General features: G+C 71.0%; 46 protein-coding genes (1 of these 46 running past the window's edge). 35 read left to right on the plus strand and 11 right to left on the minus strand.

The window, feature by feature from the left end:
* Nucleotides 1-104: 104 nt before the first annotated feature.
* Nucleotides 105-554, minus strand: a complete 450-nt coding sequence (locus tag EMA17_RS37915) for a DUF3093 domain-containing protein (RefSeq protein ID WP_126641751.1) — start codon at nucleotides 552-554, stop codon at nucleotides 105-107.
* 33 nt (nucleotides 555-587) lie between these two features.
* Nucleotides 588-1,481 carry an SDR family oxidoreductase gene (locus EMA17_RS37920; protein WP_126641752.1) on the minus strand — a complete coding sequence of 298 codons (894 nt, stop codon included), beginning with the start codon at nucleotides 1,479-1,481 and terminating at the stop codon, nucleotides 588-590.
* A 98-nt stretch (nucleotides 1,482-1,579) separates the two neighbouring features.
* Here EMA17_RS37920 and EMA17_RS37925 point away from each other — a divergent pair, with 98 nt between their 5' ends.
* From EMA17_RS37925 to EMA17_RS37980, 12 genes are all read left to right on the plus strand, one after another.
* Nucleotides 1,580-2,161 (plus strand): PaaI family thioesterase, encoded by a 582-nt coding sequence (locus tag EMA17_RS37925; protein WP_170222330.1) that lies wholly within the window; start codon nucleotides 1,580-1,582, stop codon nucleotides 2,159-2,161.
* Nucleotides 2,158-2,685, plus strand: a complete 528-nt coding sequence (gene dut, locus EMA17_RS37930) for a dUTP diphosphatase (protein WP_126641753.1) — start codon at nucleotides 2,158-2,160, stop codon at nucleotides 2,683-2,685. Before EMA17_RS37925 ends, dut begins: the two co-directional genes overlap by 4 nt.
* 1 nt (nucleotide 2,686) lies before the next feature.
* Nucleotides 2,687-3,505, plus strand: a complete 819-nt coding sequence (locus EMA17_RS37935; protein WP_126641754.1) for a DUF3710 domain-containing protein — start codon at nucleotides 2,687-2,689, stop codon at nucleotides 3,503-3,505.
* Between the two features lie 341 nt (nucleotides 3,506-3,846).
* Nucleotides 3,847-3,936 (plus strand): K(+)-transporting ATPase subunit F, encoded by a 90-nt coding sequence (gene kdpF, locus EMA17_RS37940; RefSeq protein WP_020555859.1) that lies wholly within the window; start codon nucleotides 3,847-3,849, stop codon nucleotides 3,934-3,936.
* The gene (gene kdpA, locus EMA17_RS37945; RefSeq protein ID WP_126641755.1) at nucleotides 3,937-5,601 is read left to right on the plus strand and encodes a potassium-transporting ATPase subunit KdpA; all 1,665 of its coding nucleotides are present in this window, start codon (nucleotides 3,937-3,939) and stop codon (nucleotides 5,599-5,601) included. It begins immediately after the preceding gene.
* Nucleotides 5,598-7,712 (plus strand): potassium-transporting ATPase subunit KdpB, encoded by a 2,115-nt coding sequence (gene kdpB / locus EMA17_RS37950; protein ID WP_126641756.1) that lies wholly within the window; start codon nucleotides 5,598-5,600, stop codon nucleotides 7,710-7,712. Before kdpA ends, kdpB begins: the two co-directional genes overlap by 4 nt.
* A gap of 5 nt (nucleotides 7,713-7,717) precedes the next feature.
* On the plus strand, nucleotides 7,718-8,452 hold the full coding sequence (locus tag EMA17_RS37955) for a potassium-transporting ATPase subunit C (protein ID WP_126641757.1): 735 nt from the start codon (nucleotides 7,718-7,720) through the stop codon (nucleotides 8,450-8,452).
* Nucleotides 8,453-8,528: 76 nt separating this feature from the next.
* Nucleotides 8,529-11,093 carry a DUF4118 domain-containing protein gene (locus tag EMA17_RS37960; RefSeq protein WP_126641758.1) on the plus strand — a complete coding sequence of 855 codons (2,565 nt, stop codon included), beginning with the start codon at nucleotides 8,529-8,531 and terminating at the stop codon, nucleotides 11,091-11,093.
* Nucleotides 11,090-11,764 carry a response regulator gene (locus EMA17_RS37965; protein ID WP_078974940.1) on the plus strand — a complete coding sequence of 225 codons (675 nt, stop codon included), beginning with the start codon at nucleotides 11,090-11,092 and terminating at the stop codon, nucleotides 11,762-11,764. Before EMA17_RS37960 ends, EMA17_RS37965 begins: the two co-directional genes overlap by 4 nt.
* A 156-nt stretch (nucleotides 11,765-11,920) precedes the next feature.
* Nucleotides 11,921-12,322 (plus strand): OB-fold nucleic acid binding domain-containing protein, encoded by a 402-nt coding sequence (locus EMA17_RS37970; RefSeq protein ID WP_078974939.1) that lies wholly within the window; start codon nucleotides 11,921-11,923, stop codon nucleotides 12,320-12,322.
* A 16-nt stretch (nucleotides 12,323-12,338) separates the two neighbouring features.
* On the plus strand, nucleotides 12,339-13,106 hold the full coding sequence (locus EMA17_RS37975; protein WP_126641759.1) for a DUF3159 domain-containing protein: 768 nt from the start codon (nucleotides 12,339-12,341) through the stop codon (nucleotides 13,104-13,106).
* A gap of 428 nt (nucleotides 13,107-13,534) precedes the next feature.
* On the plus strand, nucleotides 13,535-14,920 hold the full coding sequence (locus tag EMA17_RS37980; RefSeq protein WP_160161717.1) for an NsdA family TPR-like regulatory protein: 1,386 nt from the start codon (nucleotides 13,535-13,537) through the stop codon (nucleotides 14,918-14,920).
* 198 nt (nucleotides 14,921-15,118) lie between these two features.
* On the opposite strand, the gene EMA17_RS37985 is transcribed toward EMA17_RS37980, so the two are convergent.
* Both EMA17_RS37985 and EMA17_RS37990 read right to left on the minus strand, forming a co-directional pair.
* Complete coding sequence (locus tag EMA17_RS37985) at nucleotides 15,119-15,775, minus strand: potassium channel family protein (RefSeq protein WP_078974936.1); 657 nt, start codon at nucleotides 15,773-15,775, stop codon at nucleotides 15,119-15,121.
* Nucleotides 15,775-16,437 carry a potassium channel family protein gene (locus EMA17_RS37990; protein WP_126641761.1) on the minus strand — a complete coding sequence of 221 codons (663 nt, stop codon included), beginning with the start codon at nucleotides 16,435-16,437 and terminating at the stop codon, nucleotides 15,775-15,777. Before EMA17_RS37990 ends, EMA17_RS37985 begins: the two co-directional genes overlap by 1 nt.
* 149 nt (nucleotides 16,438-16,586) lie before the next feature.
* Here EMA17_RS37990 and EMA17_RS37995 point away from each other — a divergent pair, with 149 nt between their 5' ends.
* Nucleotides 16,587-18,644, plus strand: a complete 2,058-nt coding sequence (locus tag EMA17_RS37995; protein ID WP_126641762.1) for an APC family permease — start codon at nucleotides 16,587-16,589, stop codon at nucleotides 18,642-18,644.
* A 272-nt stretch (nucleotides 18,645-18,916) separates the two neighbouring features.
* Nucleotides 18,917-20,275 carry a class I SAM-dependent RNA methyltransferase gene (locus tag EMA17_RS38000; protein WP_126641763.1) on the plus strand — a complete coding sequence of 453 codons (1,359 nt, stop codon included), beginning with the start codon at nucleotides 18,917-18,919 and terminating at the stop codon, nucleotides 20,273-20,275.
* 204 nt (nucleotides 20,276-20,479) lie between these two features.
* Here EMA17_RS38000 and EMA17_RS38005 read toward each other — a convergent pair whose 3' ends face one another.
* Together EMA17_RS38005 and EMA17_RS38010 are read right to left on the minus strand one after the other, a co-directional pair.
* Complete coding sequence (locus EMA17_RS38005; protein WP_126641764.1) at nucleotides 20,480-21,655, minus strand: WXG100 family type VII secretion target; 1,176 nt, start codon at nucleotides 21,653-21,655, stop codon at nucleotides 20,480-20,482.
* Nucleotides 21,652-22,008, minus strand: coding sequence for a hypothetical protein (locus EMA17_RS38010; protein ID WP_126641765.1), 357 nt, complete (start codon nucleotides 22,006-22,008; stop codon nucleotides 21,652-21,654). Before EMA17_RS38010 ends, EMA17_RS38005 begins: the two co-directional genes overlap by 4 nt.
* Before the next feature lie 329 nt (nucleotides 22,009-22,337).
* On the opposite strand from EMA17_RS38010, the gene EMA17_RS38015 reads away from it, so the two are divergent.
* Nucleotides 22,338-22,889 (plus strand): hypothetical protein, encoded by a 552-nt coding sequence (locus tag EMA17_RS38015; RefSeq protein ID WP_126641766.1) that lies wholly within the window; start codon nucleotides 22,338-22,340, stop codon nucleotides 22,887-22,889.
* 66 nt (nucleotides 22,890-22,955) lie between these two features.
* Nucleotides 22,956-23,879 carry an LLM class F420-dependent oxidoreductase gene (locus EMA17_RS38020; protein ID WP_126641767.1) on the plus strand — a complete coding sequence of 308 codons (924 nt, stop codon included), beginning with the start codon at nucleotides 22,956-22,958 and terminating at the stop codon, nucleotides 23,877-23,879.
* Between the two features lie 122 nt (nucleotides 23,880-24,001).
* Here the strand turns inward: EMA17_RS38020 and EMA17_RS53145 are convergent, their stop codons facing one another.
* From EMA17_RS53145 to EMA17_RS38040, 4 genes are all read right to left on the minus strand, one after another.
* Complete coding sequence (locus EMA17_RS53145) at nucleotides 24,002-25,627, minus strand: hypothetical protein (RefSeq protein ID WP_176605555.1); 1,626 nt, start codon at nucleotides 25,625-25,627, stop codon at nucleotides 24,002-24,004.
* A 98-nt stretch (nucleotides 25,628-25,725) separates the two neighbouring features.
* Nucleotides 25,726-26,499, minus strand: a complete 774-nt coding sequence (locus tag EMA17_RS38030) for a hypothetical protein (RefSeq protein ID WP_126641768.1) — start codon at nucleotides 26,497-26,499, stop codon at nucleotides 25,726-25,728.
* Between the two features lie 192 nt (nucleotides 26,500-26,691).
* Nucleotides 26,692-27,708: a substrate-binding domain-containing protein gene (locus EMA17_RS38035; protein WP_126641769.1), complete on the minus strand. Its 1,017-nt coding sequence runs from the start codon at nucleotides 27,706-27,708 to the stop codon at nucleotides 26,692-26,694.
* A gap of 100 nt (nucleotides 27,709-27,808) precedes the next feature.
* Nucleotides 27,809-28,783: a PstS family phosphate ABC transporter substrate-binding protein gene (locus EMA17_RS38040; RefSeq protein ID WP_160161718.1), complete on the minus strand. Its 975-nt coding sequence runs from the start codon at nucleotides 28,781-28,783 to the stop codon at nucleotides 27,809-27,811.
* Nucleotides 28,784-29,153: 370 nt separating this feature from the next.
* On the opposite strand from EMA17_RS38040, the gene pstC reads away from it, so the two are divergent.
* From pstC to EMA17_RS38115, 15 genes are all read left to right on the plus strand, one after another.
* Nucleotides 29,154-30,170, plus strand: coding sequence for a phosphate ABC transporter permease subunit PstC (gene pstC, locus EMA17_RS38045; RefSeq protein ID WP_126641771.1), 1,017 nt, complete (start codon nucleotides 29,154-29,156; stop codon nucleotides 30,168-30,170).
* A gap of 139 nt (nucleotides 30,171-30,309) precedes the next feature.
* Nucleotides 30,310-31,491 (plus strand): phosphate ABC transporter permease PstA, encoded by a 1,182-nt coding sequence (pstA, locus tag EMA17_RS38050; RefSeq protein ID WP_126641772.1) that lies wholly within the window; start codon nucleotides 30,310-30,312, stop codon nucleotides 31,489-31,491.
* Complete coding sequence (locus tag EMA17_RS38055) at nucleotides 31,488-33,113, plus strand: phosphate ABC transporter substrate-binding protein PstS (RefSeq protein WP_126641773.1); 1,626 nt, start codon at nucleotides 31,488-31,490, stop codon at nucleotides 33,111-33,113. Before pstA ends, EMA17_RS38055 begins: the two co-directional genes overlap by 4 nt.
* Nucleotides 33,114-33,306: 193 nt before the next feature.
* Nucleotides 33,307-35,583, plus strand: coding sequence for a hypothetical protein (locus EMA17_RS38060; RefSeq protein WP_126641774.1), 2,277 nt, complete (start codon nucleotides 33,307-33,309; stop codon nucleotides 35,581-35,583).
* Nucleotides 35,580-36,554, plus strand: a complete 975-nt coding sequence (locus EMA17_RS38065; RefSeq protein WP_126641775.1) for a sortase — start codon at nucleotides 35,580-35,582, stop codon at nucleotides 36,552-36,554. Before EMA17_RS38060 ends, EMA17_RS38065 begins: the two co-directional genes overlap by 4 nt.
* A 176-nt stretch (nucleotides 36,555-36,730) precedes the next feature.
* A complete protein-coding gene (locus EMA17_RS38070) occupies nucleotides 36,731-37,447 on the plus strand; it encodes a phosphate ABC transporter ATP-binding protein (protein WP_218043215.1) in 717 nt (238 codons plus the stop codon).
* On the plus strand, nucleotides 37,425-37,811 hold the full coding sequence (locus tag EMA17_RS38075; protein WP_078974919.1) for a YegP family protein: 387 nt from the start codon (nucleotides 37,425-37,427) through the stop codon (nucleotides 37,809-37,811). The genes EMA17_RS38070 and EMA17_RS38075 overlap by 23 nt, the downstream gene beginning before the upstream one ends.
* A gap of 119 nt (nucleotides 37,812-37,930) precedes the next feature.
* Nucleotides 37,931-38,914: a MerR family transcriptional regulator gene (locus EMA17_RS54675; RefSeq protein WP_176605556.1), complete on the plus strand. Its 984-nt coding sequence runs from the start codon at nucleotides 37,931-37,933 to the stop codon at nucleotides 38,912-38,914.
* Nucleotides 38,915-38,956: 42 nt separating this feature from the next.
* Complete coding sequence (locus EMA17_RS54680; protein WP_126641777.1) at nucleotides 38,957-40,915, plus strand: 3' terminal RNA ribose 2'-O-methyltransferase Hen1; 1,959 nt, start codon at nucleotides 38,957-38,959, stop codon at nucleotides 40,913-40,915.
* Nucleotides 40,912-43,512, plus strand: coding sequence for a polynucleotide kinase-phosphatase (locus EMA17_RS38090; RefSeq protein WP_126641778.1), 2,601 nt, complete (start codon nucleotides 40,912-40,914; stop codon nucleotides 43,510-43,512). The genes EMA17_RS54680 and EMA17_RS38090 overlap by 4 nt, the downstream gene beginning before the upstream one ends.
* A gap of 276 nt (nucleotides 43,513-43,788) precedes the next feature.
* The gene (locus tag EMA17_RS38095; RefSeq protein WP_126641779.1) at nucleotides 43,789-45,225 is read left to right on the plus strand and encodes an amino acid permease; all 1,437 of its coding nucleotides are present in this window, start codon (nucleotides 43,789-43,791) and stop codon (nucleotides 45,223-45,225) included.
* A 121-nt stretch (nucleotides 45,226-45,346) separates the two neighbouring features.
* Nucleotides 45,347-46,573: an arginine deiminase gene (locus EMA17_RS38100; RefSeq protein WP_126641780.1), complete on the plus strand. Its 1,227-nt coding sequence runs from the start codon at nucleotides 45,347-45,349 to the stop codon at nucleotides 46,571-46,573.
* A 142-nt stretch (nucleotides 46,574-46,715) separates the two neighbouring features.
* Nucleotides 46,716-47,717, plus strand: coding sequence for an ornithine carbamoyltransferase (gene argF / locus EMA17_RS38105; RefSeq protein ID WP_126641781.1), 1,002 nt, complete (start codon nucleotides 46,716-46,718; stop codon nucleotides 47,715-47,717).
* A 154-nt stretch (nucleotides 47,718-47,871) separates the two neighbouring features.
* Nucleotides 47,872-48,807, plus strand: a complete 936-nt coding sequence (gene arcC, locus EMA17_RS38110; protein WP_126641782.1) for a carbamate kinase — start codon at nucleotides 47,872-47,874, stop codon at nucleotides 48,805-48,807.
* 237 nt (nucleotides 48,808-49,044) lie between these two features.
* Complete coding sequence (locus EMA17_RS38115) at nucleotides 49,045-50,100, plus strand: hypothetical protein (protein ID WP_126641783.1); 1,056 nt, start codon at nucleotides 49,045-49,047, stop codon at nucleotides 50,098-50,100.
* 242 nt (nucleotides 50,101-50,342) lie between these two features.
* Here EMA17_RS38115 and EMA17_RS38120 read toward each other — a convergent pair whose 3' ends face one another.
* Nucleotides 50,343-51,653: a TerD family protein gene (locus EMA17_RS38120; protein WP_126641784.1), complete on the minus strand. Its 1,311-nt coding sequence runs from the start codon at nucleotides 51,651-51,653 to the stop codon at nucleotides 50,343-50,345.
* Between the two features lie 298 nt (nucleotides 51,654-51,951).
* On the opposite strand from EMA17_RS38120, the gene EMA17_RS38125 reads away from it, so the two are divergent.
* The 4 genes from EMA17_RS38125 to EMA17_RS38140 form a co-directional block, all read left to right on the plus strand.
* On the plus strand, nucleotides 51,952-52,806 hold the full coding sequence (locus EMA17_RS38125; protein WP_126641785.1) for an ABC transporter permease: 855 nt from the start codon (nucleotides 51,952-51,954) through the stop codon (nucleotides 52,804-52,806).
* Nucleotides 52,799-53,608, plus strand: a complete 810-nt coding sequence (locus EMA17_RS38130; protein WP_126641786.1) for an ABC transporter permease — start codon at nucleotides 52,799-52,801, stop codon at nucleotides 53,606-53,608. Before EMA17_RS38125 ends, EMA17_RS38130 begins: the two co-directional genes overlap by 8 nt.
* Before the next feature lie 38 nt (nucleotides 53,609-53,646).
* A complete protein-coding gene (locus tag EMA17_RS38135; protein WP_174861496.1) occupies nucleotides 53,647-54,594 on the plus strand; it encodes an ABC transporter ATP-binding protein in 948 nt (315 codons plus the stop codon).
* Nucleotides 54,595-54,801: 207 nt separating this feature from the next.
* On the plus strand, nucleotides 54,802-57,671 hold the 5' portion of the coding sequence (locus EMA17_RS38140; protein WP_126641787.1) for a PDDEXK-like endonuclease domain-containing protein. 340 nt of this gene lie beyond the right edge of the window; 2,870 of the gene's 3,210 nt are visible here — the first part of the coding sequence; the start codon lies at nucleotides 54,802-54,804; its stop codon lies off the right edge, out of view.

Genomic DNA, 57,671 nt, shown 5'->3' on the forward strand with positions numbered 1-57,671 from the left:
TCGAACGTCCGCCGGCACAGGGCGGGCGTTCTTGACTGTCGGCGCCGGTCCGGATCGAGCCCCCGCGGCTCGATCGAGCCGGACCGGGCCCGCCCGCGGCCGGGTCAGGCGCGGGCGCGCAGCGCGGCCACCACGTCGACCAGACGCTGGGGGTTGCGCGAGGACAGGTAGAGGTAGGGCGTCGGATCGGCCGGGTCGACGACCTCGATCCGAGCCGCCCCCGGGATGTAGGCGCGCAGCAGCATGAACGCGCGAGGGTCGGCGTTCTCCATCCGCAACGAGCGCGCCTGCTCGGGGTCGAGCGCGACACCCGCGCCGAGCGCGCTCAGCGGCACCCGCGCGCGCCCCGCGCACACCTCGGTCTCGGTCACGGTGATCCGCGCCGAGCCGTAGGCGCCGGTGGCCCACGCGGTCAGCGCGCCCAGGACCAGGGCGAGCACGATGGTCGGCACGATCCCGAAGGCCAGGCCCACCAGCCCGCCCGAGACGCCCATGAGCACGGTCAGGGCCCACCACGAGGCCGGCACGCCGAGTCGTTCGCTGTACGCCTGCATGGCCCCAAGCCTGTCATGGGCGGCCCGCGGGTTTCAGCGGGGGCCGTGCCGCCGGGTCAACCGGGCGAGGGCGCGGGTGACCCGCTCCGGGGGCGTACGCAGGCCCGTCGCCACTCCTTTGGCGTAATCCGAAAGTGCGGTCGGGGCCAGCAGGTCCAGCGCCGCCCCGGCCCGGGCGTCGTTGCCCACCAGGTAGCGCGGGCGCGGCCGGGGCACGCTCAACGCGGTGCGCACCGCGTGCGCCACCGGAGCCGGGTCGGGCAACGTCTTGGCCCGCCGCAACACCTCGTCGGCGACCTCGTAGGAGTCGTGGTACGCCGACGTCTTGCGCGGCGGCATCCGGGCCATGCTCCGCTCCCAGATGTCGGTGCCGAAGCTGCCCGGCTCGATCAGCACCACCTTCACGCCGAAACCGGCGGTCTCGATCCGCAGCGCGTTCGAGATCGCCGCCAGACCCTGCTTGCTCGCGCAGTACCAGCCCACGAAGGGCGAGGAGACCCGGCCGGAGATCGAGGAGATGTTGACGATGCGCCCGTCCCGGCGACGGCGCATCTGCGGCAGGACCAGGCGCGCGATCCGCGCGGGGGCGACCAGGTTGGTCTCCAACTGCGCGCGGACCCCCTCGTCGTCCACGTCCTCGATCGCGCCGGGCTGGGCGATGCCGGCGTTGTTGACCACCGCCCACGGGCCGCCGTCGGTCATCTGGGCGATCTCGGTGAAGGCCCGCACCGTCGAGGTGGCGTCGGCGACGTCGAGCAGGACCGTCCGCACGCCCACCTCGGCCCGCTCGGCGCTCTCGCGCAGACGCTCGGCCTTCTCCCGGGTCCGGGCGGTGCCGATCACGTCGAACCCGGATCCGGCCAGTTCCAGGGCGACGGCCAGGCCGATCCCACCGGTCGCCCCGGTGACGACCACACTCTTGGTCATGCGCTTCCTTCCGTCCCGCGACCCTCCCGGGCCGCGGCGCTCGAGGCCCCCGAGCCTCTGCGCAGGTGTCGGTCGGAACGACGGTAGTGTCCTTCGGCGTGAGTCGACCAACATCCCTGACCCCGCCTCCGGAAGCGGTGGTGCCCCAGCCCCACCCGGACGCCCCGTCGCCCGGCACCGAACTGGGCGAGCACTACAGCGACTGCTTCGGCTGCGGCGAGGCCGCCCCGGGCGGGCTGCGCCTTCGTACGCGCGCCGGCGAGGGCGTATCCGTGGACGCCGAGTTCACCGTCACCTCCCAGCACCAAGGCGCCCCGGGCCTGGCCCACGGCGGGCTGCTGACCTGCGCGTTCGACGAGGCGCTCGGGGCGATCGGATACATGCTGCACACCACGGCGGTGACCGGACACCTGGAGACGGACTTCCGCCGCCCGGTGCCGGTGGGCAGCACCCTGTACATCCACGCCTGGTGCGAGGCGGTGGCCGGCCGCAAGATCTACTCGCGTGCGGTGGGCCGGCTCGACGCCGCGGACGGGCCGATCGCGGTCGAGGCGGCCGCGCTGTTCGTCAGCGTCGGACTCGAGCATTTCGTCGACAATGGACGTGCGGAGGATGTACGGCGCGTCCTGGACAACCCCGACCTGATCAAGGCCGGCCGAGCGTTCGAGGTGAACCCGTGAGCACGAGTGTGGACGTCCTGGTGCGCCGGCTCGACCCCGCGTTGCCGCTGCCCGCCTACGAGCACCCCGGCGACGCCGGCGCCGACCTGGTGACCGCGCAGGACGCGGAGATCGCCCCCGGCGAGCGGGTGGTGCTGCCCACGGGCATCGCGATCGCGCTCCCCGACGGCTACGCCGCGTTCGTGCATCCGCGCTCGGGACTCGCCGCGCGGTGCGGAGTATCGCTGGTGAACGCCCCGGGCACCGTCGATGCGGGATACCGTGGCGAAATCAAGGTTGTCGTGGTCAATCACGACCTGCGTACGCCGGTCGTCTTCCGACGCGGCGACCGCATCGCCCAACTCGTGATCCAACGGGTCGAGCGAGCGGGGTTCCACGAGGTCGCCGAACTGCCCGGTTCCGGGCGGGGCGAAGGCGGCTTCGGTTCCACCGGCGGGCACGCGGCGGTCGGCGTTTCGAGCGCCGGCGCGGCGGGCAGCGCGGGCATCGTGCAACACTCGGCTTCCGACAGGGAAGGACTGTGACGTGTTCGGTCGTCGCCGACGCAGCGAAAAGGATGATCTGCCCGTCGAGGAGCGCGAAGACCTCGACGACATCATCGAGGACGAGGACGATGCGGACGAGGCGCCCGACGCCGGAACCGCAGCGGACTCCGACGACGCGGACCTCGACGAGCTGAGTCGACCGGTCCCGCCCGCGCCCCGGCCGGACGGACCGTGGGACGTCGACGAGCTCGAGGATCCGCACGAGGATCGCATCGACCTCGGCGGGATGCTGATCCCGGCCGATCCGCGGATGGAACTGCGGGTCGAGGTCTCCAACGACATGATCATCGCGGCCACCGTGGTGCTGGAGGACAGCGGCCTGCAACTGCAGGCGTTCGCCGCCCCGCGCAACGAGAGCATCTGGCACGAGGTGCGCGCCGAGATCGCCTCCGGCATCACCCAGCAGGGTGGCGTCGTGGACGAGCAGGACGCGGGCCTGGGCTGGGAACTGCGCGCCCAGGTGCCGGTCCAGCTCCCCGACGGCACGCAGGGCCACCAGCTGGTCCGGTTCGTCGGCTGCGACGGTCCGCGCTGGTTCCTGCGCGGGGTGATCTCCGGCCGGGCCGCGGTGGATCCCGCCGTGGGCGCCGACCTGGAGGGCATGTTCCGCGACACCGTCGTGGTCCGCGGCAACGACCCGATGGCGCCGCGCGACCCGATCCTGCTGCGCCTGCCGGAGAACGCCCAGGTGGACCCGAACAGCGGGCTCGCGGTGCCGCAGCAGGGCGCCGAGGAGAACCGCTTCGCGGGCGACCTGGACCCCTTCCAGCGCGGCCCGGAGATCACCGAGGTGCGCTAGCCCCACCGTTCCACCGCTGTACCCCGAGGACACCGAAGCCCGGTTCCGCCGAAAGGCGGGACCGGGCTTCGTGCGTGTGCGGTTCCGGGTACCCGCGAATCTTGATGTCAAGGGCGCGTCAAGAAGGCATATAAGCACGTTAGGGCGCCGCCAACGCTTTCGGTTTTGCCCCTTTTATGGTGACTTTTGACGGCTTGGAACTGCTATCAATGAGCTCGCCACGGGCGATCAAGCGCCCGTCCGTCCCAAGGAGTACCCGCGATGGCTGATCTGGCCTTCGTATGCCTGACGATCGCGTTCTTCGCACTGGTCGTCGTGATCGCCAAGGGGGTGGCGAAGCTGTGAACGCGGACAGCATCGTCGGCCTGAGCGTCGCCATCGCCCTGCTCGGCTACCTGGTCCTGGCCCTGATCTTCCCCGAGAGGTTCTAGGTGAGCGTCACGCTCGCGGGGATACTCCAGCTGTCCCTGCTGATAGCCGTCCTGGCCGCGGTACATCGCCCCTTCGGCGACTACATGGCCCGCGTGTACTCCAGCGACGAACACCTGCGCGGCGAGCGCGTCCTGTACAAGCTGATCGGCGCCGATCCGAACGCCGAACAGCGCTGGACCGTCTACCTGCGCAGCGTGCTCGGGTTCTCCATGTTCTCCCTGCTCGGGCTCTACGCCCTGCAGCGGTTCCAGGACCACCTGCCGTTCGACCTCGGGATGAAGCCGATCACCCCGGATCAGGCGTTCAACACCGCGGCGTCGTTCACGGCCAACACGAACTGGCAGTCGTACTCCGGTGAGACCGCCATGGGTCACACGGTCCAGATGGTCGGCCTGACCGTGCAGAACTTCGTGTCGGCCGCCGTGGGCATGGCCGTGGCGATCGCCCTGGTGCGTGGATTCGTCCGGGTCCGCTCGGGTGAGATCGGCAACTTCTGGGTCGACCTGATCCGCGGTTCGATCCGGATCCTGCTGCCCATCGCGATCATCGGCACGATCGTGCTCGTCGCGTCCGGCACGATCCAGAACCTCTCCGACCCGCACACCGTGCAGACGTTGTCGGGCGGGACGCAGACCATCCCCGGTGGTCCGGTGGCCTCGCAGGAGGTGATCAAGGAGCTGGGCACCAACGGTGGCGGCTTCTTCAACGCCAACTCGGCGCACCCGTTCGAGAACCCGAACGCGTTCACCAACCTGTTCGAGATCTTCCTGATCCTGGTCATCCCGTTCTCCATGCCGCGCGCCTTCGGCCGGCTCGTGGGCAACCTCAAGCAGGGCTACGCGATCCTCGCCGCGATGTTCGTGATCTGGTTCGCCGCGGTCTGCCTGATGTGGTGGACCGAGGCGCACGGCAACGGCGCCGGACCGGAACTGGCCGGCGGCGCGATGGAGGGCAAGGAACAGCGGTTCGGCATCCCCGGCTCGTCGGTCTTCGCGGTCTCCACCACGATGACCTCCACCGGCGCGGTCAACTCGTTCCACTCCTCGTTCACCGGCCTCGGCGGCGGCATCACGATGCTGGGCATGATGCTCGGCGAGATCACGCCCGGCGGTGTCGGCTCGGGCCTGTACGGGATCCTGATCATGGCGATCCTGGCGGTCTTCGTGGCCGGTCTGATGGTCGGCCGCACGCCCGAATACCTGGGCAAGAAGATCGGCGCCGGCGAGATGAAGCTGGTCGCGATGTACATCCTCGTGGTGCCGGCGACCATCCTGACCTTCACCGGCATCGCCATCGCGCTGCCCGGCGAACAGGCGGCGATCCTCAACTCCGATTCGCCACACGGCATCTCGGAGGTGCTGTACGCGTTCACCTCGGGGGCGAACAACAACGGCAGCGCGTTCGCCGGGCTCGGCGCGAACACCGAGTTCTACAACACGATGATCGGGTTGGCCATGCTGATCGGCCGCTTCGTACCGATCGCGCTGGTACTCGCCCTGGCCGGTCGACTCGCCGAACAAAAGAGCGTCCCCGACACCGCGGGCACCCTGCAGACGCACAAGCCCCTGTTCGTGGGCCAACTCGTCGGCGTGATCCTGATCATCACCGGCCTCACCTTCTTCCCCGCCCTGGCTCTCGGGCCGCTTGCCGAGGGATTGGCATGACAGACACCGCAATACGCCCCACCGACGAACACGTCGACACCCCCACCGGCTCCGGCCGGGTCTCGGCCGGCCTGTTCGAACCCCGTCAACTGCTGAAGTCGCTGCCCGGCGCGCTGCGCAAGCTCGACCCGCGGATCATGGTCCACACCCCGGTCATGTTCGTGGTCGAGATCGGCTCGGTGATCACCACCGTCATGGCGATCAAGGACCCGAGCACCTTCGCCTGGCTGGTCGCCGTCTGGCTGTGGCTGACCGTGGTGTTCGCCAACCTGGCCGAGGCCGTCGCCGAAGGGCGCGGCAAGGCGCAGGCGGACACGCTGCGCAAGGCCAAGACCGACACGGTCGCCCGGCGCCTGGTCGACGGCCGTGAGGAGCGGGTCGCGGCCACCGAATTGGCCATCGGCGACCTGGTGGTCTGCGAGGCCGGCGACGTCATCCCCGGTGACGGCGACGTCGTCGACGGTGTCGCGAGTGTGGACGAGTCGGCGATCACCGGCGAGTCCGCGCCGGTGATCCGCGAGTCGGGCGGTGACCGCTCGGCGGTCACCGGCGGCACGAAGGTGCTGTCGGACCGGATCGTCGTCAAGATCACCACCGAGCCCGGCAAGACCTTCATCGACCGGATGATCGCCCTCGTCGAGGGCGCCGCCCGGCAGAAGACGCCGAACGAGATCGCGCTCGACATCCTGCTCGCGTCGCTGACGATCATCTTCCTGTTCGCGGTCGTCACGCTGCAGCCGATGGCGATGTACGCGCACGCCGAGCAGTCGATGATCATCCTGGTCGCGCTGCTGGTCTGCCTGATCCCGACCACCATCGGGGCGCTGTTGTCGGCGATCGGCATCGCCGGCATGGACCGACTGGTGCAGCGCAACGTGCTGGCCATGTCGGGACGCGCGGTGGAGGCGGCGGGCGACGTGTCGACGCTGCTGCTCGACAAGACCGGCACGATCACGCTGGGCAACCGGCAGGCGTCGGAGTTCGTCCCCGTGGACGGGGTCGAGGAGGCGGAACTGGCCGACGCGGCACAACTGTCCTCGCTCGCCGACGAGACGCCCGAGGGGCGCTCGATCGTGGTGCTGGCCAAGGAGCGGTACGGGCTGCGCGAGCGGCACCAGGGCGAACTCGCCCACGCCGAGTGGATCGCGTTCACCGCGCAGACCCGGATGTCGGGTGTGGACCTGAGCGACGAGCGCGGCGTGCGCATGGTCCGCAAGGGCGCCGCCTCCGCGATCAACGCCTGGGTGTCCGAACGCGGCGGCAACGTCCCCGCCCGATCCGGCGAACTGGTCGACGCCATCTCCGCCGCCGGCGGCACCCCGCTCCTGGTCGCGGTCGAGGACACCGAGGGCGCCCGGATCCTGGGCGTCATCCACCTCAAGGACGTGGTCAAGGAGGGCATGCGCGAGCGGTTCGACGAACTGCGCCGGATGGGCATCCGCACGGTGATGATCACCGGCGACAACCCGCTGACCGCCAAGGCGATCGCGGACGAGGCCGGCGTGGACGACTTCCTCGCCGAGGCCACCCCCGAGGACAAGCTCGCGCTGATCAAGCGCGAGCAGGCCGGCGGCAAGCTGGTCGCGATGACCGGCGACGGCACCAACGACGCGCCGGCGCTGGCCCAAGCCGACGTCGGTGTGGCGATGAACACCGGTACGTCGGCGGCCAAAGAGGCCGGGAACATGGTCGACCTCGACTCGAACCCGACCAAGCTGATCGAGATCGTGGGGATCGGCAAGCAGTTGCTGATCACGCGCGGCGCGCTGACCACGTTCTCCATCGCCAACGACGTCGCGAAGTACTTCGCGATCATCCCGGCCATGTTCGCGAGCATCAAGGGCGCCGAGGCCCTGGGTCCGCTGGACAAGCTCAACATCATGCAGCTCGCCACCCCCGAGTCGGCGATCATCTCGGCGGTCGTCTTCAACGCCCTGATCATCGTCGCCCTGATCCCGCTGGCCCTGCGCGGTGTGCGCTACCGGCCGATGTCGGCCGACAAGTTGCTCGCCCGCAACCTGCGGATCTACGGCCTCGGCGGACTGATCGCCCCGTTCGTCGGGATCAAGATCATCGACCTGCTCGTCTCGCTCATCCCCGGAATCGGTTGATTCAGATGGCCACCAACTTCAGTACCCGCGTCCGCGTCCTGGGCGCGGCCCTGCGCGCCTTCCTCGTGCTCACCGTGCTCCTGGGCATCCTGTATCCGCTGTCGATGACCGGGATCGCCCAGGCGCTGTTCAAGGACAACGCCGACGGGTCGATGGTCGCGGTCGGCGGCCGGAACGTCGGCTCCAGCCTGATCGGCCAGTCCTTCGACCTCGTCGACGCCCAGGGCAACCCGCGCAAGTTCGACGCGGACGGCCGCGAGGTGCTGGCGACCGCGGACGGCGCCGGATACACCTACCTCCAGGGCGGCGGCGCGCTGACCGCCGAGCAGGCGGCGGGCGTCGGCACGCTGCCCGACCCGAAGTGGTTCCAGCCGCGTCCGTCGGCCGCCAACTACGACGGCCTCGGCTCGGGCGCGTCCAACTACGGCCCCGAGAACCCGACCTTCGTCAAGCTCGTCGCCGACCGCAAGGCACAGGTCGCCAAGTTCAACGGCGTCGGCGAGGACCGGGTCCCCGTGGACGCGGTCACCGCGAGCGGATCCGGCCTGGACCCGCACATCTCCAGGGCGTACGCGCTGATCCAGGTCGAGCGGGTGGCCAAGGAGCGCGGCGGCCTGGACGTGGCCGAGGTGCGCGCGTTGGTCGACAAGCACGAGGACGGTCGTAACATCGGCTTCCTCGGCCAGGAGCGGGTGAACGTGCTGGAGCTCAACATCGCCCTCGCCAAGCTCGCCCGCTGACGAGGCGGACACGATGTTCGCGGGTCGGAGCGTGCCGGTGTCGGCACCCTCCGACCCGAGACAGAGAATGGGTGTCATGGCACGCGGCAAGCTCCGGATCTATCTCGGTGCGGCGCCCGGCGTCGGCAAGACCTACGCGATGTTGGGCGAGGGACAGCGTCGGCGCAGGCGCGGCAGCGACGTCGTGGTCGGTTTCGTGGAATGCCACGGCCGACCCACCACGGAGGAGGCCCTTCGGGGTCTGGAGGTGGTCCCCCGACGGGACATGGTCCACCGAGGCGGCTCGTTCACCGAGATGGACGTGGACGCGGTGATCACCCGGCGGCCGAGAATCGCCCTCGTCGACGAACTCGCGCACACCAACGTGCCCGGTTCGCGCAACGAGAAGCGCTGGCAGGACATCGAGGAACTCCTCGACGCGGGGATCGACGTGATCTCCACGGTCAACGTGCAGCACCTCGAATCGCTCAACGACGTGGTCGAGTCGATCACGGGCGTGCCCCAGCGCGAGACCGTGCCCGACGAGGTGGTCCGCCGGGCCGACCAGATCGAACTGGTCGACATGGCGCCGGAGGCGCTGCGCCGGCGGATGGCACACGGAAACGTGTACGCGCCGGAGAAGGTCGACGCGGCGCTGTCCAACTACTTCCGGGTCGGCAACCTGACCGCGCTGCGCGAGTTGGCGCTGCTGTGGACCGCGGACCGGGTGGACGAATACCTCCAGCAGTACCGCAGCGAACACCAGATCGACGCGACCTGGCCGGCGCGCGAGCGCATCGTGGTCGGCCTGACCGGCGGCCCCGAGGGCGAGACGCTGCTGCGACGGGCCGCGCGGATCGCCACCCGCGGCTCCGGCGGCGAACTGCTCGCGGTCTACGTCTCGCGCAGCGACGGCCTCACCGGCGCCTCCCCGGAGGCGCTGGCCCGGCAGCGCGCGCTGGTCGAGTCGCTCGGCGGCACGTTCCACTCGGTCGTCGGCGAGAACGTGCCCACCGCGCTGCTGTCCTTCGCGCGCGGCGTCAACGCCACGCAGATCGTGCTCGGCAGCAGCCGGCGCAAGCCCTGGCAGTACCTGTTCGGCCCGGGCGTGGGCGCCACCGTCGCCGCGCAGTCCGGCGACATCGATACGCACATCGTCACCCACGAACACGCGGGTGTGGGGCGGGTGCTGCGGCCGCTGCGCTCACCCCTGGGGCGCGGCAGGCGGCTCGCGTCCTGGGCGGTGACGGTGATCGGGCCGGTCGCGGTCACCTTCGTCCTCGACGCGACGCGCGGCAGCCACGGGTTGTCCACCGAGATGTTGCTGTTCCTGACGGTCACCGTCGCGGTCGCCCTCATCGGCGGTCTGTGGGCCTCGATCCTGACCGCCGTGGTGTCCTCGGTCCTGCTCAACTACTACTTCACGCCGCCGCTGCACAACCTGACCATCGCCGACCCGGAGAACATGCTCGCGCTCGGTATCTTCGTGCTGGTCGCGCTGTCGGTGGCCTCGGTGGTGGACCTGGCGGCCAGGCGCACCCACCAGGCGGCGCGCAGCCAGGCCGAGGCGCAGACCCTGAGCTTTTTGGCGGGCAGCGTGCTGCGCGGCGAGCAGGCGCTGCCGGCGCTGCTCGACCGGGTGCGCGAGACGTTCGGGATGGAGTCGGTCGCGCTGCTCCAGCGCGAGGAACACCACAGCCCGTGGTCGTGCGTCGGCAGCGTGGGGCCGCATCCCGCGATCAGGCCCGACGACGCCGACGTGGACGTTCCGGTGTCCGACTCGCTCGCGCTCACGCTGTCCGGCCGGGTGCTGCCGGCCGAGGACCGGCGGGTGCTCGGGGCGTTCGCGGCGCAGGCCGCGGTGGTCCTGGAGCGCCGGCAACTGGTCGCGGAGGCGGCGCAGGCGCGGCAGCTCAAGGAGGGCAACCGGATCCGTACCGCGCTGCTCGCCGCGGTCTCGCACGACCTGCGCACCCCGCTGGCCACGATCAAGGCGAGCGTGTCCAGCCTGCGGGCCGAGGACGTGAGCTGGTCGGAGGAGGACGAGGCGGAGCTGTTGGCGGCGATCGAGTTCGGCGCCGATCGGCTGGACACGCTGATCGGCAATCTGCTCGACATGAGCCGGTTGCAGACCGGGACGGTCATCCCGCTGATGGGCGACATCGGTCTGGACGAGGTGGTGCCGGGCGCGCTGGCCGGGGTGGCCGAGGAGCGGGTGGCGCTGGACATCCCCGAGACGCTGCCCGCGGTGTGCGCGGACGCGGGGCTGCTGGAACGGGTACTGGCCAACGTGATCGAGAACGCGGTCAAGCACAACCCGCCGGGCCGCCGGGTGCACGTGTCGGCCGGCGCGCTCAAGGACCGGGTCGAACTGCGCGTGGCCGACCGCGGTCCCGGGGTGCCGGACGAGTCGAAGGGGCGGATCTTCGAACCGTTCCAGCGCCTGGGCGACGCGCCGAAGGGCAACGGGGTGGGACTCGGGCTCGCGGTCGCCCGCGGCTTCGCGGAGGCCATGGACGGCACGCTGACCGCGGAGGACACCCCCGGTGGCGGATTGACGATGGTGCTGGCGCTGCGCACGGCCGGATCGCCGGCCGGCGGCGCGGTCGCGGGATCCACCCCCGCGGTCGAGGAACGAACCACTTGGGAGGAACAACGATGACACGGGTCCTGGTCGTCGACGACGAGCCACAGATCGTGCGGGCCCTGGCCATCAACCTCAAGGCCCGCGGCTACGACGTGGACACCGCGGGGGACGGTACGGCGGCGCTGACCGCCGCCGCGGACCGGCATCCGGACGTGGTGCTGCTGGACCTGGGGCTGCCGGACATCGACGGGGTCGAGGTGATCAAGGGTCTGCGCGGGTGGACCAGGATCCCGATCATCGTGCTGTCCGCGCGGCACGCCTCGGCCGAGAAGGTCGCGGCCCTGGACGCGGGTGCGGACGACTATGTGACGAAGCCGTTCGGGATGGACGAGTTGCTGGCCCGGCTGCGGGCGGCGGTGCGGCGCGCGGTGCCGGAGGAGGAGGCGCCGGTCGTGGTCACCGACTCGTTCACGGTGGACCTCGCGGCCAAGCGGGTCTCGCGCGACGGCGCGGACGTGCGACTGACGCCGACCGAGTGGCATCTGCTGGAGGTGCTGGTGCGGCACGCGGGCCGGCTGGTCAGTCAGCGGGCACTGCTGCAGGAGGTGTGGGGGCCGCAGTACGGGACCGAGACGAACTACCTGCGGGTCTACATGGCGCAGCTGCGACGCAAGCTGGAGCACGACCCGTCGCACCCCAGGCATCTGCTGACCGAGCCCGGGATGGGGTATCGCTTCGAGGGCTAGGGCGTCGCCGGCGCGGTGTGGTTCGTGGGCCGCGGGTGTGGGTGCGACGCGGCGGCGGGTTCGGGGCCGGTGGTGTCGGTCGTGGGGTGGGGGCCGATGGTGGGTGGGAGGTTTCGGACCTCGGAGGGCCGTGGGATAGGCGGTACCCTTGCCGGCATGAGTGGTAGCGCAGCCGGCGTGGAGCGTAGATCCGGGCGATTGCGGCGGATGTTGGATCGATGGACGTCGACCCATGAGGAACTGCACGCCGAGGAGCTGCTGCACGACACCCAGCGGCTGGGCTGTACGAAGATCGTGGACGTGGTCGAGCGGGATCTGATCACGGTCGGCGGCACGTTGCGCACGGTGACCTTCCGGCCGCGGGCGGGCGTACCCGCGCTCGAGGCGGAGATCTACGACGGATCGGGCGCCTTGTCGGTGGTCTGGTTGGGTCGCCGGCGAATAGCCGGGATCGAGCCGGGGCGGCAGTTGGTCGCCCACGGTCGGGTCAGCACCACTCAGGGGCGACCCGTTCTGTTCAACCCCAGGTATGAACTGCGCCCCGTCGGCCGAGAGTGAACGAGTGACCGCCTCCATGGATAAACCCGCTTCCGGCGTGCCCGGCGACCGCCCGGCCCCCACCGACAGCGCGGCCTCGATGATCGCCGCCTTCGGCGGTGTGCGAGGCATGATCGACATGACCGTGCCGGGGCTGGTCTTCGTGATCGCCTACACGATCAGTCGGTCCACCTGGACGGCGGCGATGACCGCCGGAGGTGTCGCGCTGGTGTTCGCGGTGGTGCGGATCGTCCGCCGCGAGACCCTGCAACACGCGCTCGGCGGCTTCCTGGGCGTCGCGCTGGCCGGCTGGATCGCGGTGAAGTCCGGCAAGGCGGAGAACTTCTACGCGTTCGGGATGTTGTTGTCGGGCGGCTACGCGCTCGCCTACCTGATCTCGATCCTGGTCCGCTGGCCGATCATCGGCGTCCTGCTCGGCCCGATGCTGGGCGAGAACTTCACCTGGCGGCGGATCCCGGCCCGCTACGCGGCGTACCGCAAGGCCACCTGGGTCTGGTTCGTCATGTTCGTGCTGCGCATCGTGATCCAGATCCCGATCTACTGGACGGGCAATGTCACGGCTCTGGGCATCGCGAAGGTCGCGCTGGGCGTGCCGCCGTTCCTGGTGGCCTGCTACATCACCTGGCTGATCATGTCCAAGGCTCCGCCGCCGGTGAAGGTCGCCGACGAGGAGGACGAGGACGAGGGTGCGAAGGGGGAGCGTGCCGCCGGCGTGGAGTCGAGCGGCGCGGCTCCGGTGGTCGAGCAGCGCGACGAGCGGCGGGAAGACCGCGTCGCGGACTGAGGGAGCGGGGCGGGGCGGGTTCGAGTCCGGCCTTCGTTCGGGCTCGCGTGTTCGGCTCGCTCCGCCATTTCGGCTTGTGTTTCGGGCCTGTGTTTTCCGGCCTGTGTTTCAGGCTTGTGTTTTTACGGCCTGTGTTCCCGGACCGTGTTCCCGGCTGGTGTTCCCGGCTTGTGGTCCGACGGGCGTTGCGCCGTGCGTTCCCATTTCCGTTCCGGCTTCGGTTCCGGCTTCCGTTGTCCGGGCGATTGCGAGGGGCGATTATCGGACGATTGCCGAACCGGTTGTCGGAGTGATCATCCCTGCCGAGAATCCCGGTCGATTCCGGAGAATTTGGACCAGCTGTAGTCGAATCAGTCATTACCGCATGATCCCGTAACTGTGCGATTAGCGTCCCGTTAGACCTCCAGTGGACGAAGGAGGCGGGGACGGTGGCCGGAAACGGTGACCTCATCGCATTGGTGACACAAGCCGGTCTCTCCCGGCGCGAACTGGCCCGCTGGGTCAACGTGGTGGCCGAGCGCCGCGGGCTGCACCTCGGGTGCAGCCACACCTCGGTGGCCCGATGGCTCGAAGGCGCGCAGCCGCGGTGGCCGATTCCCGAGTTGTTGGCGGAGGCCCTGGGCCGACGTCTGGGCTGCGAACTGACCGTCGCGGACCTCGGCTTGCGTGATCGGCGACCACCGACCCCCGATCCGTTCGACGGGCTGATCGTCGCCCGGACCGCGGCCGAAGTCAGACACGCCGTGGCCGAATTGTCGGAGAGAGACATGAACCGCCGTACTTTCCTGGCCAACACGGCCTTCGGCGCCGGGGCGTTCGCCGCTCCCGCGTTGTTCTGGTCGACCGCATCCAGGGCCGAGGGCGAGGCCGAGCAGCTTGCCTCGCAGGGCCCCACCACGGTGCGCGACGCGGACGTACTACGCATCCATCAGACCGTCCTGGCGTTTCGCCGACTCGACCGTGCCCAGGGCGGCGGGGATCTGCGGGACACCGTGGTCAACCACCTCAACGGCGTCGCGCGGACCAAACTGGCCGGCTCCTACGGCGACGAGGTGGGCCGCAGACTGTTCCGGGCGGTGGCCGAACTCACCGAGTTGGCGGGGTGGTTGTCGTTCGATTCCGGCCGGCACGCGCTCGCCCAGCGCTACCACATCCAGGCGCTGCGGCTGGCCCAGGCGGCCGACGACCCGGCGTACGGGGCGTACGTGATGGCCAACATGGCCTGCCAGGCGGTGTATCTGGGCCACGGGTGGGAGGCGGTCCAGCTGGCCCGGGCCGCCGAGCAGGGCGGCGGGGACCGGCTGGGCCCGCGGGCGCGCGCGATCGTGGCCTCGATGGAGGCGCGGGGCTACGCGGCGCTGGGCGACCGGCGCGCGTGCGAGCGGGCGATGGCGACGGCCGAGCGGCACCTGGACGCGGCGGGCGCGGTCGAGGACGACCCGTCGTGGTGCAACTACTTCGACGAGTCCGAGTTGCAGCACGAGTTCGCGCACAGCCATCGCGACCTCGGGCTGCCGGACAAGATCCACGGCTTCGCGGGCGCGTCGATAAAGCTGCGCCGGGCGGGCGCGTCCCGTCGGTGTGCGCAGGACACCACGTTCATGGCCGCGGCGCACCTGGCCCAGGGCGATCTCGACGCGGCGTGCGCCAAGGCCGGCGAGGCGCTGCGGATCACGGGCAACCTGTCCTCCACCCAGTGCAACGACTTCCTGGCGGACTTCCGCAGACGACTGCGCCCGTTCGCGAAGGAGCCGATCGTGCGTGCGTTCGACGAGGAGGCGGACCAGATCCTCGGCGACCTGGCCGCCGCCTAGGCCCTGTCGGGCGGGTTCCGGTGGACGGGGTCGCGGCGTCCGGTGCAGTGCCCGGGTGTGCCGGAGAAGCAGGCGCGGGATGGTTGCGCGCGGCTGCTTCTCCGGTGCGGTGCGGTGTGGTGTGCCGCCGGGCGGTGCGGCCCCGCCGGGATCCGCCGGGCCGGGGCCGGTCGCCGGTACGACCGGCACTGCCGTCGGTCAGGCCGACAGCAGCTCCTCCAGTTCCTCTTCGCGGTGCGGCGCCGCGACGAACAGCAGTTCGTCGCCGGCCTCCAGCGAGTCGTCCTTGCCCGGGACCAGTACCCGGCCCTCGCGGATGATCGTCACCAGCGCCGTGTCCTCGGGCCACGCCACGTCGCCGACGCGGGTGCCGACGAGGGCGGCGTCGCCCGGAAGGGTCAGCTCGACCAGGTTGGCGTCGCCCTGGCTGAACCGCATCAGGCGGACCAGGTCGCCGACGCTGACGGCCTCCTCGACCAGGGCCGACATCAGGCGCGGCGTCGACACGGCGACGTCCACGCCCCACGCCTCGTTGAACAGCCACTCGTTCTTCGGGTTGTTCACCCGGGCGACCACGCGCGGCACGCCGTACTCGGTCTTGGCCAGCAGCGAGACGACCAGGTTCACCTTGTCGTCGCCGGTCGCCGCGATCACCACGTTGCAGCGCTGCAACGCGGCCTCGTCCAGCGAGGAGATCTCGCACGCGTCGGCGAGCAGCCACTCGGCCTGCGGCACACTGTCCACCTTGATGGCGTCCGGTGCCTTGTCGACGAGCAGGACCTCGTGGCCGTTCTCCAACAGTTCCGCGGCGATGGAGCGACCCACCGCGCCGGCGCCCGCGATTGCGACCCGCATCAGCCCTCCTCCGGTGCTTTCTCGAAGGCCGCCTCGACGGCGGCCACATCCGCCTGGTGCATGACCACGTGCACGAGGTCGCCCTCTTGGATCACGGTCTCGGAGGTCGGCAGGATGCCTTCGCCCAAACGGGTGACGAAGGCGACCCGGGCGCCCGACGTTTGTTCGAGCCGGGTGACGCGGTGTCCCACCCACGCCGAGTTCACGTGCACCTCGGCCAGTTGCACACTGCCGGAGGGGTCGCGCCACAGCGGTTCGGCGCCGCTGGGCAACAACCGGCGCAACATCTGGTCCGCGGTCCAGCGCACGGTGGCCACCGTGGGGATGCCCAGGCGTTCGTACACCTCCGCCCGGCGCGGGTCGTAGATGCGCGCGGCCACGTTCTCCACACCGAACGTCTCGCGCGCGACGCGCGCCGCGATGATGTTCGAGTTGTCGCCGCTGCTGACCGCCGCGAACGCGCCGGCCTCTTCTATACCGGCCTCGCGCAGGGTGTCCTGGTCGAAACCGATGCCCTTGATCCGGCGGCCGGAGAAGTGCGACCCCAGCCGGCGGAACGCGGAGGGATCGCGGTCGATGACCGCCACCGAATGCCCCAGTTCCTCGAGCGTCTGGGCCAGCGTGGATCCCACGCGCCCGCAGCCCATGATGACGATGTGCACGGCCGTCCTTCCGGATTTGGTCCGTTGTGCCCGGTCTGATGCTCGTTTGTGGTGTTACCAGGGTGGCAGACCTCGCCGAGACGTTACACGTGGGCGCCTTACGGCATGCCCCCGGCCCGGCAAAAGTCGATGGGCTTACGATCACCTGCGTGTCAAGACTGACCGATCTGTCCAAACGCATCCTTGTCGGCCGAGCCTTGCGCAGCGACAAGCTGTCCGAGACGCTCCTGCCGAAGCGCATCGCGCTGCCCATTTTCGCCTCCGACGCACTGTCCTCCGTCGCGTACGCGCCGGACGAGATCCTGCTCACCCTTTCCATGGCGGGAATGGCGACCTACCACTTCTCGTGGAAGGTCGGTCTGGCCGTCGTCGTGGTCATGCTGACCGTCGTCGCCTCCTACCGCCAGAACGTCCACGCGTATCCCAGTGGCGGCGGTGACTACGAGGTCGCGAACGTCAACCTCGGTCCCAACGCCGGTTTGACGGTCGGCAGCGCGCTCCTGGTCGACTATGTGCTGACCGTGGCGGTATCGGTCTCCTCCGGCGTCGCCAACATGGCTTCCGCGGTGCCCGCGCTCGAGGGGCACAAGGTGTTGTTGGCGGTCGGCCTGGTGCTGCTGCTGATGGCGATGAACCTGCGCGGTGTCCGCGAGTCGGGCAAGCTCTTCGCCGTCCCCACCTACGCGTTCATGGCCGCCATCCTCGGGATGACCCTGTTCGGCCTGATCCGGGGCGCCACCGGCGCCACCATGGAGGCCGAGAGCGCCGGGTTCCACATCGAGGCCGAGGACAGCTTCAGTGGCTTCGCGCTGGTGTTCCTGCTGCTGCGCACCTTCTCCTCCGGGTGCGCGGCGCTGACCGGTGTCGAGGCGATCAGCAACGGTGTACCGGCGTTCCGCAAGCCCAAGAGCAAGAACGCGGCCTCCACGCTGCTGCTGATGGGCACCATCTCGGTGACCATGCTGATGGGCATGCTGGCGCTGGCCAACATGACCAAGGTGCGGTTCGCGGAGAACCCGGAGAGCCAGATCCAGGGGGCACCCGCGGGATACGAACAAAAGACCGTGGTCGCGCAGGTCGCCGACGCGGTCTTCGGCGGCACCTTCGCGGCGCCGCTGTTCTACCTCGTACTCGCCGTCACCGGCCTGATCCTGATCCTGGCCGCGAACACCGCGTTCAACGGCTTCCCGGTGCTCGGCTCGATCCTGGCCCAGGACCGCTACCTGCCCCGGCAACTGCACACGCGCGGCGACCGCCTCGCGTTCAGCAACGGCATCATCATGCTGGCCGCGTTCGCGATGGTGTTGATCGTCGCGTTCGACGCCGAGCCCACCAAGCTGATCCAGCTGTACGTGGTCGGCGTCTTCGTGTCCTTCACGATGAGCCAGGCGGGCATGATCCGGCACTGGACCCGGCACCTGAAGACCGAGACCGAACCGGCCGAGCGCCGGCGGATGATGCGCAGCCGGGTGATCAACGCCTTCGGCCTGTGCATGACCGGCGCGGTCCTGGTGATCGTCCTGGTGACCAAGTTCGCGCAGGGCGCCTGGATCGCGATAGCCGCGATGGGTGTGCTGTTCCTGTTGATGAAGCAGATCCGGCGACACTACGACCGGGTGGCCACGGAGCTGGCGGCCGTGGAGATGGACGACACCAAGCTGCCCTCGCGGGTGCACGCCATCGTGCTGGTGTCCAAGCTGCACAAGCCCTCGCTGCGGGCGCTGGCGTACGCGCGCTACTCGCGGCCGAACGTGGTCGAGGCGGTCACGGTCAACGTGGACCCGGCCGAGACCGAGGCGCTGCGGCGGGAGTGGGACGAGCGTGGGATAGAGGTGCCGCTCAAGGTGCTCGACTCGCCGTACCGGGAGATCACCCGGCCGGTGATCGAGTACGTGAAGTCGGTGCGTCGGTCCAGTCCGCGCGACGTGGTGAACGTGTACATCCCGGAGTACGTGGTCGGCCGCTGGTACGAGCAGATCCTGCACAACCAGAGCGCGCTGCGGCTCAAGGGCCGGTTGTTGTTCACGCCGGGGGTCATGGTCACGTCGGTGCCGTGGCAGCTGGAGTCGTCCGAGCGGCTGAAGGAGCCGAAGGCGTGGGTTGCGCCGGGATCGGTGCGGCGGGGGCCGGCGCGGACGCCTCGGAGCGGGGACACGAAGCGGGGCGGGCCGGGATCGGGCTCGGGTTCGGCTTCGGGGTCGTCCTGAGTTCGGGTGGGTCGTGACGGTGTGTGCCGACGGTGGGCGCGGGTTCTTCGGGTAGGGACTACCCTGGAAGCCGCGCCCACCTCCGTGAGGCGCTTTCTTTGTGTCGTCGTCGTGTCGGTGTGTGCGGTGTGTGCGCCCGGGTGTGGTCGACCGTGGGGCATCCGAGGCCCCTTGTCGTGCGTCGGTCGTGTTCGGCCCCTGGTGTTTCATCTGTTGTCCGTCGTTCTCATCGACGTTGTACGAGCTGTGCTACGAGCTGTGCGAGGAGTGCCGTGTCTGTCGGATCCACCACCCCCGAGTCGGACCAGTCCCTGCGGGGTGAGCGGTACGAGGTCGAGATCGGCCCGGTTGCTCACGGTGGGCACTGCGTCGCTCGCCACGAGGGCCGTGTGATCTTCGTTCGGCACGGCCTCCCGGGCGAGCGGGCCGTCGTGGAGATCACCGACGGCGGGCCGACGTCGCGTTTCCTGCGCGGGGACGTGGTCGAGGTGCTGCACGCGTCGCCCGATCGCATCACGCCCGCGTGTCCCGTGGCCGGGCCCGGCATGTGCGGTGGTTGCGACTGGCAGCACGCCACGCCCGCCGCGCAGCGCCGACTCAAGGGCGACGTGGTGGCCGAGCAGTTGCTGCGGCTCGGCAAGGTCGACGTACAGGTCGAGGTGGAGGCCGTGGACAGCCCGCCCGGGCAGCCCGAGGGCCTGGGATGGCGTACGCGGGTGCAGTTCGCGGTGGACCCGGCGACGGGCCGGGCGGGACTGCGCAAGCACCGCTCGCACGATGTCCAGCCGATCGACGCGTGCCCGATCGCTGCCCCCGGTGTCGAGGAGTTGGGCATCGAGGCGCACGCGTGGCCCGGCGTGGCGTCGATCGAGGCGGTCTCCGCGACCGGCTCGCTGGACCGCGCGGTCACCGTGGTGCCGGCCGAGGGCGCGGACGGGCGCATGCCGATCGTCGAGCTGAACCGGGCGGTGTCGGTGTTCCGGGCCGACGACAAGGGCCGGGTACGCAAGGTGCACGGGCGGCCGGCGGTGCGCGAGGTGGCCGCGGGACGGACTTGGAAGGTGTCGGGCGGCGGGTTCTGGCAGGTGCACCCGGCCGCGGCCGACGTGCTCGTGGAGGCCGTCGTCGAGGGCCTGGAGCCGCGACCCGGCGATCTGGCGCTCGACCTGTACTGCGGGGTCGGGCTGTTCGCGGGCGCCCTCTCCGAGCGGCTCGCGGACAGCGACACGATCATCGGCGTCGAGAGCTCCAGGCAGGCGGTCGAGGACGCGATCCACAACCTGCGGGACGTGCCGGGCGCGCGCTTCGAGGTCGGCACGGTGGAGAAGGTGCTGAGCCGACCCGGCTTCCTGCGCCGCGCCGACATCGTGGTCCTGGACCCGCCGCGCGCGGGTGCGGGCAAGGCGGTCGTCGAGCGCATCGCGCGCCTGACCCCGCGCCGGGTCGCGTACGTCGCCTGCGACCCCGCCGCCCTGGCCCGCGACGTGGCCTACTTCGCGGGCGCGGGCTTCAAGCTCCGATCGTTGCGCTCGTTCGACCTTTTCCCGAACACGCACCACATCGAGTCGGTCGCCATCCTGGAACCGGCGCCTCGGGCAGCCAAGCGGGAGGGCGCGCGCGGCCGCCGCTGACCGAAGGACGACGACGTCTTCGTGGCGTCGCCGCTCGGGCCGCCCCGGCCGTGCCGGGGCGGCCCGAGCGTTTGCCGGGCGGGATCGGCGGCGAAGACCGCATCGGCGTGCGGTGACCATCCCGGGACCGACCCGAAGAGGCGGGCCCGCCCCGCGTCCGCGCCTCGGGCCCGCCTCGGCGCCCCGTTCGCGTCCGGGGTGCCTTCAGGGGTGCTCCCGGAGGGTTTCTTCCGGGGGCCACCAGGCTTGGGCCGGGTGGGTGGCGTAGCGGGAGCCGCGGCGGGGGCGGACCGGGGTGGCGGGGGTGCCGCCGGTGGTGGGGGCGATCGCCCAGGTGGGTGATACGGGCGTGCCGGGCGTGCTGTCGTGGATGGTGCCGCCGAGGACGTTCGGGGTGGGGTCGGCGGTGTGTGCGGCGTCGTGTGTGGCCGCCGGGTGGTCGCCGGTGCCGCCGCGCAGGCCGGGGGCGATCCGGATGCCGGTCACCGGGGGGATCGGGGTCGAGGGTGGTGGGGCGGCCCGACGAAGGCGCGGGCCGATGCCGGCCGGCTCCACCGGGCGGGGATCGCGGGGGAGCGGGGTGCCCACGACGGCCGGTGTGAGCGGGGTGGGCGTCGCGGCTTGCGGTGGGCAGGCGATCGGCGGCGGTACCGGTGCCGGCGGGGTGATCGGTGGCGCCGGCGGCGTGGCGGCGGCGACGCACGTGGCCAGTGGGGCGGTGGGCGGTGGTGGTTGCGCCGGCGGCGCGGGCGGAGGCGCCGCGGGTGTGTCGGGCGTCGGTGGCGCGCATGTGGCCGTCGGATCGACGGGTGTCGGCGGGGGAGTCGGATCCGCGACGGCCGCCTCCGTCGCGGTTGGCGCCGGGTCGACGTTGTCCGGGTCGCCGCTCGGGGGCGCGGTCGTGGCACACGGCCGGTTCGGGGGCGGTGCGTCGGCCGGGGCGGTGGTGGTGGGCGTGGTGGTCGGCCGGCTCGGCGCGGTCTCGACGGGGGCGCACGGCAGGAGGGGCAGGCGCTCGCCCAAGTCGCGGTACACGCCCTCCAGTTGCTCGACGGCGGCCCGGGCGGCCATCGGGTCGGTGGCGCTCCTCTGGGCCCGGGCAAGGGCATGTGCCGCCTCGGTGAGGTGTTCGTGCAGCGCGGTGCCCTGGCCGGCGAGCCGATCCGCGCTGTCGGCCAGCGCCTGGCAGCGGGCGGTGAAGCGTTCGGCGCCGCCGCCGGACCACACCCGCGTGCCCAGGCGGGCGGTCTCGGCCAACTCGTCCCGCAGTTCGGTCAACCGCGCGGCGGCCAGGCGCCACCCGTCGGCCGCCGCGCCGACCGGGCCGGGGCGGGCGGCGTGGATCGCCGCGAACGGATCCGCGTTGTCGCCGACGCTCATCGCGCCGCCACCGCGCGCAGCAGCGTGCCGACCTCGGTCTCGGTGTCGGTGAACCGGTCGGCGGTACAGCCGAGTTCGACACGCGTCGTGGCCAACTCGGCGCGGATCTCGATCAACAGGTCGACCATCCGCGCGGCGGCGCGGCGATGCCGGTCGGCCAACTCGGCGGCGCCCGGGAGCCGGCCCAGCGCCTCCGGGTCGAGCGCGGTGTCGTCGGTGACCCGGCCGGGCTCGGCGGCGCAGCCCGGTGCCAGGTAGTCGGCTCCGATGTTGTGCAGACGTCGTACCAACCCGTGCAGCTCGGCCGTGTCGACCACGTAGCCGGTCGTGCCGCCGCCGTCGGTGCGGGACATGCCACCACCCCCTTGCTCTGTGCTGGATCGCCGATCGCCCTCGGGGATCGCAGCCGGCGCGAACTCGACGCTCGTCCGAGGCCGATCGCGACACTCCTTCGGGAAACGACGAGGTTGGCACAGTGGTCACCCTGCGTGCAGGAGCCCTGTGGACAACTCCTGAATACATCACCCCGAAGAGTGAAACCCCGCCGAAATACGCCTGGTTGTCCACAGATTGTTCGATGGCGAGCGATCCGTCCGCTCCCCGGGCGCAACCTGGAGTCGTCGGAACACACCGGCCGAACTCCGGACGAGCCGGACGGACACCGCACGAGGGAGCGATCACCATGCACACCATCGAGACGTTCGCCGAGTTGGACGACGAGCTGGCCACGGTCGATTCCACGCCACGCGCGCTGGCCGCGGTCACGCTCGCCCTGCACACCGTGCAGGAAGTGGTGCACGCCTGGAGCGGCAAGCCGGACCGGGGCGGCTGCCTGTGCCGGGTCGCCGACGAACTGGGCGACGCGCGGGAGATCGTCGCCCGGGTCGTGGGCCCGGCCGCCGACACGGTCGTCCCGCTGCCCGGAGGCGACCCGGCCGGCGTGCCGATCGCGGGCGCGGCCCGAGTGCTGGGTCGGGCGGCCAAGGTTCTCACCCTCCTGGCCCGACAGGGTGTGGCGGGCAATCCCTGCGCGGACTGGGCGCGGTTGGCGCCCGCCGAGCGCCGGGCCTGCGCGGCGGCCTGGGCGATCGTCTTCCGCAACCTGATCAGGCTGCGCGCGGCCGAGGAGAGCGCCACTTGGTCGGGGCAACCGCACCGGCACGCCCCGGCGATCCCCCAGCGGCGGCGGCGCGGCTCGGCGCGCGTGGTGCCCTTCCCGGCGCGGCTCGCATGATCGGGTCCGGGGTGCTTCGCGCCCTCGCCCCGCACGCGTTCCGGGCTCTCGGGAGAGGATGGGCGCATGGATCTTCGTATCTTCACCGAGCCCCAGCAGGGCGCGACCTACGACACACTCCTGACCGTGGCCAAGGCCACCGAAGACCTCGGCTTCGGAGCCTTCTTCCGTTCGGACCACTACCTGCACATGAGTGGCGACGGCCTCCCGGGTCCCACCGACGCGTGGATCACCCTGGCCGGACTGGCCCGCGAGACCAAGCGCATCCGTCTGGGCACGCTGATGACGGCGGCGACCTTCCGACTTCCGGGCGTGCTGGCCATCCAGGTCGCGCAGGTCGACGCGATGTCCGGCGGCCGGGTCGAGTTGGGCATCGGCGCGGGCTGGTTCGAGGAGGAGCACACCGCCTACGGAATCCCGTTCCCGCGCGAGAAGTTCGCTCGCCTCGAGGAGCAGTTGGAGATCGTCACCGGGCTCTGGGACACCCCGGTCGGTACCGACTTCCGCTACGAGGGGCGCTACTACTCGTTGGCCGACTCGCCCGCGCTGCCCAAGCCCGCGCAGCGTCCGCATCCGCCGATCCTGGTCGGCGGCCTCGGCGCCAAGCGCACGCCCGCGCTGGCGGCCCGCTTCGCCGACGAGTTCAACATCCCCTTCGCGTCGGTGGAAACCAGCGCGCAGCAGTTCGGTCGGGTCCGCGAAGCCCTGGTCGAGCACGGCCGCAAGGCCGAGGACCTGGTCCTGTCCAACGCCCTCGTGGCCTGCGTGGGCCGGGACGACGCCGAGGTGTCCCGGCGCGCCGCGGTGATCGGCCGCGAGCCCGCCGAGCTCAAGGAGAACGGCCTCGCGGGCTCGCCCGCCGAAGTGGTGGACCGGATCGGCCGCTTCGCCGAGGTCGGCTCGACCCGGATCTACTTCCAGATCCTGGATCTGCACGACCTCGACCACCTGGAACTGATCGCCTCGGAGGTGATGTCCCAACTCGGCTGAGCCGAGGGCCCGACGGCCCGGGGGACGGGAAAGGGCCCTGTCGCAGCCCGTGCGCTGCGACAGAGCCCCCTTCTCGCCCCACCGCCCCGAAGTCGCGGGCGGCCGTTGGGTGTGTCCCCTCGTCAGGCGGTCGCGGGAGTGTCCTCGTCGCCCTCGCCGAAGGTGCCGCTGCCGGCGAGCAGCGCGCTGCGGTTGCCGCGGGCGCGGTACCACATCACGCCGCCGACCAGCAGCAGCGTGCCACCGGCGGTGCCGAGCAGCCGCGGGTCGAGCAGCGCCCCGGTGTGCGCGAGCCCACCGCCCCCGCCACCGTTGCCGGTCCCGGCCGAACTGCCGGAGCTGGTCCCGGTGCTCGTCCCGGTCGTGGTGCCCGAGGTGGTCCCGGTGGTCGTCCCGGTCGTGGTACCGGCGGTGTCACCGGCCGTGGTCCCGGAGGTCGTACCGGTGGTGGTGCCCGTGGTCGTACCGGTGGTGGTGCCGGTGGTCGTTCCGGTCGTGGTGCCCGTGGTCGTCCCGGTGGTCGTACCGGTCGTGGTGCCGGCGGTCGAGCCGTTGGTGGCGCCGGCGTGAACCAGCAGCAGCTTGAAGGGAATCTCGACCTTCGCGTCGGACGGGGTGGCCGTGGCCGTCAACTTGTAGTTCCCGTCGACCCAGGTGGCGCCGTCGCGGGGGAAGATGAGCCGATTGCCCACGAAGGCGCCGGCGGCGTCCGTCTTGTCCTTCACCAGTTCCACCGGCGGGAAGGCGGTGTCACCCGTCTTCGTGATGACGGCCTTGAAGTCCTCCTTCGCCGGGAAGCCGGACAGGCTCAAGTTCACGTTGACGGGACCCGCGTCCGGAATCCGTACCTCGTCGTCGAAGGTGCCGGCCGGGGTGCTGCGCTCGACGACCTTCCACACCCCATCCGTCGCCAGCAGGTCGACGCGCGCGAGGTCGTCCACCACGACGGCTCCGCCGGCATCGACGCATTGGGTGCGAATGTGGTAGTTGCCGTTGATGGGAGCGGCGTTCGGGAACATCTTCTTGTTCGGATAGACAGGCTTGAGATCGGCGGGCAGCGGCAGCGGAGAGAAGCCCCCCATGCGCTGTTCCCTGTCCTCGCCGGGAGCCCGCAGCACGAACAGGGCCTGGGTGGCCGTCGCCGGGCACGCCTTCGGCGAGGTGATGGTCGTCTTCTGGTCCATCGGCCCCGTGGTGGGGTTGAGCACCAGCACCTCGTCCGACCCACCGGGCGGCGTGGTGGTCGGTGGCGTGGTCGTCGGGGGTGTGCTGGTCGGCGGCGCGGTGGTGGGCGGGGCCGCCACGGTCCACGCCTTGCCGTTGGGGCCGTCGGCGGTGGTGAGATCGACCGCCGCGAGTTCCTTGAGCACATTCCCGGCGTTGTCCATGCACTCCGAGGACAACCTGAACGTACCGTCCAACACGGTGCCGGTCAGGAAGAGCTGGATCGGGCTCTCCCGAACCGGGATTCGGTCCGCGGGCAAGGGGTTGCCCGTGGTGCCACCGATCAACCTCGGTGCGGTCAGGGTGCCGCCGGTGACGACCCACCGGTAGTTCGTCGCCGGTTCCGGGCACGGCGCAGTGGCCTTCAACGTCACCTTGGTGGTGGCCCCACCGGTCCCCGGGTCGACGACGATCGTCGGCGCGGGTGTACCGCCGTCGGCGGCCGCTGCGATCGCCGGCAGCGCCGACAGCACGAGCAGCCCGGCTCCGCACGATGCCAGCACGCGCGCGAGTCTTAGGCTCATCTGGTCAACTCCGTTGAGAAATAAAGGAAACGGGGACGGACGGCAAGTGGGCCACCGGGACGAATCCCGATGGCCCAAGGCGTGTCACCGACGCCGCGTCACCACCACAGGCGGGACGAGTCGAGGGTGATCGCGACCGAGGAGGTCGCGTGCGAGTTCGTGCCGGAGAGCACGAGGGTGTAGGAACCGTCGGCCAGGTTGGCAGGCAGCGTCAGCAGCGCGCCGCCCCAGGTGCCGTCGGGGGTGATCTGCGGCTGCAGCGAGACCGGGGTGGAGGTACCGTCGGTGGCGCGCACGACGCCGTCCAGACGGTCACCGGGAGCGAAGCCGCGGAACAGGACCAGACCGAAGCGCAGCGCACCGATCTTGGTCGGCAGCGCGCGCACCTCGGGCGAAAGCGAGGTCCACACACCGTTGTTGACGTGCAGGTCGACCGACGCCGGCTCGGTGATGGTCAGCGCGCCGTCGGCGGCGAAGGTGTAGCACTGCGTGACCAGCTTGTGCGCGACGCCCTCCTGGGCGGCGGAGCCCGCCGGGAACAGCGTGCGCAGGCCGACGACCGCGGTGTCCGCGACCTTGTCGGCGGGCAGGTCGGTGCCGAGGAACGAGCCGCCGAACACACGCTCGTTGGCACCGGGCGAACGCAGGACGAAGCGGAACTTGGTCGCGTCCGGGCCGCACGGCACGCTCGCGCGGGCGGTCGCCTTGCCGGTGCTGTCGGCCGGGCCGTACAGCGGGCTCACCTTGACGGTGCCCTGCGCGGCGGTCGCGGGCGCGGCGGGCGCGGTGTCCTCGGCGACGGCCGGCACGGTGGCGATCGCGAACGCGGCCGGAACCGCGACGGCGAGCGCGAGCAGACGACGGAGCTTCATGAAGAATGCCCTTCCGGGGTCGGTGGGTTCGAGCAAAACAGCACGCGGCGGCCCGTTGGGCATCCGCGGGGGAAACGTCGGACGCTCTCGATGGCGGATGGATGAGCGATCCGCCACCGGAGGGTGAACACGGCTTCCACGGAGCGGTGGACGCCGGATCGGCGGGCTCGTGGCAACGGCCCCGCAGACCGATCAGGGCAGGAAGCCGTACGTGGCCCAGATCACGCGTTGCGCCGGATTCTTGGCCCAGTCGATGAAGTTGACGGTGTTGGTGTTGGCCGCGCCCCTGAACGGGTCGTAGACGAAGTAGACGCTGTGGTTGCCCACGAAGGCGTTCGGGTCGCTGCCATCGGTGCGGCCCTGGCCGGGAACCCTGCCGTCGATGTTGCCGAGCCTGAAGCCCCCCGTGTGGTCGGGGACACCGGACAGGGGGTTCTTCTGCGCGCTGTACGCGGACTTCATGTACGGCAGGATCGCGCCGGGCGCAGTGACATAGTCACCCCGGTTTTCGCCCGGAGCGTCGGCGACGGTCGCGGCGCAGGGACCATTGGCGGGCTGGGTCGGGTCGAAGCCGAGTATGTACCGGATGAATACCGCGCGGACATCCGAGTAGCCGCCGGCGGGCAGATATTTCCGAATGGGCCCCGACGCAGTGCTCCCCGGGATCTGGTTCCAGTCCGTGAAGTTGCAGCGGTAGATGTCCTGAAGCTGCCCTTGGGTCAGGCTGCTCGGGACTCCGGCCTTTCCGGTTGCCCACGTGACCGCGTCCCCGGCCACCCGAACCCACGTCAGCGAAGTCTCGTCGCTGTCGGGGTGGAAGGTGGCTCCCGATACGCGGGCAAAGTCGAGACAGTTCTCCCGAATGTGCGCGCGCTGATCGAGCAGGGTCCGAGTCGCGGAATATTCGGCCCCCGGCCAACGGGAAGCCGAGCCATGGAGACCGTAGTCGGCCTCGCATGCCGCCTTGTGGGTTTCGACCCCGCCTCGGGAGGTACCGGAGCCCACTGTTATCCACGCATTGCCGTTCGGGTCGACGTTGGCCTCGTAGTCCGTGGTCAGCATCCTGGTGACGTTTTCGAGGGTGTCGGCACCTCCGTTGACATACGTGTCCGCGCTCGCGGAGGCATCGGCGCCGACTACCAGCGCCATGGCCGTGCCGAAACCCGCCAGGACGGTACCGATCCTGCGGACACGCGCACGCCTTGACATCTGTACACCCCTTCGCGGTGGAACGGGCCGTCTCGAATCGCCGATCCGAGACGGCCCGCTGCAGATCACGTCATGTCACGCGGTGCCGGTGGGGCGTGGCTCAGACGGCGAAGCCGAAGGTGCTCCAGATCGGGCGCTGCGCCGGGTTCTTGGCCCAGTTGATGAAGGCGACGACGTTGGCGTTGGCCGCCGTGCCGTTCTGCGGGTCGTAGACGAAGTACACCGAGCGGTTGCCGACGAAGCCGGTCGCGTTCGGCGCCTTGGAGTCGATGTTGCCGAGCTTGAAGCCGTTGGTGTGGTTGGTCACGCCCGACGCGGGGGTGGTCTGCTCGCCGTAGGCCGCGGCCGAGTAGGCGATGATCGCGTCGGTGGAGGTGATCTGCGGCGCGTCGCCGCGGTTCTCCTGCGCGGACTGGATGACCGTGGCGGCGCACGCGCCGTTCGAGGCGGCGGTCGGGTCGAAGCCGAGCACCTTGTCCTGGAACTCCGAGCGGGTGCCGGAGCCGGCCTGCGGGACGTGCTTCTGGATCACGCCGGACACGGTGCTGCCCGGGATCTGGTTCCAGTTGGTGATGTTGCAGTGGTAGATGTCCTGGAGCTGGGCCTGGGTCAGGTTGGTCGGCGCGCCGACCTTCTTGGTCGCCCAGGTCACGGCGTCGCCGGCGACGCGCTCGAAGGTCAGGGTGGTCTCGGCGGTGCCGGTCTTCGGGCCACGCGAGGAGCGGGCGAAGTCGAGGCACTTGGCGTTCGTGCCGGCACGCTGGTCCAGCAGCGCCTTGATGCCGTCACCCGAGCCGTTCGGCCACGCGTGGCCGGTGCCGGCGCCGTACTGCGTGTTGCACTCGGCCTTGCCGGTGTTGATGCCACCGGCGGCTATGCCGGCGTTCACCGTCACCCAGTCGTTGCCATTGGGATCGACGTTCGCCGCGTACTCCGTCGTCAGCGCCTGGGTGACGTTCTGGAGGGTGTCGGAACCGGCGTTGACGTAGGTGTTGGCGTTGGCCGACGCGTTGGCGCCGACGACGAGCGCCATGGCGGCACCCACGGTGCCCAGAACGGTGGCGGTCTTGCGCATGCTGAAGACGCTGGACATTCGAAGTCTCAACTCTCTCTTGGCATTTGCTGGCCGTCGACCCGCAGTGGCCGACGCCGACAACGCTGCCGGCGGCCCGATCGTGGTGGGATGTCCGGCAGGGAAACGGCACCGGGCCGCACAAGGCGCCGACACGAACGGACCGCGCCTGTAACGGAAACCGGATACTCCGGCACCCGTGCGGCACGGACACGACGTCTGCCGTACACCCTCGGCACCGGTTGTTTCCGTAGCGGACAGTTGCCCGGGGGCTGCGCTCTGGTTGTCTCCAGACAGGGGTTTCCGGCTTGATCGCCGGCCGTCTGACGAACGGTCAGATCGGTTCGCCACCCGCTTCCAGGAGCCGCAACCCATGGCACACCCGACCGTGTTCGCCCCCGAATCGCCGGAGCTCGCCGATCGGCCCCGCCGGATCGTGGTCCGTCGCACCAGGGCCGACCACGTGTTCCGCTGGACCACGCGTGGTGTCGCGATGCTGGTCCTGGCCCTGCTCGCGGCGATCGGCGGCTACCTGCTCTACCAGGGCAGCGGCGCGCTCGACCGGGCCGGCTGGGGATTCCTCACCGAGGACGCGTGGGAGCCCAAGGGCGGCACCTTCGGTGTACGCGGACTGCTCACCGGAACCGTGCTCGTGGCCATCGTCGCGCTGATCGTCGCGGTACCGATCGCGCTCACCGCGGCCCTGTACATCACCGAGTTCGCCCCGCGACGTCTACGCGGGGTGCTCACCTCGATCGTCGACCTGATGGCCGCGGTGCCCAGCATCATCTACGGCATCTTCGGCTTCTTCGTACTGCAACCCCAACTGATCCCGGTCAGCCGGTGGTTGGCCACCAACTTCGACTTCCTGCCGATCTTCGAGATCCGCACGATCGACGTGAAGGCCCGTTTCGTGGACAGCCAGTTCAGCTCCTCGCTGTTCATCTCCGGCGTGGTGGTGTCCACGATGGTCATCCCGATCTGCTGCGCGGTCAGTCGCGAGGTGTTCGGCCAGGCGCCGGTCGGCGAGAAGGAGGGCGCGCTGGCGCTCGGCGCCACCCGCTGGGGGGTGATCCGCGCGGTGGTCCTGCCGTTCGGCCGCGGCGGCATGATCGGCGGCGTGATGCTCGGCCTGGGCCGAGCCCTCGGCGAGACCATCGCCGTCGCGATGATCATCTCGTTCAACACCGACTTCTCGTTCCGCGTCCTCGACGGCCAGGGCTCGACGATCTCGTCGCTGATCGTGCTCAAGTACGGCGAGGCCGACACCGAGTCGATCTCCGCGCTGATGGCCGCCGGCCTCGCGCTCTTCGTCCTCACGCTCGCCGTGAACACCGTCGCCGGCGTCCTGGTCGCCCGCTCGCGCAGCGGCAAGTCCACCGAGATCTGACCGAGTTCCCACGGGCCCGACACCCGGACCCGACACCCGGACCCGAGACACCGAGCCCGGGACATCGCGTCCCAACCCACCGAACTCCCGACAGCGACCCACGGCTCCACCAGACCCACCACCGAGGGGATCCACGACGATGACCGTCACCGAGCCGATCGTTCGGCCCGGACCCGACGCGCCGCCGCCCGCGTCCGCGCCGCGACCACCGGAGCAGGCCCGCGTGGCGCTGCGCCGGGTCGCCCCCGACGACATCGGCGTCGCGCTCGGCGCCATGGTCGCCGGCGCGAGCTTCGCGTGGGTGCTGTACGGGCGGATCCTGCCGGTCGCCGGCTGGCAGGGCTACCTGATCACCGCCTACCTCAGCTTCCTGCTGCTGTACGCGATCGCCACCCACATGCGCCTGGACCGGGTGGCCGCAGGCGACCGGGTCGCCGGCGCGGTGATCTCCACCGGCGCGGCCCTGATGGTCGGCACGGTGGCGACCGTGATCGGCTACGTCTTCGTCAAGGGCTTCGGCCGCATCCTGAACACGGACTTCTTCACCGCCACCCAGCGCCACTTCAGCGCGCTGAGCCCACACGGGGTCTCGGTGGGCGCCGCGCACGCGATCGTCGGCACCTTCGAACAGATGGGCATCGCGATCCTGCTGAGCGTCCCGCTCGGGGTGATCGCCGCGATCTACATGAACGAGGTCGGCGGCCGGTTCGCCGCCGTGGTGCGCGTGGTCGTCGAGGCGATGACCGCGATCCCCTCCGTGGTCGCCGGCCTGTTCGTCTACGCCTTCTTCGTCATCTCGCTCGGCCAGGGCTTTTGCGGCCTGGCCGCGGGCCTGGCGCTGTCGGTCGAGATGATGCCGGTCGTCTGCCGCGCCACCGAGGTGGTGTTGCGCCTGGTGCCCAACGGCCTGCGCGAGGCGTCCCTGGCCCTGGGCGCGGGGGAGTTCCGCACCCTGTGGAACGTGGTACTGCCCACCGCGCGCAGCGGCCTGGTCACCGCCGTCATCCTCGGCTGCGCCCGCGTGGTCGGCGAGACCGCGCCCGTGCTGCTGGTCGCGGGCGGCGGCGCCGGCATGAACTGGGACCCGTTCAGCGGTGTGCAGACCTCCCTGCCGTACTTCATCTGGGTGAACTACAAGTCGCCCAGCGACGAGCTCAACTCCCTCGCGTGGGGCGCCTCCGTGACCTTGCTCCTCATCGTCCTCGTGCTGTTCTCCCTCGCGCGCCTGATCGGCGGTCGCGGCCCCGGCGAGTCCCGACGCCGCACGCGGCGCCGCGCCGGCGCCAGCGCCAAGTCCCTCACCCCGGAGCCCACTTCATGACCAGGACCACGCGCCTGCCCGCGCTCTTGCTACGCGTGGCGATCGCGTCCGTGCTCGCCGTCCCTCTGCTCGTCCTGCCGTCCGGTACCGCCTCGGCCGCGGCCGGCATCCACGGCAGCGGCTCCACCTGGAGCTCGCCCGCGACCATGCAGTGGTCGGCCGACGTCGCCGCCCGCGGCCTCGCGGTCGACTACACCCCCAACGGATCCACCGCCGGACGCAACGACTTCATGAGTCACCTCGTCGACTTCGCGGTCTCGGAGATCCCCTTCCAGGGCAACTACGTCGACCGCGCCGGGCAGGCGACCAACGAACTCGCGCGCCTGCAGAACGACAACACCAAGTTCAAGTACCTGCCGATCGTCGCGGGCGGCACCTCGTTCATGTACAACCTGAAGATCCGCGGCCAGCAGGTCCGCAACCTCCAGTTGTCGCCGCGCACCATCGCCGGGATCTTCACCAACCAGATCAGGGTGTGGAACGACAAGGCGATCAAGGACGACAACCCGGCCCTGTCCCTGCCCGCCACCCCGATCACCCCGGTCGTGCGCTCGGACGGCTCGGGCACCAGCGCGCAGTTCACCGCCTTCCTGACCAACCAGGTCAACGACATCTGGCGGCCGTTCTTCCCCGGCGGCATGACCTCCGAGTTCCCGGTCAAGGGGGCCACCAAGGCGCAGGCCGGTTCCGAGGGCGTGGCCAACTACGTCGCGGCCGGATACGGCGAGGGCGCGATCACCTACGTCGAGACCGCCTACGCGATCCAGCGGCAATTCCCGGTCGCCTCGGTCAAGAACGTCGCCGGCGTCTACACCCAGCCCAGCTCGGACGCGGTGTCGATCGCGCTCACCAAGGCCCGCCTGAACCCGGACAGCACGCAGATCCTGGACGACGTCTACACCAACCCGGACAAGCGCGCCTATCCGATCTCCAGCTACAGCTACATGATCGTGCCGGCCGCCAAGCAGTTCTCCTTCGACGAGTCCAAGGGCGAAACGCTCGGCAAGTTCATCAAGTACTTCCTGTGCGCCGGACAGGGACAGGCACCGCGACTGGGATACTCGCCGCTGCCCCCCAAGTTGGTCGGCTTCGGATACGACGCGATCAAGTCGATCCCCGGCGCGCCGGACCCCGGAGCGCTGCCGGCGAACCTGGACAAGCCGACCAAGGCGGACCACGACGCCTGCCCGAACCCGACCTTCGACCCGGCCTGGGTGCCGCCGGAGCAGAAGCAGCAGCAACAGCAGCCCCAGCAGGGCGGCCCGGGCGGCTCCAACAACCAGAACAACAACAACGGCACCAACAACAACGGCACCGGCGGCAATACACCCAAGCCCGGTGACACGCCGGGTGCCGGCGGCGGCGCGACCGGCGGGACCCAGGGGCCGGACACCGGCGGCGGGGCCACCGTCGACCAGGGCACCGGCGAAGTCGTGGCCGGCGGCGACAAGTCCGGCCCCGCCGGGCCGGTCAGCGCCGGATCCGTGGAAGCCGGCGACTCGCCGCCGCTGCCGCCGGTCTGGTTCTACGCACTCACCCTGGTGTGCCTGACGGCGGCGGTGTTCGGCGCGCCGTTCCTGTACAGCCGACTCGGTCGAGGACGTGGTCCCGATGTCCGCTGACGCGCGCGAGGAGGCCGCGCCGGGTGACCGGGAGATGTCCGGTCCGTGCGCCGCAGACGAACTTTCGAACACCGTGTCGGTTTCCGCTCCCTCGGTGCCGCCGCGCCGCGCGAGGATCGGCGCGGGTCGTTTTCGCCGGGGGGAATCGGCAGGGAAACCGGTCCCGAACGGGGGCGAGAGAAGTGGGGTTGCCGTGAGCGGCATCGAGCGTTCCACCGCTTCGCCGGGCCGCGCGTTGTCCGTCGCCGGTGTCATCGCGCTGTGCGTCGCGCTGCTCGCGGGATGGCTCGGCGTGGTCGCCGGGTCGGCGGGCGCGGCCGAGCCCGCCGCCCGCCCGGCGGTGACGGTGTCGCAGAGCATCAACCTGGTCAACCAGCGCATCCTGGTCAAGTGGACCGGCTTCACCCTGGCCGCCGGTACCAACAGCGTCGTCGTGATGCAGTGCAAGGGCGCCACGCCCCGGCCTCGGGACTGCTGGTCGCCGACCTACACGGAGAACGGCGTCTTCCAACAACCCGACGGCAATCCGCCGATTCTCGCCACCAAGCAGACCGGAGTGCCCACCCGCGCGGACGGATCCGGAGAAGTGTGGCTCCAGGTCAGGCCGGCGCTGCGACTGCCGCAGTTGGGCTGCTCCGACCGACAGGCGTGTTCGGTCGTGGCGTTCGTGATGCCCGAGGCGGGCAGCACCGCCACCTCCTTCCAGCCGAAGCAGCACATCGATCTGGGTGTCCAGTATCAGATCACCGACACCGAGATGGACGTGGCCTTCGCCGCCGGGCAGGCGGCGGTGACGCCGCTGTCGTTCATCCCCGCGCCCGACGCGTGCCCGGGCATGGAACACCCCGACCTGTCGGTCACCGGCACCGGCGAGTTCGCCCAGGCCGGTGCCTCGTGGGTGTTCGGGTTGTGCGGTGCCCGGACGAACCCGGTCAACATGACGGTCAGTTCCGGCTCCGGCCCCAACTCTCGCGAGGTCTTCCTCCGCGACGGAACCGACATCGGCGTCACCCAGCAGCCCATCGGCGGCGCGCTCGACCAGGCCCGTCCGGTGGGATTGACCGGTACCCGGGACAAGGACAAGACGGTGTACGCGCCGCTGACCAACGGTGCGCTGGCCATCTCCTTCAACATCGACGACGCGAAGACCAACGAACCCATCACGTCGATGAGTCTGACCCCGCGCCTGGTCGCGAAAATGATCACCGGGGCCTACACCACGGGGCCGCGTGGGCCGGGCGCGATCCTGAAGGTCTACGACGACCCGGAGTTCAAGGCCGTCAATCAGGCGCACGCATGGCCGGTCGCCGACCGCAGTCCGATCCTGCGCGGTGTCCAGGACGACATGATCTGGGCACTCACCGCCTGGCTCGCCGCCGACCCGGAAACCGCCGCATGGCTCTCCGGAACACCGGATGCCAACGGCATCGTGTGTCCGCCGGAGTGGCGTGTCGGCACGGCGACGTACCCGCTGGCGGTATACACCAACCGCCTGGAGGCCCAGTCCAACGTGAACGTGCCGCAGACGGTGTACGAGGACATCGTCAACCGACTCGGCAACGCGGTGCCGATGAACCGCACCGTGGGCGACTTCGGGCCCAAGGACGACGGTCAGGACAGGTTCGGTTCGCACACCGTGATGGCCGTGACCTCGGTCGAGGCGGCCCTGCGCATGGGCACGCCCGTCGCCAAGCTCCGCAACGCCGCCGGCAACTTCGTGGACCCGACCGACCCCGCGACCGTGCGCGCCGGACTCGCCGCCGCCAAGGCGGGCCCGGACAAGGCGACGCTGACCAACGACTACCGCAGCACCGCCGCGAACGCCTACCCGCTCACCGCCACCGACGTGGCGATGGTCTCCACCGACAAGCTCACCGCCGCCAAGGCCGCCAAGATCGACACCTTCCTCGCCTACGCGGCGACCGCCGGACAGACGCAGACGGGCACCTTCCAGCCCGGCGCGCTGCCGCCCGGCTACACCCCGCTCACCGACGCGCAAAAGCAGCAGATCGCCGACGCCCGCAAGAAGATCGCCGACGCGCCCAAGTGGACCGGGGAAACCCCGCCGCCCACCAACCCGCCCGTGAACGGAAACACCGACAACAACACCGGTACCTCCGCGGGCACGAGTACCGGCAACACCGGCACCCCGAACACCCCGGTCGCCGGCGATCCCGACGCCTCGCCCTCGGCCGCGCCGTCGACCGCGGGGCCCTCCACCGCACCGGTGGGTGCCGCCGCGCCGCCGGCCGACAAGGGGCCGTTCCCCTCGGTCGCCAACGTGATCAAGGACGCGCTCGACGGCGACGGATCCGCGATCGTGCTGCTCGTACTGATGTGCGTGAGCGCGGGTGCGCTCGTCGCCTGCCCCGTACTGCTCTCCCTCGGACACAAACGCCGCACCGGCAACTGGCCACCACCGGTGGCCGCCGTCCTGCGCCTGATCGGTCGCCAGGGAGTGCCCGCATGACCGCCGACACCGTCTCCAAGGTCCCCGCGACCGCGCCGGCGACCACCCTCGCGACCACACCCGCGCCTGCGACCGCACCCGCACCCGCAGGCGCCGGCGCCGGTGCGCAACCGCCGGCGACCGCGGGCGGGTCCCGCGCGAGCCGGGCCGACCCCTACACCGTCGCGGGCGCCGCGGTCGCGCTGCTCGCACTGCTCATCGCGGGCTTCGTCGGCTACGTGTACGTCGTCTCCGACATCCAACAGGCCCGCGACCAGAGCATCCTGGCCGACCGACTCTCCGACGAGCTCTACCGCGACGTCGCCCCTCTCGGCGGCACCATCGCCAAGGGCAAGCCGGTGGCGATGTTGCGGATCCCCGCGATCGGCCTGCGCCAGGTCGTCGTCGAGGGCACCACCGCCGACTCGCTCGCCAAGGGCCCCGGACACCTGCGGACCAGCGGCCTGCCCGGGCAGGGCGGGCACAGCGTGATCATGGGCCGCGCGTACAGCTTCGGCGGCCCGTTCCACGACCTCGACGACCTGCGCGTCGGCCAGCGGATCGAGGCGACCACCCAGCAGGGCGAGTTCACCTACAAGGTGATCGAGCGCAGGCACATCGCCAACGGCAAGGACGACGTGCTCGCACCCGGCCGGGAGAACCGACTGGTGCTGATCACCGCCGACTCGTGGATCCGCCCCGGCGGCCGCACGGTGGTCGTCGCCGAACTGCAAGGTGCCCCGAAGGCCCAGGAGGGCCGGCGCCCGCAAGGTCTACGCGCGGACGAGAAGGGCACCGGCGGCTACGCGAACGCCGGCGTGCGACTGCTCCTGTGGGCGCAGGCGTTCACCATCGTCCTCGCCGTCCTGGTCTGGGCCCTGCGCCGTCACCCCGATCGCCGAGTCACGCTCCTGCTCGGCACCCCGGTCGTGCTCGCCGTCGTGTGGGCACTGTACGAATCCGCCGCACGCGTACTCCCGGCGACGCTCTGACGCCGGTTCCCGTCCCACTCCACACCCCGGAGGCTCCGCACGTGACCAGCCCGGACAGCGGTGCGACGACTCTCGCTCCCGCAGCCGAGACCCAGCCTTTACCGGCTCAATCCGCCGGCGGGCGTGGCTCGACGCTCACCGCGGAGACCGTCAGTGCCTGGTTCGGCACCCACAAGGTGCTCGAACGCGTCGACCTCGTGATGGCGGCCAACTCCGTCACGGCCCTGATCGGGCCGTCCGGCTGCGGCAAATCCACGTTCCTGCGCATCCTCAACCGGATGCACGAACTGGTACCCAGCGCCCAACTCGCGGGCCGGGTCCTGCTCGACGGCGAGGACATCTACGACTCCGCCCGCCGGCCGATCGAGACCCGGCGCCGGGTCGGGATGGTCTTCCAAAAGCCCAACCCGTTCCCGGCGATGTCCATCTACGACAACGTGGTCGCCGGCCTCAAGCTGACCGGCGTGCGCAACGCGGACAAGGACGCCGTCGTGGAATCCTCGCTGACCCGGGCCGGCCTGTGGACGGAGGTGCGCAATCGACTCAGGCAACCCGGCGGCGCGCTGTCCGGGGGCCAGCAGCAACGTCTCTGCATCGCCCGTTCGCTCGCGGTCGACCCGGACGTGCTGCTCATGGACGAGCCGTGCTCGGCCCTGGACCCGACCTCCACCAGGCGGATCGAGGACACCATCGGCGAGTTGCGCGACGAGGTCACCATCGTCATCGTCACGCACAACATGCAACAGGCCCAACGTGTATCCGACCACTGTGCGTTCTTCCTCGCGGCGGAGAACACCCCCGGCCACATCGTCGAGGCCGGACCCACCACCGCGATCTTCGGTGCCCCCCGCGACCCCCGGACGGCCGACTATGTCGCCGGTCGCTTCGGATGAGTCGCAGGCCCCGGACGGTACGCCGGAACGGCACGCGCGCTACGACGTCCACCTGGACGCCGAGCAGCACGTGCGGTGGCGGCTCATCGCCCCGAACGGCCGCGTGCTCGCGCGGTCCGCTCGGGGCCATGTCACGGCGGGGGCCTGCCGCATCGAGCTCGACCGGCTGCGTCGCCGGGTCGTGGACCTGGTGCCCGTCATCGGACGGGCGACGGGGGCGCCGGGCTGGTTCTGGAGCGTCGCTCTCGAACCCAGCGCCCCCGTCGCGTTGTCGGCCCGTACCTACGAGCGCCTGGAGAGTTGCCAGGTGTCCTACGAGAGATTCGTCCGTCTGCTGACCGTCACCGAGCCCGACGACTGGTGACCCGGGCCGCGCGCCCGCCACGATCGACGCGATCGTGGCGGTGCGCACGCGCCCGGCCCGGGGCGGTGGACTCTCCCGTCACGGGAGGGGGCACCGTGGTCGGTCGGGAGGTGATGAGGATGTTCCTCGGCATCGGAGACTTCGCTCGCGCCACGGGCCTGACCGTCAAGGCCCTGCGCTGGTACGACGAACAGGGCGTCCTGGTGCCCGCCGACGTGGACCCGGGCACGCGCTATCGCCGCTACGCGGTCGGCCAACTCGAACAGGCGGGCGTGGTCCGCGCGCTGCGGGCGGCGGGAGTGCCGCTCGCGGAGGTACGGATCGCGGTGGCCGGCGGCGGCTCCCCGCAGCAGGCGCTGCACGCCCGTCGCGAGGCGGTGCGCGTCGAACGCGCGCGCGAGGACCGGGCGCTCGCGGCCGCCGAGCGGGTGCTCGCCGGCACGGAGTCGCGCCACGACGTGCGGTCGCGGCCCACCCGGGCGCAGGCGTGGGTCGGCGTCGTCGAGTACGTCGCGACGCCCGGGGCCGGCACGGAGCCGGCGGGTGCGGGTGCGGGGGTGGGGGCGGGCTCGAGCGCCGGTGCGGGTGTGGGTGCGGGTGCGGGTGCGGGCTCGGGCCCGGTGGTCGCGGGGGCCGACGGGACGGTCGCGGACGCCGATGTCGCGGTCGAGGAGGCCCTGTTCGACCTGTACGCGAGTCTGGCCGCGGACGGGATCACCCCCACCGGCCCCTTCTGGCTGGACCTGGGCCGACCCGCCGCGGACGCCGGCGCCGAGGTCGTGCTGTGCCTGCCGCTGTCCGCGCCGGCGCCCGACGGCTGGTTCGTCCCGGGCCGGCGGACGGTCGCCGGCGTGCGCCCGGCCGGTCGCGAGCTCGCCACCGACCACCCGGTCACCGACGACGACCCCGACGACGACACCGCCGTGCATCCGGCGTTCGCCGCCCTGGTTCGCGCCGCCGCCGAACGGGGCCTGTCGATCGACCTGGGCACGCTGCGACAACACTGCCCGCGCGAGGTGCCGGGCGCGCCCGGATCCGGGACGTCCGAGACGGTGGTGGAACTGTCCGTGGCGGTCGAGGGCACCCACCCGACAGGCGAATAAAGCGATCGTCGGAGCCGGTACATCTGACACATAATCGGTCCGGTGTTCCTGACCATCGCAACCACGCATCGGCCCGCCACCGACCTCGGCTTCCTGCTGCACAAGCATCCCGGGAAGGCCCAGCGGTTCTCCACCACCTACGGCGAGGCCCACGTCTTCTACCCCGAGGCGGACGAGAAGCGCTGCACCGCGGCGCTGCTGCTCGACGTCGACCCGATCGCGCTCACGCGCGGCGTCAAGCGGGGCAAGGGGGCCAAGGGCTCGCCCGACCTCACGCTCGCGCAGTACGTCAACGACCGGCCCTACGCCGCCTCGTCGTTGCTCGCGGTCGCACTCGGCACGGTCTATCGCACCGCGATGCAGGGGCGCTGCGACGCGCGTCCCGAACTGCCCGCGATGGCTCTGCCGCTGGAGATCGAGGTGCCCGCGCTTTCCGCGCGTGGGGGCGAGGAGATGGTCCGGCGGTTGTTCGAGCCGCTGGGGTGGCAGGTCCGGACCGAGACCGTGCCGCTGGACGAGGGCTTCCCGGAGTGGGGTGAATCGCGTTACGTGCGACTGGCGTTGACCGGCACCATGCCGCTCGCGGAGGCGCTGCGGCAGTTGTACGTGCTGCTCCCCGTGCTGGACAACGCGAAGCACTACTGGGTCGCGCCGGACGAGGTGGACAAGCTGCTCCGCGCTGGCGAGGGCTGGCTGGCCGCGCACCCGGACCGTGACCTGATCGCGAGCCGATACCTCTCGCGCCGACCCACCCTCACCCGCAGCGCGATCGAACGACTGGCCGAAGTCGACGAGACCGCACCGGAGGACCTCGACAACGCGATACCGGACGAGGACCCGGAGCCGGGATCGGGGCCTGCGGTCGCGCCCGCAGCGGTCACCGACGCGAGCGCCGGCGCTGCGCCTGCGCCTGCGGGCACCACGCACGCGCCTGCGACCGGTACGCCGACGCCCGCGACCACTGCCTCCGCGCCTGCGACCTCGGGCATCGCGTCCGCGGGCATGTCTGTGGCGGGCGCGTCCGTACCCGCGGCGTCGAACGTTGCGCCTGCGGGTGCCGGTGCGGGTGGGCCCGAGAGCCTGGGCGTCGCGTCCGCGGGTGTGTCTGCGGCGGGTGCGTCCGTGCCTGCGACCTCGGATGTCGCGTCTGCGGGTGCGCTTGCGGCCTCGGGCGTTGCGTCCCTGCCTGCGGCCGGTGTCGTGTCGGCTGCGACCGAGGACTCCGTTCCTGCGGCCTCGCCCGCGGGCGAGGCCGGCGGCGGGGTTGGCCTGTCGCTTGCCCGGCAGCGGCGCGATGCGATCCTGGAGGCCCTGCGGGCGGCCGGCGCCGAACGCGTGCTCGACCTCGGGTGCGGCGACGGCAAGTTGATCGGAGCACTGCTCAGGGAACCGCGTTTCCGCGAGATCGTCGGCGTCGACGTGTCCATCCGCGCGCTCACCATCGCCGAGCGCAAGCTCAAGCTCGCCCGGATGTCCGAGCGGCAGCGCGATCGCGTGCGCCTGATCCAGGGCGCGCTGACCTACACCGACAAGCGGCTCGCGGGCTACGACGCGGCGGTGCTGTGCGAGGTCATCGAGCACCTGGACGAACCGCGCCTGCCCGCTCTCGAGTACGCGGTACTCGGCGCGGCCCGACCCGCGACCGTCGTGGTCACCACGCCCAACGTCGAGTACAACGTCCGCTACGCACCGGAGGAGCCGGGCGGCCACGGCCTCGCCGCCGGCGCCATGCGCCACGGCGACCACCGCTTCGAATGGGACCGCGCGACGTTTCGCGCCTGGGCCGAACGGGCGGCGGCGACCTACGGCTACGTGGCCCGCTTCGAACCGGTCGGCGAGGTCGACCCCGAGGTCGGCCCCTCCACCCAGATGGCGGTGTTCACCCGTACCGACGCCGCCGCAGGCGCAGGCGCCGCCCTCCCCACCGACGACACCCCCGCGACCACCGACACCCCCAGTCCCACCCCCACCGACGACGAAGGCACCGGAGCGACGGCATGACCCACGACGCGAGCGCCCGCCGCGCACTGACCATGCCCGACCTGTGTCTGGTGGTCCTGATCGGCACCACCGGCGCCGGCAAGTCCACCTTCGCCCGCACCCACTTCAAGCACACCCAGGTCCTCTCCTCCGACTACTTCCGCGGCCTGGTCGCCGACGACGAGAACGACCAGTCGGCCTCCGGCGACGCGTTCGAACTGCTGCACCACGTAGCCCGCATGCGCCTCGCCTCCGGCCGGCTGACCGTGGTGGACGCGACCAACGTGCAGCGCGAGGCGCGGGCGCAACTGGTCCGGATCGCCCGCGACCACGACGTGTTCCCGGTCGCGATCGTGCTGGACATCCCCCAGGACGAATGCCAGGCGCGCAACTCCGAGCGCCCGGACCGCATGCACCTGCCCCCGCAGGTGATCCAGCGCCAACACCGCGACATGCGCCGCTCGCTGCGCGGTCTCCAGCGCGAGGGCTTTCGCAAGGTGCACGTGCTCTCCGGCACCGACGAGGTCGCGCGCGCCGAGATCGTCCACGAGCGCCGCTACAACGACCTGCGACACCTGACCGGCCCGTTCGACGTGATCGGCGACATCCACGGTTGCCGAGCCGAATTGGAGTCGCTGCTGGTCGAACTCGGATACACGCTCACCCGCGACGAGGCCGGGCGACCGGTCGACGCGGCGCACCCCGAGGGCCGCACCGCCGTGTTCGTCGGCGACCTGGTCGACCGCGGGCCGGACACGCCCGGCGTACTGCGCCTGGTGATGGGCATGGTCGGTGCCGGACACGCCCTGTGCGTGCCGGGCAACCACGAGAACAAGCTGGTGCGCGCGCTCAAGGGCCGCCAGGTCAAGACCACCCACGGCCTCGCCGAATCGCTCGAACAACTGGCCGCGGAGAGCGAGGAATTCCGCGCCGAGGTGGTCGACTTCTGCGAATCCCTGGTCAGCCACTACGTGCTCGACGGGGGTCGGCTCGTGGTGTGCCACGCCGGTCTGCCGGAGAAGTACCACGGCCGGATGTCCGGTCGGGTGCGCAGCTTCGCGCTGTACGGCGACACCACCGGCGAGACCGACGAGTACGGCCTGCCGGTGCGCTACCCGTGGGCCGACGAGTACCGCGGCAAGGCCACCGTGGTCTACGGTCACACGCCCACGCCGCGCGCCGTATGGGTGAACAACACGATCTGCCTGGACACCGGCGCGGTGTTCGGCGGCGAGTTGACCGCGCTGCGCTGGCCGGAGCGCGAACTGGTCGCGGTACCGGCCGAGCAGGTCTGGTACGAACCCGTGCGACCGCTCGCCTCCGCCGCTCCCGGTGGTCGCGACGGGCGCGCCCTCGACCTCGGCGACGTGCTGGACCTGGCTCCCGGCGGGGTCGGTCGCCGGCACGTCGAGACCGCCGGCGCGGGCCTGGTGACGGTGCGTCAGGAGAACGCGGCCGCGGCCCTCGAGGTGATGAGCCGGTTCGCCATCGACCCGCGCTGGCTGGTCTACCTGCCGCCGACGATGGCGCCCTGCGCCACGAGCACGCTGCCCGGTCTGCTCGAACACCCGGCCGAGGCGTTCGCCCAGTTCCGTGCGGACGGCGTCACCCGGGTGATCTGCGAGGAGAAGCACATGGGCTCGCGTGCGATCGCCCTCGTGTGCCGGGACGAGGCCGTCGCACGCGAGGCGTTCGGCGTGGACGAGGGGATGGGCGCGGGCGCGGTGTGGACCCGCACCGGGCGCGGCTTCTTCCCCGACCGGGCCACCACCGACGGCTTCCTCGACCGCGTGCGCGGGGCGATCGACGCGGCCGGCCTGTGGGCCGAACTGGACACCGACTGGTTGCTGTTCGACGCCGAGTTGATGCCCTGGTCGGCCAAGGCGCAGGAGCTGCTGCGGCAGCAGTACGCGTCGGTGGGCGCGGCCGCGACCGCCGCGCTGCCGGTCGCCGGCGCCGCGCTGGCGCGTGCACTCGAACGCGGTATCGACGTCGGGGACCTGGCCGACCGGATCGCCGGACGCACGGCCAACGCTCGCGCGTTCGTGGACGCCTACGGCCGGTACTGCTGGCCCACCGACGGCCTGACCGGGCTGCGTTTCGCCCCGTTCCAGGTGCTCGCCGGTCGTGGCGGGTCCTACCTGGGCCGCGACCACGAGTGGCATCTCGCGCTCGCCGACCGCCTGGTCGCGGCCGACTCCTCCGGGCTGCTCGCGCCCACCGGGCGACTGGTCGTGGACGTCACCGACGAGGAGCAGGTCGCGGCCGGCATCGCCTGGTGGACCGAACTGACCTCCACCGGCGGCGAGGGCATGGTGGTCAAGCCGCTCGCGGGCGAGGCCGACCGGGTCGCCAACCGACGCGTGCAGCCCGGGGTCAAGTGCCGCGGTCCGGAGTACCTGCGGATCATCTACGGCGCCGACTACACCGAACCGGTGAACCTCGACCGGTTGCGCGATCGTGGTCTCGGCCACAAGCGCTCGATGGCACTGCGCGAGCACGCGCTGGGCGCGGAGGCGCTGGCGCGGCTCACGTCCGGTGAAGCGCTGTGGCGCGTACACGAGGCGGTCTTCGCCGTACTCGCGCTCGAATCGGAACCGGTGGACCCGCGCCTCTGAGTCCACGTCACCTGTTCACAGCAAGGGCGGCATCCGCGGAGACACGGATGCCGCCCTTTCGTATGTGAATGCCGGCTACTTCGGGTATGTCGCTTCAATGCCATGTGCCGATCGCGGCGGGTCGAAGGTCCCGGGTCGATCGGTCCGAGCGTCGCCGCAGGTGGGGACCTGTGCCGGAGGTCGGGGACGCGGGTCCGGGTGCAGGATCCGAATGTGGCGGAAAACGGCGCCGAACACGCTCGACGCCGGGTCGCCTCGAGACACGGAGGAGCAGCGATGAGCCACGTGGTGGACCCCAAGGCGCCGACCGGCACATCGGCGTCCCGGCCGGAGGCGGACGACCCGGATCCGGCGCAGGGCACCCTCGGTCTGCCGCAGGCGACCGCGCTCGTGATCGGCGGCGTGGTGGGCACCGGGATCTTCCTGCTGCCGGCCACGCTCGCCAAGTACGGCACCATCAGTATCCTCGCCTTCGGCCTGGTCACCGTCGGCGCGCTGGCGATCGCCGCGATCTTCGGCAAACTCGGCGCGCGCGTGCCCGCCGCCGGCGGCCCGTACGCCTACGCCCGCGAGGCGTTCGGCGAGTTCCCGGGCTTCTTGAACGCGTGGTCCTTCTGGATCACCGCGTGGGCCGGCAACGCGGGTATCGCGGTGGCCTGGGTCGGCTACGTCAACTACTTCCTGCACTGGGACTCCACGCCGGGCAAGATCGCGATCGCGCTCGTCGGCCTGTGGATCCCGGCCCTGATCAACCTGTCCGGCGTCAAGAACATGGGCCTGTTCCAGGTCGTCACCACCGTGCTCAAGTTCGTCCCGCTGATGTTCGTCGCCGTCGTCGGCCTGTTCTTCGTCGAGAACGCCAACTTCGGCCCGTTCAACGCGAGCGGCAAGAGTTTCCTCGGCGCCCTCCAGGTCTCCGCCGCGCTGGTGGTTTTCGCCTACTCGGGCATCGAGGCCGCCTCGGTCGCCGCGGCGAAGGTCGAGAACCCCCGACGCAACATCGGCAGGGCCTCGATCCTCGGCACGCTCGCCTGCGCCGCGGTGTACATGCTGAGCACGATCGCGGTGATGGGAAACGTGCCGCACGGCGAACTCGTCGACTCCTCGGCCCCGTTCTCCGACGCGCTGAACAACATGTTCGGCGGGAGCGTCTGGGGCGGCCTGATGGCCGCGATGGCGATCGTCTCCGGCATCGGCGCGCTCAACGGCTGGACCATGTTGTGCGCGGAGATGCCGTACGCCGCGGCCAGGGACGGCATGTTCCCCCGCTCGTTCGCCGAGGTCAACCGGGCGGGGGTGCCCGCGTTCGGCATCCTCGTCGCGACGGTCCTGACCTCGGTGGTGGTCGCGGTGAACTACCTGTGGTCCGAGGACGCGTTCGAGACGATCCTGCTGCTCGCCACCGTCACCACCGTGATCCCGTACCTGTTCTCCGCGTCGGCGCAACTGTTCTGGCTGGTCACCCGCGAGCGCCCGGTCTCTCGCGCGGCCCTGGCCAAGGACCTGGTCATCGCGGTCGTGGGCTTCGTGTTCACGCTGTGGATGGTCTACGGCGCGGGCTCGGACGCGGTGCTCAAGAGCCTGATCATGCTGCTGCTCGGCATCCCGGTCTACATCTGGGTCAAGGCCGCGCGCGGCGAGTACGGCCCCGGCGGCGCCGAGGCGCCACCCACCGAGGCGGCGGACATCACCGTCGACACGCGCGGGCACTAGCGCGATGCGCGCCCGGCGCGCGCATCGTGTCCCCACGAACCGGAAACACCATCCGCAAGTCGGTCCGGTCCCGATGGCCGGCACGTACACCGCAGTTCGCAACGGTCAGGAGGACCATTCCATGGGGTTCCACGTCGAGTCGGAGACCGGTCGTCTCAAGCAGGTGATCCTGCATCGCCCGGACCTGGAGATGAAGCGGCTGACCCCGACGAACAAGGACGAACTCCTGTTCGACGACGTCCTGTGGGTCAAGCGGGCCCGCGAGGAGCACGACGGCTTCGCGGACGCGCTGCGCGATCGGGGCATCCGCGTACACCTGTTCACCGACCTGCTGCGCGAGACGCTCGCGAGCGAGCCGCCGGCGAAGAAGATGGTCCTGGACCGGGTCTTCGACGAACGCGAGTTCGGCCTGCTCGCGGTGGACGAACTGCGCGGCCTGTTCGAGGGCTTCGACGTCAACGAACTGGTGCGCTACCTGGTCGGCGGGATCACCAAGCGGGAGATCCTGGAATACATGGAGGAGCCGCACAGCGTCGCGTTCCACACCATGGAAGTGGACGACTTCGTGCTCAAGCCGCTGCCCAACCACATCTTCACCCGCGACACCTCGTGCTGGGTCTACGACGGCGTCGCGGTGAACGCGATGACGATGCCGGCCCGCCGGCGCGAGTCGGTGCACTTCGAGGCGATCTACACCTACCACCCGAACTTCGCCAAGGGTGACTTCAACGTGTGGAACCCCGGCCAGAGCAGCTTTCCCGCGACGATGGAGGGCGGCGACGTCCTGGTCATCGGCAACGGCGCGGTGCTGGTCGGCATGAGCGAGCGCACCACCCCGCAGGGCGTCGAGGCGCTCGCGCGGGCACTGTTCAAGCACGGCTCCGCGACCAAGGTGGTCGCGCTGAGCATGCCGAAGAAGCGCGCGTTCATGCACCTCGACACGGTGATGACGATGCTCGACGGCGAGACGTTCACCAAGTACGCCGGCATGGGCATGCTGCCCTCGTACACGATCGAACCGGGCGACGACGAGGAGGCGCTCAAGGTCAGCGACCACCCCGCCCACGACATGCACAAGGCGATCGCGAGCGCGCTGGACCTGTCCGACATCCGGGTCCTGGCCGCCACCCAGGACGTGCGCTCGGCCGAGCGCGAGCAGTGGGACGACGGGTGCAACGTACTGGCCGTGGAGCCCGGCGTGGTCTTCGCCTACGAACGCAACGTCACCACGAACACCTTCCTGCGCAAGAACGGCATCGAGGTGGTCACCATCCGCGGCAGCGAACTGGGGCGCGGCCGCGGCGGACCGCGCTGCATGAGTTGTCCCGTCGAGCGCGAGGCCGTCTAACCTGGCGGTTTGCCGATCCGTACGACCGTCGCCCGATCGTCGTGCGCCCCTCGTCCGATCCGTCGAACCCCCCGTGTGCGACGGCTCCCCGATCCCCGATCCCCCGGATCCCCCGATCCCGTCCGAAGAGAAGCCCGGAGCCATGGCCTTCAATCTGCGTCACCGCAACTTCCTCAAGGAATTGGACTTCACGCCCAAGGAGTTCAATCACCTGCTCGACCTCGCCGCGGACTTGAAGGCCGCGAAGTACGCGGGCATCGAGCAAAAGCGCCTCGTCGGCAAGAACATCGCGCTGATCTTCGAGAAGACCTCGACCCGCACGCGGTGCGCGTTCGAGGTCGCCGCGTACGACCAGGGCGCGGGCGTGACCTACCTCGACCCGGGCGGCTCGCAGATCGGCCACAAGGAGTCGATGAAGGACACCGCCCGAGTGCTCGGCCGGATGTACGACGGCATCGAGTACCGCGGCAGCAAGCAGGAGTACGTCGAGGAACTCGGCAGGTACGCGGGCGTGCCCGTGTGGAACGGCCTGACCGACGAGTGGCACCCCACGCAGATGCTCGCGGACATGCTCACCATGCGCGAACACTCGGACAAGCCGCTGCACCGCGTCTCGTTCGCCTACCTCGGCGACGCCCGCAACAACATGGGCAACTCGCTGCTGATCACCGCCGCGATGCTCGGCATGGACGTACGCATGGTGGCGCCCCGGGAGTTGTGGAACCACCCCGAGATCGTCGACAAGGCCAAGGAGATCGCGGTCGGCACGGGGGCCACGATCACCCACACCACCGACGTCGCCGAAGGCGTCAAGGGCGTGGACTTCCTCTACACCGACGTGTGGGTGTCCATGGGCGAGCCCAAGGAGGTCTGGGACACCCGGATCGCGCAACTCAAGGCATACCAGGTCAACATGGACGTGGTGAAGGCGACCGGGAACCCCAAGGTCAAGTTCATGCACTGCCTCCCCGCCTTCCACGACCGCAACACCGCGGTCGGTCGGGACATCTTCGACAAGACCGGCATGGAGGCGCTGGAGGTCACCGACGAGGTCTTCGAATCGGAGTTCTCGATCGTCTTCGACGAGGCCGAGAACCGCCTGCACACGATCAAGGCCGTCATGGTCGCCACCCTCGGCGACTGACACGCGGCAGGAGGATCGGCGCGGCCCGGGCACCGGACCACCGGTACCCGGGCCGCGCGCGGTTGCGGAACACCCCATTCATCCCGCTATGCCGCGACGACACGATCGGCCGACCGCCGTTCGCGATCGCCGCCCCGGACCGAAGGGATCCACCATGCGCGTCGTCGTCGCCCTCGGCGGAAACGCGATGCTTCAGCGCGGGGACAAGCCCGACGCCGACATCCAACTGCACAACATCCAAAAAGCGGTCAAGTCGCTGGCCCCGTTGGCGCGCGAGCACGAGCTGGTGGTGACCCACGGCAACGGACCCCAGGTCGGCGTACTGGCCCTGCAATCCGCCGCCGACCAGTCGCTCAGCCAGCCCTACCCGTTCGACGTGCTGGGCGCGATGACCCAGGGCATGATCGGCTACTGGCTGCTCCAGTCGCTGCAGAACGCGCTGCCCGGCCGCCAGGTGTGCTCACTGATCAACCAGACCCTCGTCTCCACCGCCGACCCCGCCTTCCAGGACCCGACCAAGTTCGTCGGCCCCGTCTACGAGGAGGACGAGGCCAAACGGCTCGCCGGCGAGCGCGGCTGGATCGTCAAACCGGACGGCAAGTGGTGGCGCCGCGTGGTGCCCTCGCCCAAACCCGCGCGCGTGGTGGAGACCCGGCTGATCCGCCAACTGCTCGCCTCCGGCGCGGTCGCGGTGTGCGCGGGCGGCGGCGGCGTGCCCGTCGTGCGCAACGAACTCGGCCAGCTCACCGGCGTCGAGGCCGTGGTGGACAAGGACCTCACCGCGGCGCTGCTCGCCGAAGCCCTCGACGCCGACGCGCTGTTGTTGCTCACGGACGTGCCCCGGGTGATGCGCGGATTCGGGCAGCCCGACGCGCAGGAGATCGCCAACGCCACGCCCATGCAATTGCGCGCCGGCGACTTCCCGGCCGGGTCGATGGGGCCCAAGGTCGACGCCATCTGCCGGTTCGTCGAGATGACCGGTGACATGGCGGCGATCGGCGCGCTGGATCAGGCCGCGGAGATCCTGCGGGGCAATGCCGGGACGATCGTCACGCCGAGCGGCAAGTATCCGGAGACCAGCCTGCTCTGACGGGGGTTCGGTGGTCGATGCTCGGCGGTGGGCGGTCGGTGCCCGGCTTTCGGTGCCCGGGTGTCAGGCGGACCGCGGTCGTCGGTCGGCGGTGGTCGGTCGGCCTCGGGCGCGGACGACCGGGGTGGTTCGGGACGCGGCGGGCCCGCGGGAACGCGGGTTCGCCGACGATCTTTTCGAGCGCGGATCGGTAAAGGGTCTGGTCCGATCGACCCGTGTGCTGTGACCATGTCGAGCATGGCCGTCTCCGTGATGCCTGCCGCCGACACACTCGCTCGAACGCTGCTCGCCGCCCGAGGCGCCGAGTGGGGGGACTGGTCCGTCGAAGCCCTGCAGGAGACCGCCGGGCGGCTCGGCTGGGAGACTCGCCGGGACGAGGACGGGCGCCTGGCGATCGAGACCGGCATCCCCGGACTGCTGTGCCGGGGCGATCCCGGCGAGCACGCCGAGGGCGCGCCGTGCGTACGCCTCACCGCCCCGCTGCCGGTCCGCGTGGACCCGCCGCCGCCGACGTCGGGCCTCCAGGGCCCCGTGGTGCCCGGCCAGTACGCCTACGGCGGCGGAGGCGGGATCGGCGCCTGGGGCACGGTGCCGTATGTCCGCGACCGCGGGCGGGAGTTGGACGCCGCGCACACCCGGCTCGGCGCGGCGCTCACCGCGACCCTGGGGCCCGCGCCCTGGCGTGGCGGGCCGGCCGCGTGGTTGCGGTGGCGGTCGCGCCGGATCACCCTGCGGCTCTCGCGCGACGACGCGAACGAGGCACTGGTGATGGAGTTGTTCCCCACCCGCGCCGGCGAGGCCTTCGAACGGCGCGGATTCGAGCGCGCGCAATCGCTCGCCGGACTGCCGTACATCTGGTGCGTCAGCCGGCCCGACATGAGCCTGGCCGAGCTGTTCCTGCCGTTCGGGCCGGACCCGCGCGACTGGGCCGACTTCTGCGACGCGCTTCCGCGCGTACTGTCCTCGCTGGTGGTGGACATGCCGCTGGTCGGATGGGTGGAACCGGTGCTGCTCGTCCTGGGCGACGTGGCCGAACCCGCGCACACGGCCGAGATCCGGGTCGGCCAGGACCGGCTCGAACTCGGCAACATGCCGGGCAACGGGCGCCAGGTCTGGCTGCGCCCCGGCGCCGAACACGCGGTCGCGGCCGCCGAGTCGATCCTGGAGGCATTCGCCGACTGGGGCATCGACGGCGTACGCAGGCTGCGCACCCGGGCGTGGACGTCGGGCGGGTACGTCGACCTGCCGGGCATCGGCGTACGACCGGAGGGGACACACCCGGACGACGCGTGAGGGGACACGGGGCGGCCGGGCGGGCGCAGGGCGGCTGCGCCGGCCGCAAACTCCGAACGGCTGCACCGGGGGCGCTCGCGGGGCCCAGGGATGCGCCTGCGCCTGCGACCGCCCTCGCGCCCGTGCGCCTGCGACCGAGTCCAGGCCTGTGACCACCCGCGCCTGCGCCTGCGACCGCCTGCGACGGTGCCGCACCTGCGCCCGCGACGTGCGCGAGCCCGGGTGCGGGCGCCGGCTTCGCGTCAGTCCTTCGTGCCCGCCCGCCACTGCAGGCCCCAGCCGTACGCCTGGTCGACCTTCTCCTGGTTGCCCTTGATGTAGCGCACCTCGCGCTGGATGGTCAGATCCCCACCCTGGTTCTGCACCAGCGCGATCGCGCACGACCGCGCCGCGCCGCCCGTCTCGTCGAGCCTGATCTCCAGCTCGGGTCCGGTCGCCGGCGTCAGCGTCACCACCGCCTGCGCGTCGTCGAACGTCACACCCTTGTAGATGAACGCGAAGATCAACAGGCGCTTGAAGCTGCTCTTGTGATCGAGGTTGATGAACAGGTTCTCGCCGGCGACATTGGCGCCCGTGCGGTCGTCGCCGTCCAGGTACACGTACGGGGGTGAATCCGCCGAACCGAACGAGTTTCCGAGCGCCTGCACGATCCCCTTCCTGCCGTCGGACAGCTCCCACAGGCAGCACAGGTCGAGGTCCGTCGGCCCCATCAGCCGCTTGAGCATGCCGCGCCCCGGAGCGGCCTGAACCCAGTTCAGGTTCACCCGCATCCGACTCCCGGTGATGCCCTCCTTGCTCAGCGAGACCATCGGCGACGCCTTGGTCAACGTCACCTTGCCCAGCCGCACCGGCGGCCGGGCCGGGGTGCTCGGAGCCGGCGCCTGCCGGGTGACGGGCGGCGGCGTGGCTGCGGGCCGCGGCGCCGGTTCGGGCTTGCGCACGTTCAGCCGGGGCGGAGCCGGCTGCTGCACCGGCGGCGGAGGCGGCGGAGCCTGCACCCGCGGGGGAGCGGGAGGCGTCGGCGGGGCGGTCACCGAGATGCCGAAGTCGGTGGCGAGCCCTTCCAAACCGGTCGAGTAGCCCTGCCCGATCGCCCGGAACTTCCAGGCCCCGCCCCGGCGATACAGCTCGCCCGCGAGCATGGCGGTCTCCACGGTGGCGTCCGCGATGTCGAACCGCACCAGGTCCACCTCGGCCCCCGGGTCGCTCACCAGCAGGTGCAGATCCCGGATACCCGCGAAGGTGCCGTTGTGCGCCGACGCCGCGAGCACCACCCGATCCACGCTCGCCGGCATCGACCCGAGATCGATCTCCAGCGCGTCCCGCGACCAGGTCCCCTCGTCCTTGCCGACGTGTCGCACCGCGCCGGACGGATGGGCCGGCTGGTTGTAGAACACGAAGTCGGCGTCACTCGCGACGCGACCGGACGCACCCAACAACAGCGCCGACGCGTCCAGACCCGGTGTACCCGGCCCCGGTCGCCAAACGAGGACCGCGCGCACCTTCGCGGGGGTCACCGGCGTGTTCTGTCCCTTGCCCAACTGCTGCACCATGGGCACGATCGTCACACGAGTGTGCTGATCGGTTCATCCTTTGGCGCGAAAAAAACGGGTGCCCACTCGTACGGGTGAGTAAAACCGGGGTGAAACGTACCCGCGTGTCCGCTATTCTTGCTCGCCTTGCCCGGGGTGTTGCGGGCCGGAGTCGGCGTTCGTCACGCATCAGACTCGGCGCAACGAAACCAAGAGTGAGCATCCCCACACCTCCGACCGAGGTCACTCCGGTATGCCCGGACTCGCGTGCTCTTCGGCCCCGCCGACGCCGCACGCCGCCCGGGGAAGGGATTTCACCATGTCGTTCGCTTCCGCGCGCCCGCTGCGGCCCGACCGTCCGCCCGATCGCCGGGCCCGCCTGTACCGCTTCGGCGCCCTGTTCGGCGCGGGTTTTCGCCGCTGGTCCACGTACCGCCAGGCGGCGCTCGCCGGACTGTTCACCAACGTCGTCTTCGGTGTGATGATCTACTCGCTGCTGCGAGCCCTGGCCGACGACGGCCGCCGGCCGGGCGGCTACGACACCACCCAACTCGCCACCTACGTCTGGGTCGGCCAGGGCATCCTCAGCGTCGTCCACGTGTGGTCCTGGAACGAACTCGCCGACCGCGTCCGCAGCGGCGACGTGACCGCCGATCTGCTGCGCCCCATCGACCCCTTCGAAGCGTTCCTGGCCGCCGACCTGGGGCGCGCCGCCTACGCGGTCCTCGCCCGCATGGTCGTCCCCATCCTCGCCGGCGGCCTGATGTTCACCCTGTACATCCCACACCGCCTCCACACGGTGCCGCTGTTCGTACTCTCGCTGACCCTGGGCACCGTGCTCAGCTTCGCCCTGCGCTATCTGGTCAACCTCGGCGCGTTCTGGCTCCTCGACGCGCGCGGGCTGAGCGCGGTGTGGTTGCTCGCCTCCGGGGTGTTCGCGGGGACCTTCTTCCCGCTGCGCTTCCTGCCCGAGTGGGCACAGGCGGTGTTGTGGTTCGGCACCCCGTTCCCCGGCCTGTTCCAGATCCCGCTCGACGTGCTGGTCGAACGTCCCGGCCCCGCCCAGCAGATCGGCAGCGTCGTCCTGCAACTGGTGTGGGTCGCGATCCTGATCCCGCTCGTGTCGCGCGTGCAGCGCGCCGCCACCGACAGGCTGGTGATCCAGGGTGGCTGAGCCGGGAGTCGGACAGGCGTACGCGCGCCTGGTGCGGGCCCAGATCCGCAGTCAGACCCAGTACCGGTTGTCGTTCGGCATCGATGTCGCGTCCTGCGCGCTCGGCACGCTCATCGAGGCGGCGGTGGTCCTGGTGGTGTTCCGCGTCTCGCCGACCGTCGGCGGATTCGGGCTGCGCGAGGTGCTGGTGATGTCCGCGCTCGCGGCCTTCGCGTTCGACCTCGCGGACCTGCTGGTGGGCAACATCGAACGTCTGTCCACATACGTCCGCAAGGGCACGCTCGACACCATCCTGATCCGCCCGCTGCGCGTGCTGCCGCAACTGCTCGCCACCGACTTCGCGTTGCGTCGCGTCGGGCGTGTGGCGCAGTCGTCGGTGCTGCTGGTGGCGGTTCTCGTATACGCCGACATCGACTGGACACCGGCGCGCGTGGTCATGCTCGCGCTCACCCCGCTCGCGGGCTGCGCGCTGTTCGCGGCGGTGTTCCTGCTGGGCGCCTGCGTCGCGTTCTGGTTCGTCGAATCCGGCGAGATCGCAAACGCGTTCACCTACGGCGGCAAGGAGTTCGCCCGCTACCCGGCGACGATCTACCCGGGGCTGCTGCGCCGGGTGTTCGGGTACGGGGTCGGCCTCGCGCTCGTCGGCTATCAGCCCGCGCTGTTCCTGACGGGACACGCGGATCCACTCGGCGGGCCGACCTGGCTCGCCTGGTCCTCTCCCGCCGCCGCCGCGCTCGCCTGGACGATCGCGCTGCTGGTGTGGCGGACGGGGATTCGGCACTACAGGAGTACGGGATCGTGATCGACACCGCGACCGAGACGATGATCGAGACCGACACGATGATCGAAGTGCGCGACCTGCGCAAGGAATTCACGATCAAGCGCAAGATCGGCCGGGTGCGGCGGGAAACGCGCACGGTGTCCGCCGTCGACGGCGTCGAACTGAGCATCGCCCGAGGCGAGATGGTCGGCTACATCGGACCCAACGGGGCCGGCAAGTCGACCACGCTCAAGATGATGACCGGGATCCTGACCCCGACCTCGGGCCACATCCGCGTCTGCGGACTGGAGCCGGTGCCCCGCCGGCGCCGGCTTGCCCGCCGGATCGGGGTGGTGTTCGGGCAGCGCTCGCAACTGTGGTGGGACCTGCCGCTGCGCGAGTCGTTCCGGCTGTTGGGCGCGGTGTACACGGTGCCGCGCGCCGAACACGAGGCCCGGCTGAAGCGATGCCGGGCGATGCTGGAACTCGACGAGTTCATGGACACGCCGGTGCGGCAGCTCTCCCTCGGGCAGCGCATGCGCGGCGAGATCACCGCGGCGCTCCTGCACGGACCCGACGTGCTGTTCCTGGACGAGCCGACGATCGGACTCGACGTGGTCAGCAAGCAGTCGCTGCGCGCGTTCCTGGCGGAGATCGGCGCCGGCGGGGAGGTGACGACCGTGCTCACCACCCACGACCTCGCCGACATCGAACACCTGTGCCGACGCCTGATCGTGATCGACCGGGGGTGTGTGGTCCACGACGGCACGCTGGAGGCCCTGCACGCGCGCTACGGCTCGCGCCGGCGAGTGGTGGTCGATCTGGACGAGGCGCGCGAACCGGACGTGCGCATGCCGGGGGTCGCGGTCGAGGGCGTCGAGGCGGACGGTCGCCGGATCACCTTCGCGCTGGACGGGGTGCCCGCGGGCGAGTTGATCGCCAGGATCGCGCGCGACGGTGGATTGCGGGACGTGTCCGTGCGCGAGCCGACGATCGAGGAGGTGGTGGCGCGGTTGTATCGGCAGTGACGGGGCGCGTCGGGCGCCTTGGGAGCGGACCCGGGCGGTGGTTCCGGGTGGTGGTTCCGGAAGCGGGCGCCGCCGGTGCGTGCGCCGATCGATGCGCCGTGGCCCGGGCGGGTTCCGGAACGGCGGGCACGGAGCCCCGGTTTGAGGGATTGCCCCCTGCGGGCGTGTGTCGCCCGGGGGGAGAGTCTTCCTCAGGGAGGACGGGACATGGCGCTTGGTGAGGACGAGGTCGTCGGTGCCGCGCTGTTGCGCTGGGCGGACGGGCGGTTTCCGTTGCCGGCCGATCCGGGGCATCGCTGGTACACCGCTCGCGGGGGCGCCGTCGCGGCCTTGGCCGGGGCCGCGGTGACCCTGCGGGCGGCGGATCCCGACGCGAGAGTGACGGGGTGGGTGGGCGACGCCGACCCGGACCAGTTGCGGATCCTTGCCGCCGCGTCCGCCCGTCCTCCCGTCCTCGTGGTGGTGGGCGCGGCCGGGACGGGCAAGACCAGGACCGCCGCGATGATCATCCGGCGGGAGGTCGACACCGGCGGCCGTGTGCTCGTGGTGACGCGACAGCGGCATGGCGCGCGGCGGTTGCGGGCGGAACTCGCCGATGTCGGGGTCGGGGCACGGGTGCCACTCGCGGGTGCGCGTGCGGGCGGGAGGCGGGGCGCCGGCGAGGGGGTGGATGACGAGGACGGCGCGGTGCTGGATCGGCACAGGCGGGCCATGGTCGAGCCGTTCGGCGCCTGGGGGCTGACCCTGCGCGAAATCCAGGACCACCTCGTCGGGCGGCCGCCGTGGACCGGACCTGTACTCGATCCCCAGCGTGCGGCGGAACTCGATCCGGGCGAGGCCCGGAGGCTCGGGCGCGACCTCGAGCGCTTCGCGCACGCGGGCGGGCTGCGCGACGGCGTCTGGCACGGGGCACTGATCGACACTCCCGCGCAGGCGCGGACCGCGGTTGGCGAACTCGCGGAGTTGCGCGCCCGCTTCCGGGAGATCCGGGCGGCCGCGCGACGGGCCCGATTGCATCCCGATGGGCCCGAACCGCGTGATCCGGTCGAGTGGGCGGCGTGTCTGGCCCTCGTCAAACGGGTGCGAGAGTTCTCGGTCGGCATCGATCCGGGGATCCTCGCCGGGCCGTATTCGATCCGGCAACTGCTGGCGACCACACACTGGTACGGCCGTCCCGCCGTCCGCCGCCATCTGCGCGAGCACACTCGCTTTCCCATCGATCGAAGCGGGATGCGACTCGCGCTGGCGGAGGCGCGGGCGCTGCGCCGGCTCTTCCGGGAGCAGCCGGGCGGACTGCCCGAGGCGGCGTTCCTGCGGGCGATGGTGCCGGCGTGGGCCGACTCGGAGCACGAACGGCAGGCGCTCGCGGCCTACACCGAAACCCTGTTCCCGACCCTGGGCCTGGCGGCCGACACCTCACTGCCCGACGTCGCGGCCCACCTCGACCGGTTCGCCCGGTCGATCTCCGCGGAGGGCGTGTCGCCGGAGGTACTCGCGGACCGCTGTCGCTCGTACGCCCGACTGGCGACCGCCGGCCTCGCCTCGCTCGTCGCGAGCCTGACGGCGCGGGCGGTGCCGGCGGAAGAGGTCGCGGACGAGTACGAGCGATTCCTGTACACCTCACTCGCACACGCCGCGACCGCCGGCGCCCCCGGGGGAGTGGTGGGCCTGCAGGCGCACGCGCATCGCTATCGGACACGCGCGGCGGCGGCAGCGAGCGCGGGCGGACCCGGGGCGGTGGCACTTTCCGGTGGGTGGATGCGGTCGCAGGCGATGCCGGAAAGCGTGCCGTTGCGCGTGATGTCGCCGCGTGCGGTGCGGCAGTTGCCGGATAGCGCGCACTTCGACCTGGTGGTGGTGGACGACGCGGGGACGGTGAGCGAACGCGACGCGATCCCGGCGCTGCTGCGGGCGGATCGGGTCGTCGTGATCGGTGACCCCTTGGGGCCGGGGCTCGGCGATCCGGACGGCCCGATCGAACCCGGCGACCCCGGTTCCGAAGGCGACCTGCGGTCCGTGCTCGCGTCGGTGAGCCGATCCGTCGAGCCGATCCGGATCGGCTACCCGCACCGTGCCCTCGACGAGCGGCTCGCGGTGTCTTCGGCCGAGGCGACCGCCACCGAACTCCCGGGCGTGCGCGGGGAGATGGCCGTGCGGCACATCGTGTCGGTCGAGGACGATGTCGCGGCGGTGGTCGAGACGGTGCGGGAGTACCGGGCGCGCCATCCCGACGAGAGCGTTGCCGTCGTCACCCTGGGTGGGTCACAGGTGCGCCGGATCCAGGCCGCACTGCCGATGGGGCGCTCGGGCCCGGACCTCGTGGTGGATCGCGCGGCGGCCCTTCATGGGGGTGAATGGGACACGGTGCTCCTCAGCGTCGGGGCGAAGCGGGATCGCGAGGGGCGGCTGATCCATCGATTCGGGGCGGCGACCATGCCCGGCGGGGACGCACTCGTGGCGTCGGCGGTGTCCCGGGCACGTCGGCGACTGATCGTGGTGACCGCCTTCGAGGCGAGCGAACTCGACCCGACCCGACTGCGCGCACGCGGCGCACGGCTGTTGCGAACGGTGCTGCGGCACGCGGCCTCGGGCGAGTGCGGTTGCGGGTGTGGGTGTGGGTGCGACCGTGGGAGATCCGAGGGCGGGGCGGTGGTCGCGGGGGCGTCTGCGCGTGTGGAGGTGGTTGCGGGCGTGCGGCTCGGCGGGAACAGACCCGACGTCGACGGCCCGGATGTGTTCCATGCGGACGTGCTCGATCGGCTGAGGGCGGCCGGTCTCGAGCCGATGTACGAGTTCGGGGGACCTGCGGGTGTCGTGATTGCGGTCCCCGACCGTCCGGCGGACCTCGGTGCGGGTGCGGGCGTCGGGGCGTGTGCCTGCGAGCGAGTGGGGGTGGATGCCGTTGCCGGCGGGTGCGGAAGCCGCGCCCGACATCCGACCGCAGCCACCGGCGCATCTTCCACAGTCCGGCCCGCGCCCGCGCCCGCAGGCGCACCTGCGGTCGCCGGCGACTTCCTCGGAGCCCGCATCGGTGACACCCCGCATGTGGGTGAGGACGCGGTCGAGGCCGCGCGCGC

Origin of the sequence: Embleya hyalina (assembly GCF_003967355.1) — a bacterium.
Classification (GTDB): domain Bacteria; phylum Actinomycetota; class Actinomycetes; order Streptomycetales; family Streptomycetaceae; genus Embleya; species Embleya hyalina.

Coding starts and splice junctions, on each gene's coding strand:
- pstA (WP_126641772.1), top strand. CDS start 30,310: ATGACCGTCACCGAGCCGATCGTTCGGCCCGGACCCGACGCGCCGCCG.
- EMA17_RS38075 (WP_078974919.1), top strand. CDS start 37,425: ATGTCGCCGGTCGCTTCGGATGAGTCGCAGGCCCCGGACGGTACGCCG.
- EMA17_RS37920 (WP_126641752.1), bottom strand. CDS start 1,481: ATGACCAAGAGTGTGGTCGTCACCGGGGCGACCGGTGGGATCGGCCTG.
- EMA17_RS38090 (WP_126641778.1), top strand. CDS start 40,912: ATGACCCACGACGCGAGCGCCCGCCGCGCACTGACCATGCCCGACCTG.
- EMA17_RS38010 (WP_126641765.1), bottom strand. CDS start 22,008: ATGTCCCGCACCGACGGCGGCGGCACGACCGGCTACGTGGTCGACACG.
- kdpB (WP_126641756.1), top strand. CDS start 5,598: ATGACAGACACCGCAATACGCCCCACCGACGAACACGTCGACACCCCC.
- EMA17_RS38120 (WP_126641784.1), bottom strand. CDS start 51,653: ATGGTGCAGCAGTTGGGCAAGGGACAGAACACGCCGGTGACCCCCGCG.
- EMA17_RS38100 (WP_126641780.1), top strand. CDS start 45,347: ATGGGGTTCCACGTCGAGTCGGAGACCGGTCGTCTCAAGCAGGTGATC.
- EMA17_RS37960 (WP_126641758.1), top strand. CDS start 8,529: ATGGCACGCGGCAAGCTCCGGATCTATCTCGGTGCGGCGCCCGGCGTC.
- EMA17_RS38125 (WP_126641785.1), top strand. CDS start 51,952: ATGTCGTTCGCTTCCGCGCGCCCGCTGCGGCCCGACCGTCCGCCCGAT.
- EMA17_RS38005 (WP_126641764.1), bottom strand. CDS start 21,655: ATGAGCGTCGGCGACAACGCGGATCCGTTCGCGGCGATCCACGCCGCC.
- EMA17_RS53145 (WP_176605555.1), bottom strand. CDS start 25,627: ATGAGCCTAAGACTCGCGCGCGTGCTGGCATCGTGCGGAGCCGGGCTG.
- EMA17_RS37915 (WP_126641751.1), bottom strand. CDS start 554: ATGCAGGCGTACAGCGAACGACTCGGCGTGCCGGCCTCGTGGTGGGCC.
- EMA17_RS38015 (WP_126641766.1), top strand. CDS start 22,338: ATGCACACCATCGAGACGTTCGCCGAGTTGGACGACGAGCTGGCCACG.
- pstC (WP_126641771.1), top strand. CDS start 29,154: ATGGCACACCCGACCGTGTTCGCCCCCGAATCGCCGGAGCTCGCCGAT.
- EMA17_RS38035 (WP_126641769.1), bottom strand. CDS start 27,708: ATGTCAAGGCGTGCGCGTGTCCGCAGGATCGGTACCGTCCTGGCGGGT.
- EMA17_RS38040 (WP_160161718.1), bottom strand. CDS start 28,783: ATGCGCAAGACCGCCACCGTTCTGGGCACCGTGGGTGCCGCCATGGCG.
- EMA17_RS38030 (WP_126641768.1), bottom strand. CDS start 26,499: ATGAAGCTCCGTCGTCTGCTCGCGCTCGCCGTCGCGGTTCCGGCCGCG.
- arcC (WP_126641782.1), top strand. CDS start 47,872: ATGCGCGTCGTCGTCGCCCTCGGCGGAAACGCGATGCTTCAGCGCGGG.
- EMA17_RS37965 (WP_078974940.1), top strand. CDS start 11,090: ATGACACGGGTCCTGGTCGTCGACGACGAGCCACAGATCGTGCGGGCC.
- EMA17_RS38020 (WP_126641767.1), top strand. CDS start 22,956: ATGGATCTTCGTATCTTCACCGAGCCCCAGCAGGGCGCGACCTACGAC.
- EMA17_RS38095 (WP_126641779.1), top strand. CDS start 43,789: ATGAGCCACGTGGTGGACCCCAAGGCGCCGACCGGCACATCGGCGTCC.
- EMA17_RS54675 (WP_176605556.1), top strand. CDS start 37,931: ATGTTCCTCGGCATCGGAGACTTCGCTCGCGCCACGGGCCTGACCGTC.
- EMA17_RS38135 (WP_174861496.1), top strand. CDS start 53,647: ATGATCGAAGTGCGCGACCTGCGCAAGGAATTCACGATCAAGCGCAAG.
- EMA17_RS38055 (WP_126641773.1), top strand. CDS start 31,488: ATGACCAGGACCACGCGCCTGCCCGCGCTCTTGCTACGCGTGGCGATC.
- argF (WP_126641781.1), top strand. CDS start 46,716: ATGGCCTTCAATCTGCGTCACCGCAACTTCCTCAAGGAATTGGACTTC.
- EMA17_RS37955 (WP_126641757.1), top strand. CDS start 7,718: ATGGCCACCAACTTCAGTACCCGCGTCCGCGTCCTGGGCGCGGCCCTG.
- EMA17_RS37975 (WP_126641759.1), top strand. CDS start 12,339: ATGGATAAACCCGCTTCCGGCGTGCCCGGCGACCGCCCGGCCCCCACC.
- EMA17_RS38065 (WP_126641775.1), top strand. CDS start 35,580: ATGACCGCCGACACCGTCTCCAAGGTCCCCGCGACCGCGCCGGCGACC.
- EMA17_RS37985 (WP_078974936.1), bottom strand. CDS start 15,775: ATGCGGGTCGCAATCGCGGGCGCCGGCGCGGTGGGTCGCTCCATCGCC.
- EMA17_RS38115 (WP_126641783.1), top strand. CDS start 49,045: ATGGCCGTCTCCGTGATGCCTGCCGCCGACACACTCGCTCGAACGCTG.
- EMA17_RS37970 (WP_078974939.1), top strand. CDS start 11,921: ATGAGTGGTAGCGCAGCCGGCGTGGAGCGTAGATCCGGGCGATTGCGG.